General features: G+C 61.2%; 50 protein-coding genes and 2 pseudogenes. 7 read left to right on the top strand and 45 right to left on the bottom strand.

Features of this window, described 5'->3' with window-relative positions:
• Positions 1-127: 127 nt before the first annotated feature.
• Positions 128-505 (bottom strand): RidA family protein, encoded by a 378-nt coding sequence (locus I2E13_RS08715; protein ID WP_089572469.1) that lies wholly within the window; start codon positions 503-505, stop codon positions 128-130.
• 298 nt (positions 506-803) lie between these two features.
• Here I2E13_RS08715 and I2E13_RS08710 point away from each other — a divergent pair, with 298 nt between their 5' ends.
• Together I2E13_RS08710 and I2E13_RS08705 are read left to right on the top strand one after the other, a co-directional pair.
• Positions 804-3299, top strand: a complete 2496-nt coding sequence (locus I2E13_RS08710) for a U32 family peptidase (protein WP_195404838.1) — start codon at positions 804-806, stop codon at positions 3297-3299.
• Between the two features lie 15 nt (positions 3300-3314).
• A complete protein-coding gene (locus tag I2E13_RS08705; RefSeq protein ID WP_231501551.1) occupies positions 3315-3974 on the top strand; it encodes an RluA family pseudouridine synthase in 660 nt (219 codons plus the stop codon).
• A 116-nt stretch (positions 3975-4090) separates the two neighbouring features.
• Here the strand turns inward: I2E13_RS08705 and I2E13_RS08700 are convergent, their stop codons facing one another.
• Together I2E13_RS08700 and I2E13_RS08695 are read right to left on the bottom strand one after the other, a co-directional pair.
• Complete coding sequence (locus I2E13_RS08700) at positions 4091-4837, bottom strand: DeoR/GlpR family DNA-binding transcription regulator (RefSeq protein ID WP_195404837.1); 747 nt, start codon at positions 4835-4837, stop codon at positions 4091-4093.
• Between the two features lie 3 nt (positions 4838-4840).
• The gene (locus tag I2E13_RS08695; RefSeq protein WP_195404836.1) at positions 4841-5920 is read right to left on the bottom strand and encodes a Gfo/Idh/MocA family protein; all 1080 of its coding nucleotides are present in this window, start codon (positions 5918-5920) and stop codon (positions 4841-4843) included.
• Positions 5921-6518: 598 nt separating this feature from the next.
• Between I2E13_RS08695 and I2E13_RS08690 the strand changes: the two genes are divergently transcribed.
• Positions 6519-6761, top strand: a complete 243-nt coding sequence (locus tag I2E13_RS08690; RefSeq protein ID WP_229057907.1) for a hypothetical protein — start codon at positions 6519-6521, stop codon at positions 6759-6761.
• Positions 6762-6877: 116 nt separating this feature from the next.
• Here the strand turns inward: I2E13_RS08690 and I2E13_RS08685 are convergent, their stop codons facing one another.
• The 8 genes from I2E13_RS08685 to I2E13_RS08650 form a co-directional block, all read right to left on the bottom strand.
• The gene (locus tag I2E13_RS08685) at positions 6878-7762 is read right to left on the bottom strand and encodes an ROK family protein (protein ID WP_199408853.1); all 885 of its coding nucleotides are present in this window, start codon (positions 7760-7762) and stop codon (positions 6878-6880) included.
• A 79-nt stretch (positions 7763-7841) separates the two neighbouring features.
• A complete protein-coding gene (locus I2E13_RS08680) occupies positions 7842-8966 on the bottom strand; it encodes a glycoside hydrolase family 172 protein (protein WP_172676343.1) in 1125 nt (374 codons plus the stop codon).
• Positions 8967-8978: 12 nt separating this feature from the next.
• Complete coding sequence (locus tag I2E13_RS08675) at positions 8979-9377, bottom strand: PTS sugar transporter subunit IIA (protein WP_117629220.1); 399 nt, start codon at positions 9375-9377, stop codon at positions 8979-8981.
• A gap of 26 nt (positions 9378-9403) precedes the next feature.
• Complete coding sequence (locus I2E13_RS08670) at positions 9404-10237, bottom strand: PTS system mannose/fructose/sorbose family transporter subunit IID (RefSeq protein ID WP_117563754.1); 834 nt, start codon at positions 10235-10237, stop codon at positions 9404-9406.
• A 2-nt stretch (positions 10238-10239) separates the two neighbouring features.
• Positions 10240-11025, bottom strand: coding sequence for a PTS mannose/fructose/sorbose/N-acetylgalactosamine transporter subunit IIC (locus I2E13_RS08665; protein ID WP_117563755.1), 786 nt, complete (start codon positions 11023-11025; stop codon positions 10240-10242).
• Positions 11026-11034: 9 nt separating this feature from the next.
• Entirely contained in the window at positions 11035-11508 is a 474-nt protein-coding gene (locus I2E13_RS08660; protein WP_055287016.1) for a PTS system mannose/fructose/N-acetylgalactosamine-transporter subunit IIB, read from the bottom strand.
• A 123-nt stretch (positions 11509-11631) separates the two neighbouring features.
• On the bottom strand, positions 11632-14373 hold the full coding sequence (locus I2E13_RS08655) for a PRD domain-containing protein (RefSeq protein WP_195404834.1): 2742 nt from the start codon (positions 14371-14373) through the stop codon (positions 11632-11634).
• Positions 14374-14514: 141 nt separating this feature from the next.
• Positions 14515-14916 carry a phosphorylase family protein gene (locus I2E13_RS08650; protein ID WP_199569833.1) on the bottom strand — a complete coding sequence of 134 codons (402 nt, stop codon included), beginning with the start codon at positions 14914-14916 and terminating at the stop codon, positions 14515-14517.
• On the opposite strand from I2E13_RS08650, the pseudogene I2E13_RS10985 reads away from it, so the two are divergent.
• Both I2E13_RS10985 and I2E13_RS10980 read left to right on the top strand, forming a co-directional pair.
• A pseudogene (locus I2E13_RS10985) lies at positions 14873-14980 on the top strand (hypothetical protein); the annotation flags it as partial. The gene I2E13_RS08650 and the pseudogene I2E13_RS10985 overlap by 44 nt on opposite strands.
• Before the next feature lie 292 nt (positions 14981-15272).
• The gene (locus tag I2E13_RS10980) at positions 15273-15374 is read left to right on the top strand and encodes an IS3 family transposase (protein ID WP_271817630.1); all 102 of its coding nucleotides are present in this window, start codon (positions 15273-15275) and stop codon (positions 15372-15374) included.
• A 767-nt stretch (positions 15375-16141) separates the two neighbouring features.
• Here I2E13_RS10980 and rplX read toward each other — a convergent pair.
• The 25 genes and pseudogenes from rplX to I2E13_RS08520 all read right to left on the bottom strand — a co-directional run bounded on the left by rplX (position 16142) and on the right by I2E13_RS08520 (position 34781).
• Positions 16142-16447: a 50S ribosomal protein L24 gene (gene rplX / locus I2E13_RS08640; protein ID WP_006235043.1), complete on the bottom strand. Its 306-nt coding sequence runs from the start codon at positions 16445-16447 to the stop codon at positions 16142-16144.
• 13 nt (positions 16448-16460) lie between these two features.
• Positions 16461-16829, bottom strand: coding sequence for a 50S ribosomal protein L14 (rplN, locus tag I2E13_RS08635; protein WP_006235041.1), 369 nt, complete (start codon positions 16827-16829; stop codon positions 16461-16463).
• A gap of 118 nt (positions 16830-16947) precedes the next feature.
• Positions 16948-17208, bottom strand: coding sequence for a 30S ribosomal protein S17 (gene rpsQ, locus I2E13_RS08630; protein ID WP_006235040.1), 261 nt, complete (start codon positions 17206-17208; stop codon positions 16948-16950).
• 16 nt (positions 17209-17224) lie between these two features.
• Positions 17225-17440, bottom strand: a complete 216-nt coding sequence (gene rpmC / locus I2E13_RS08625) for a 50S ribosomal protein L29 (RefSeq protein WP_006235039.1) — start codon at positions 17438-17440, stop codon at positions 17225-17227.
• 86 nt (positions 17441-17526) lie between these two features.
• Positions 17527-17943, bottom strand: a pseudogene (gene rplP, locus I2E13_RS08620) (50S ribosomal protein L16); the annotation flags it as partial.
• Entirely contained in the window at positions 17943-18653 is a 711-nt protein-coding gene (rpsC, locus tag I2E13_RS08615) for a 30S ribosomal protein S3 (RefSeq protein ID WP_006235037.1), read from the bottom strand. The pseudogene rplP and the gene rpsC, both read right to left, overlap by 1 nt.
• A 6-nt stretch (positions 18654-18659) precedes the next feature.
• The gene (rplV, locus tag I2E13_RS08610; protein ID WP_006235036.1) at positions 18660-19031 is read right to left on the bottom strand and encodes a 50S ribosomal protein L22; all 372 of its coding nucleotides are present in this window, start codon (positions 19029-19031) and stop codon (positions 18660-18662) included.
• A gap of 14 nt (positions 19032-19045) precedes the next feature.
• Entirely contained in the window at positions 19046-19306 is a 261-nt protein-coding gene (gene rpsS / locus I2E13_RS08605; protein WP_006235035.1) for a 30S ribosomal protein S19, read from the bottom strand.
• A gap of 32 nt (positions 19307-19338) precedes the next feature.
• The gene (gene rplB, locus I2E13_RS08600) at positions 19339-20169 is read right to left on the bottom strand and encodes a 50S ribosomal protein L2 (protein WP_055250219.1); all 831 of its coding nucleotides are present in this window, start codon (positions 20167-20169) and stop codon (positions 19339-19341) included.
• Positions 20170-20348: 179 nt separating this feature from the next.
• Entirely contained in the window at positions 20349-20636 is a 288-nt protein-coding gene (gene rplW, locus I2E13_RS08595) for a 50S ribosomal protein L23 (RefSeq protein ID WP_022094197.1), read from the bottom strand.
• Positions 20637-21263 (bottom strand): 50S ribosomal protein L4, encoded by a 627-nt coding sequence (gene rplD / locus I2E13_RS08590; protein ID WP_006235032.1) that lies wholly within the window; start codon positions 21261-21263, stop codon positions 20637-20639.
• Between the two features lie 46 nt (positions 21264-21309).
• Positions 21310-21930, bottom strand: a complete 621-nt coding sequence (gene rplC, locus I2E13_RS08585) for a 50S ribosomal protein L3 (RefSeq protein ID WP_035137484.1) — start codon at positions 21928-21930, stop codon at positions 21310-21312.
• A 450-nt stretch (positions 21931-22380) separates the two neighbouring features.
• Positions 22381-23007 carry a histidine phosphatase family protein gene (locus I2E13_RS08580; protein ID WP_195404833.1) on the bottom strand — a complete coding sequence of 209 codons (627 nt, stop codon included), beginning with the start codon at positions 23005-23007 and terminating at the stop codon, positions 22381-22383.
• 39 nt (positions 23008-23046) lie between these two features.
• Entirely contained in the window at positions 23047-24201 is a 1155-nt protein-coding gene (locus I2E13_RS08575) for a cation diffusion facilitator family transporter (protein WP_195404832.1), read from the bottom strand.
• 150 nt (positions 24202-24351) lie between these two features.
• Positions 24352-25566, bottom strand: coding sequence for a PTS fructose transporter subunit IIB (locus I2E13_RS08570; protein ID WP_195404831.1), 1215 nt, complete (start codon positions 25564-25566; stop codon positions 24352-24354).
• Positions 25567-25606: 40 nt separating this feature from the next.
• A complete protein-coding gene (accD, locus tag I2E13_RS08565; RefSeq protein WP_089572485.1) occupies positions 25607-27331 on the bottom strand; it encodes an acetyl-CoA carboxylase, carboxyltransferase subunit beta in 1725 nt (574 codons plus the stop codon).
• The gene (locus I2E13_RS08560) at positions 27318-28661 is read right to left on the bottom strand and encodes an acetyl-CoA carboxylase biotin carboxylase subunit (RefSeq protein WP_118449975.1); all 1344 of its coding nucleotides are present in this window, start codon (positions 28659-28661) and stop codon (positions 27318-27320) included. Before I2E13_RS08560 ends, accD begins: the two co-directional genes overlap by 14 nt.
• A gap of 10 nt (positions 28662-28671) precedes the next feature.
• The gene (fabZ, locus tag I2E13_RS08555; protein ID WP_099432064.1) at positions 28672-29094 is read right to left on the bottom strand and encodes a 3-hydroxyacyl-ACP dehydratase FabZ; all 423 of its coding nucleotides are present in this window, start codon (positions 29092-29094) and stop codon (positions 28672-28674) included.
• A gap of 9 nt (positions 29095-29103) precedes the next feature.
• On the bottom strand, positions 29104-29577 hold the full coding sequence (accB, locus tag I2E13_RS08550) for an acetyl-CoA carboxylase biotin carboxyl carrier protein (protein ID WP_195404830.1): 474 nt from the start codon (positions 29575-29577) through the stop codon (positions 29104-29106).
• Between the two features lie 3 nt (positions 29578-29580).
• Positions 29581-30828 (bottom strand): beta-ketoacyl-ACP synthase II, encoded by a 1248-nt coding sequence (gene fabF, locus I2E13_RS08545; RefSeq protein WP_195404829.1) that lies wholly within the window; start codon positions 30826-30828, stop codon positions 29581-29583.
• Between the two features lie 39 nt (positions 30829-30867).
• The gene (gene fabG / locus I2E13_RS08540) at positions 30868-31641 is read right to left on the bottom strand and encodes a 3-oxoacyl-[acyl-carrier-protein] reductase (RefSeq protein ID WP_195404828.1); all 774 of its coding nucleotides are present in this window, start codon (positions 31639-31641) and stop codon (positions 30868-30870) included.
• A 30-nt stretch (positions 31642-31671) separates the two neighbouring features.
• Positions 31672-32598, bottom strand: a complete 927-nt coding sequence (locus I2E13_RS08535) for an ACP S-malonyltransferase (RefSeq protein WP_195404827.1) — start codon at positions 32596-32598, stop codon at positions 31672-31674.
• Complete coding sequence (gene fabK / locus I2E13_RS08530; RefSeq protein WP_195404826.1) at positions 32586-33530, bottom strand: enoyl-[acyl-carrier-protein] reductase FabK; 945 nt, start codon at positions 33528-33530, stop codon at positions 32586-32588. Before fabK ends, I2E13_RS08535 begins: the two co-directional genes overlap by 13 nt.
• A 2-nt stretch (positions 33531-33532) precedes the next feature.
• Positions 33533-33769 (bottom strand): acyl carrier protein, encoded by a 237-nt coding sequence (locus I2E13_RS08525; protein ID WP_006235019.1) that lies wholly within the window; start codon positions 33767-33769, stop codon positions 33533-33535.
• Positions 33770-33821: 52 nt separating this feature from the next.
• Positions 33822-34781 (bottom strand): 3-oxoacyl-ACP synthase III family protein, encoded by a 960-nt coding sequence (locus I2E13_RS08520; protein WP_195404825.1) that lies wholly within the window; start codon positions 34779-34781, stop codon positions 33822-33824.
• 176 nt (positions 34782-34957) lie between these two features.
• On the opposite strand from I2E13_RS08520, the gene I2E13_RS08515 reads away from it, so the two are divergent.
• On the top strand, positions 34958-35734 hold the full coding sequence (locus I2E13_RS08515) for a biotin--[acetyl-CoA-carboxylase] ligase (protein ID WP_195404824.1): 777 nt from the start codon (positions 34958-34960) through the stop codon (positions 35732-35734).
• A 116-nt stretch (positions 35735-35850) separates the two neighbouring features.
• On the opposite strand, the gene rpsJ is transcribed toward I2E13_RS08515, so the two are convergent.
• From rpsJ to rpoB, 8 genes are all read right to left on the bottom strand, one after another.
• Positions 35851-36159 (bottom strand): 30S ribosomal protein S10, encoded by a 309-nt coding sequence (gene rpsJ, locus I2E13_RS08510; RefSeq protein ID WP_022094184.1) that lies wholly within the window; start codon positions 36157-36159, stop codon positions 35851-35853.
• Positions 36160-36219: 60 nt separating this feature from the next.
• Complete coding sequence (gene fusA / locus I2E13_RS08505) at positions 36220-38319, bottom strand: elongation factor G (protein WP_195404823.1); 2100 nt, start codon at positions 38317-38319, stop codon at positions 36220-36222.
• A 19-nt stretch (positions 38320-38338) separates the two neighbouring features.
• The gene (gene rpsG / locus I2E13_RS08500; protein WP_006235013.1) at positions 38339-38812 is read right to left on the bottom strand and encodes a 30S ribosomal protein S7; all 474 of its coding nucleotides are present in this window, start codon (positions 38810-38812) and stop codon (positions 38339-38341) included.
• A 73-nt stretch (positions 38813-38885) separates the two neighbouring features.
• Entirely contained in the window at positions 38886-39263 is a 378-nt protein-coding gene (rpsL, locus tag I2E13_RS08495) for a 30S ribosomal protein S12 (protein ID WP_006235012.1), read from the bottom strand.
• 451 nt (positions 39264-39714) lie between these two features.
• A complete protein-coding gene (locus I2E13_RS08490) occupies positions 39715-40791 on the bottom strand; it encodes a DUF4179 domain-containing protein (protein WP_195404822.1) in 1077 nt (358 codons plus the stop codon).
• On the bottom strand, positions 40742-41260 hold the full coding sequence (locus tag I2E13_RS08485) for an RNA polymerase sigma factor (RefSeq protein ID WP_195404821.1): 519 nt from the start codon (positions 41258-41260) through the stop codon (positions 40742-40744). The genes I2E13_RS08490 and I2E13_RS08485 overlap by 50 nt, the downstream gene beginning before the upstream one ends.
• Positions 41261-41570: 310 nt before the next feature.
• A complete protein-coding gene (locus tag I2E13_RS08480; protein ID WP_195404820.1) occupies positions 41571-46046 on the bottom strand; it encodes a DNA-directed RNA polymerase subunit beta' in 4476 nt (1491 codons plus the stop codon).
• Between the two features lie 6 nt (positions 46047-46052).
• Complete coding sequence (rpoB, locus tag I2E13_RS08475; RefSeq protein WP_271817628.1) at positions 46053-49544, bottom strand: DNA-directed RNA polymerase subunit beta; 3492 nt, start codon at positions 49542-49544, stop codon at positions 46053-46055.
• A gap of 1086 nt (positions 49545-50630) precedes the next feature.
• Between rpoB and I2E13_RS08470 the strand changes: the two genes are divergently transcribed.
• Positions 50631-51728, top strand: coding sequence for a zinc ribbon domain-containing protein (locus I2E13_RS08470; protein WP_195404819.1), 1098 nt, complete (start codon positions 50631-50633; stop codon positions 51726-51728).
• A 177-nt stretch (positions 51729-51905) separates the two neighbouring features.
• Here the strand turns inward: I2E13_RS08470 and I2E13_RS08465 are convergent, their stop codons facing one another.
• Positions 51906-52814, bottom strand: coding sequence for a UTP--glucose-1-phosphate uridylyltransferase (locus tag I2E13_RS08465; RefSeq protein WP_089572499.1), 909 nt, complete (start codon positions 52812-52814; stop codon positions 51906-51908).
• Between the last annotated feature and the right edge of the window lie 227 nt (positions 52815-53041).

Here is a 53041-nt window from a genome sequence, read left to right as displayed (position 1 = left end):
ATCATGCTTCACTCTCAAATCAACGCGCATAAAGAAAGCCTCCCATTTCTCATGTCCAAGAAATGGGAGGCAGTTCACACGCGCTGCAGGGTCTTTTTGCATGTCATGTTTAGTTGTGGCCAACGCCTTAGAGAGCGGCGACGACCTCGATCTCGACCAGACCGCCAGCCGGAAGAGCGGCAACCTGGAAAGCGCTGCGCGCGGGGAACGGGGCCTCGAACTTGGAGGCGTAGATCTCGTTCACGGCGGCAAAGTCGGCGATGTCGGCCAGGTAGACCGTGGTCTTGACGACATCGGCAAACGTGGCGCCGGCAGCGGTCAGCAGAGCCTCGACGTTGGCGAGGGACTGCTTGGCCTGGGCCTCGACACCCTCGGGCAGCTTGCCGGTCGCGGGATCGATGCCCAGCTGGCCGGACAGGAACACCATGTTGCCAGTCTGGATACCGGGGGAATACGGGCCGATGGCTGCGGGTGCGTTATCGGAAGACACGACGGTCTTGCTCATGTTTTTCTCCTTACAAGTAAAAGGGAACGGGAGCGCGGCGTTCACACCGGGAGGCACAGTTCGGTCTGAACACCGCGCTTGATTGGGATAGTACTCAAGGTTTCCGCGCGATGCAAGATTATTATCACGTTGCGAGAATATTTTATCGCCCAACGGTTTCCCCGGACCGTTGAACGGTTCTCATGTGGAGCAGCCAGTCCAAGCTGCTGAAGACTTTATCCCGCTTAGAGCACGGGCATCGCCTACCGCGACGGCGCCACTATACTTTTGAGTATCTGAGCATTTTGAAAGGCAGGATATGACCGCAACCGCCAGTCGAACCACCAACCGTAGACCCGAGCTCTTGGCCCCCGCCGGAGGCCCGGAGCCCTTCGCCGCCGCACTCGCTGCCGGGGCAGACGCCATCTACTGCGGCATGGGCAGCTTCAACGCCCGCCGCAAGGCCACCAACTTTACCGACGAGGCCTTTGAGCAAGCCTGCCGCGCCGCGCATCTAGCCGGGTCGCGCGTCTACGTCACGGTCAACATCGTCATCAAGCAGTCCGAGATGAGCGATGCGCTGCAACTCATCCATCGCTGCTCCACGCTGGGCGCCGACGCCTTTATCATCCAAGACTGGGGCCTGTTCTTTGAGGTCAAGCGCACGATGCCCGGCATCGAGACGCATATCTCGACCCAGGCGAACATCCACGACGACCGCGGAACCCTTTGGTGCCGCGAGCAGGGCGCCGACCGCGTGACCCTCTCGCGCGAGCTTTCCATCGACGAGATTGCCGCCATTCACGATGCCACGCCCGATGTGGACCTTGAGGTCTTTAGCCATGGCGCCATCTGCTTTTGCTACTCTGGCCTGTGTCTGCTTTCGAGCTTTGCCATGGCGGGACGATCGGCCAACCGTGGCATGTGCGCCCAGCCCTGCCGCTTGCCCTACGAGCTGATCGACGAGAACGGTCGCTCGCTCTCCCCTGCCGGTCGCGAGCGCGCGCTGTGCCCGCGTGACACCAACACCTCACAACTTGTTCGCCGCCTGTATGACGCCGGCGCCGCATCGCTCAAGCTCGAGGGCCGCATGAAGGCTCCCGATTACGTGTATTCCATCGTCGACGTGTATCGTCATCAGATTGACGATATGCTGGCCGATGTTTCGACCTCTAAGGACGAGAAAGCCGCCCGCCAGCGCCAGCTCAAGCGCTGCTTTAACCGCGACTTTACGCACGCCTATCAGGACGGCACCTCGGGCGACGAGATGATGAGCTATGAGCGTTCCAACAACCGCGGCCAGATCGTGGGCACGGTGCTGGGCAGCCGCCCGGCCAACCGAGATGTGCGCGGCCTCAAGCCCGACGACCGCCGTCGCCGCGCCGCCATCGCCCGCATTGAGTTGTTTGAGCCCGTGGGCAAGGGCGACCTGCTGGAGCTTCGCCACGACGATGAGTTCGACCAATTCCTGACCACCATCGCCGCCGATGATGCCGCTGCCGGCGATGTTATCGAGTGTCGCGTGCCCCGTAGCATGCCCGAGGGCTGCCGCGTCCGCGTGATTCGCAGCCAGCGTGCCATCGACGCCGCCGGCGCCGCGCTCAAGCGCGATGTGCTGCGCCGCCGAGCTGTTGATGTGTCCGTCGTGGCGCGCCTGGGCGAGCCGTTTACCGTCACACTCACCTGCTGTGACAACCCCACGCTCACCGCCGCCGCCACGGGCTTCACCGTCGAGGCCGCCAAGACCCGCGCCGTCGAGGCGGCAGACCTGGTTGAGCATGTGGGCCGCATGGGCTCCTCGCCCTTTGAGGCAGCGAGCTTTGACGTGGCCCTCGACGAGAGTTGCGGCATGGGCTTTTCCGCCGTGCACAAGGTGCGCGCCGCCGCTTGTAAGGCGCTGGAAGAGGCCATTCTGGCACCGTACGAGGAGCGCGCCCGCACGCTCGAGCTACCGGCGATTGTCACCAATGATTCCCGCCCCGCGCCCGAGCACTACCGCGATGAGCCGCAGATCTGCGCTACCGTCACCTCGCTCGAGGCCGCCGAGGCCGCTCGCGCCGAGGGTGCAACGCGCATCTACATGACCACCGACGCACTCGATGCGGCCGAACTCTCCCCCGCCGATGCGTTTGAGCAGGGCATCGTACCCATACTCGACGAGGTCTGCCGCGCCGTTGACCACGTCCGCGTTGACCCATGGGTTGTTGCTGGCGCCACGGTCGCTATTGGCAACATCTCTGAGCTTGCCCTGGCCGCCCAGGTTGGCGCCACGGCCGAGATTCGCTCTTGCCTGCCGGTGCACAACACGCCCTGCATGGAGGCACTCGCCGAACGCGGAGCCGGCGCGTTTTGGCTCTCGCCCGAGATCACGCTCGACGAGATTGTCTCGCTCGGCGCCGCCGCGCCCGCGGCTCTGGGGATCACCGTCTTTGGCCGCCCGCGCGTCATGACAAGCGAGCATTGCATTCTGCAGGTTGCCAACGGCTGCATCCACGATTGTGCCAACTGCCGCCTGCGTGCCCGCAAGCTCTCGCTCAAGAATATCGACGGCAAGGTCATGCCGGTGCGTACCGACATCCACGGCCGCTCACGCCTGTACGACGCCTACCCCATCGACCTCACGCCGCAGGTTCCGCAGCTGCTCGATGCCGGCGTGCGTCGTCTTATGGTCGACGGAACCTTGCTCGAGGCCGATGAGATTGGCCGTGCCGTCGCTCGCGTCCGTCGCGCCGTCGAGGCGGCTCAAGCCGGCCGCAAGCCGGCCGCCCGCCTGCGCGGCGCCACCTCGGGCTGCATGTTTGTGGGAATTAGCTAACCGAAAGGCTTACACGTGAACGAAGAACCTCAAGTCCTATACTGCGACGCCTGGCTCATGGCCATCGACAAGCCCGCCGGCATGATCGTCCACGGTGACGGCACCGGCGAGCGCACACTTACCGACTACGCCAGCGACCTGCTGCTGGCGATGGGCGACGGCTTTGCCGCGACCGACATGCAGCCGCTCAATCGCCTGGACCGTGACACCACCGGCGTGGTGCTGTTCTCACTCGACAAGCAGACGCAGCCCGCCTTTGACCAGATGATCATCGACCACGCGTTCGAAAAGCACTACCTGGCGCTCGCCGAGGGCAAGATCGACTGGAACGAAAAGCTCATCGACAAGCCCATCGCCCGCGACCGTCACGACAGCCGAAAGATGCGCGTCGGCGCCAGCGGCAAGCCGTCTCAAACGCGCGTGAAGGTGCTCAAGCGTCTTAAGAGCCGCCGCGGCCTGCCCACGCGCTCGTATATCGATGTCGAGCTGCTCACCGGCCGCAAACACCAGATTCGCGTGCACCTGGCGAGCGAGCGCCATCCCCTGGTGGGCGACGACCTGTACGGGACGCCGCGTCCTTGTGGCCTCATGCTCCACGCCCACAGCGTGTCCTTTACGCATCCCGTAACCGGCGAGCACATCCACATCGAAGCCCCCTGCCCCTGGGAGCCCTAAAACCTGCCAAAAAGGGACAGGTTTATTTTGGCAGGTTTTATCTGGACAAACGTCAAAACCACCACAAAGGTTCCTGCCCCTTCGCGGTGGTTTTGGCCTTAGCCCGTCCCTTGCTGTTAGACCGTGATGACGTTGTCCATTGCCCGGTACTTGGCAGGGACATCGCCTGCGGTAATAATCGTTGCGTCACGGAAGTCCGCGAACTTGACGGGCGCCACCATGCCAAATTTACTGGCGTCCGAGATTACGAAGCGTTTGGCGGTATGACGCATCGAGATACGCTTGACCTGGGCTTCCTCGATATCCGGCGTGGTGAGACCTTGCTCGGCGGCGATGCCATTGGAACCCCAAAAGCCGCAGTTGAAGTTATAGCGGTCCAGGGTTGCCAAGGCATCGGGACCGACGAGCGCCTCGGTATCGGGCTTGAGCTCGCCACCCAGCACAACGGCGCGCATACCGCGCAGGGCGAGATGCTGGGCATGGAGCACAGAATCGGTCACATAGGTGACGCCGTCGAGATGCGGAAGATGCTCGATGAGCTTGAGGGTCGTGGAGCCCGAATCGATATACACAAAGCTATCGGGCTCCACCAGGGCCGCGGCGCGGGCGCAGATGCGCTCCTTGTCATCGTTATGGAGATCACTGCGCTCGCTGATCGTCAGGTCGCGCGTCACGTGAGCGCGCTCCAGACTCGTCGCGCCTCCGTGCACCTTGGCGATACGGTGCGCGCGGTCGAGCGTTTGCAAGTCACGGCGAATGGTGGACGGTGTCACGCCCAGGGCCTCGGCAAGCTCCGGCACGGTAACCGAGCCGGTCTGCTGCACCATCGACACGATCGCGTTGAGCCTATCTTCCGCAAGCATCGCTTACTCCTCCTCGGGGTACACGACTCCCCAATCGGCGCGGAGCTTGGTCATCAGCTCCATAACATCAGAAGCATAGCCCAGAAGTTCGCGCTTCGAATCATCGCCAGCAACGGCCTTCTCCAGGTCGGCCATCTCGTAGCACAGCGCGTAGGCCTCGGTGCCAGCGTGGACCTCCTCACGGTGACCGTCCGCAGTCCACACGACGGTCGCATGGTCTGCACGCGGATACTCGTTGACCTCGACATAGCACTTATCGAAGCTGATGACCGAGCGCTTGGGCTGCTTGGAGTGGAGCGTAAGGCTCACGACGCCCAGCTGTTGCTCGGCATTACGGCAGACAATGCCACCCGCGACGTCAACGCCAGTCTCGCAGGTATTGCCCAGAGACACGACCTCGGCGGGTTGGCTGGCCATAAACAGGCGCATGACGGAGAGCGCATACACGCCAATGTCGAGCATGGCGCCGCCGGCAAGACTACGGTTGTAAAAGCGGTTGGTCAGGTCGCCGCACTCCTTATAGCTGCCAAAGTTAAGCTGGGCGAGGTTCATGCGGCCAAAGTCGCCAGCATCCATGCGACGGCGCAGCACCTGATACAGCGGCATGTGGAGCACCGTGGTGGCATCCATAAGGACCACGTTGTGCTCGTCGGCGATGGCACGGGCCTCGTCGAGCTCGGCGGAGTTGAGGGTAATGGCCTTCTCGCAGAGCACGTGCTTGCCGGCGGCCAGCGCGGCACGCAGATAGGTGATATGCGTGTTGTGCGGCGTGGTGAGATAGACGGCGTCGATGTCCGGATCGGCGTAGAGGTCCTCGACCGTCTCATACACCTTCTCGACGCCATACTGCTCGGCAAAAGCCTGGGCCTTGGACAGCGTACGGTTGGCAACGCCCGCGAGCTTGCGGCCGGCCAGAGCGAGGGACTGGGCCATCTGGTTGGCGATAACACCGCAACCGATCACAGCCCAACGAAGCTCGGGAGCCGTAAAGATGTCCTCGGGGAACGGCTTGTCCTGGACCGAAGCGAACGCTGCCTTTGCTGCTGCCGCGGAGTCGAGTGGAACCTGCTTGGAATCTGCCATATGTGCCTCCTGGGTCATGGAGCGTCTAACATTTCTGCCATCTCTATATTCGCACAAATTAGCGCGTATGTGCGTACTTTTGCGTATATAACCGCCAAATGGTCATAATACAGCCGCAGACGGCGCTTATACACGCATGGTCACGCAATCCTACGCACGCAAATACGCACAAATGCGCACTAATCATTACTCAGAGACGGGGAATTCTGCTTAGAACTCGAAAGACAGGATGATCCGCTTCGCCTCGTCGCTCATGGCGCGCTGCAGCTCTAAGGACCGTCCCAAACTGCAGACAGAAAAAGAACGTCCCCAGGCGCCGGCATTTCAAGAGCACTCATTTAAGTCTGTCCCCAATGAGTGGGAGCAATCAGAGACTCTTTGCGAGGGAGGCCGGACGTGGCCTTCCTCGTTTTATTCATGGACTTTAGTCCGTGCCGTGCGGCACGCGCGGCATAGAAAGCCACCCGCTCAGCGGGTGGAGGCCAATTTCCGCTACGCGACAAAAACCTTCCCCCTAGCATGAGGATTGTTCAGGCCATCATACTAAGGGGAAGGTGATTGCTGTGGCCCAGAAAGCCAACAGCCTCGCGCACACGAAATGGCTGTGCAAGTACCGCATCGCACCGAGGTCAAGCTCATCGCCGCCATCGTCGAGAAGCACCCCAAGGTGCGCTTTGCCGCGAGCTGCACCTCGGCCCACGCCGACCTCTACGACCGCATGGAGCAGGCCCTGTGCGAGCGCGTGGCCAACGCGGTGGAGGTCGTCCGCTCCGACATCAGCCCCGCGTTTCTTGTCCACACCGGTCCAAACCTCGTGGGTGTGGCGGTCCAGGGACTCTAGCGGAGGCGGGGCGTCCTGCCCCAAGAACAAATGCAAAAGACGAGCGCTTCTTGCCGCTCAATTGGCAAGAAGCGCTCGTCTTTTCTTAACGCGTTGTATGGCGGAGAGAGCGCAAGTTACGCGAGCGCCCTTCTTGCCAGCTCGGCCGCGCCGAGGATTCCTTGGTCGCCGCCGCAGCCCGGGGCGCAGATGTAGCTCTCCATGTCCTTAAGCTCGGCGGTCTGGATGTAGCCACCCAGATATTCGAGGGTCTTCTTGCGGACGATGCCGTAGAGCTGCTCCTGGTGCATCACGCCGCCGCCGAGGACGATGCGGCGAGGCGAGTACATGAGCACGAGGTTCGCGCACATCTGCCCCAGATAATCCCCCTCGAGCGCCCACACCTCATCGTTGTCCGCGAGCTCGGCCGCGGGCTTTCCCCAGCGCGCGGCGATGGCGGGGCCGGAGGCGAGGCCCTCGAGACAGTTCGCGTGGCTCGGGCAGACGCAGCGTCCCTCCTCGGTGGGACGGGTCCTTACCAGCATGTGGCCGGCCTCGGGGTGCAGCATGCCGTGAAGGAGCCTGCCCGCGCACATGACGCCCGCGCCCACACCGGTGCCGATGGTCACGTAGACGGCGTCCTCGAGCCCCTTGCAGCAGCCGAAGACCACTTCGCCGAGGCAGGCAACGTTCACGTCCGTGTCGTAGGCCACCGGAATCCCGAGGGCGTCGGCGAACGCGGCGCGAAGACCATAGCCTCGCCACGCGAGCTTGGGGGTCTGCAGGATGGAGCCGTAGCGCTCGTCGGCGGGGTCGACGCAGGTCGGGCCGAAGGCGCCGATGCCCAACGCGTCCACATCGCGGGCGGCGAACCACTCGATCATCTGCGGGACGGTCTCGGCGGGCGCAAGCGTCGGGGTCTCCATACGGTCGAGGACCTCGCCGTCGCCGGACACCACGGCACAGACCATCTTGGTCCCGCCGGCTTCGAGGGCGCCGAGCCTCATTTGCTTTTCGCTCATGTGATCCTCCTTGCAAAGGGGCGCCCGCAGCCATGGTCAACCGCGGGCGCCCATAACGTTGGCATGTTTCGAGGCGACCCTACCTGGGCACGCGGTCCTGCCTTGCGGCAAACGGGGCGAGCACGGCGTGCGGCTCGCTTTGGTACCAGTAGGCGACGGTGGAGATGTCGTCCTCGCGCTCGTAGAGCTTGATGTCGTCGTTGCCGAGGTCCTGGAATGTCACGCGCAGGTCCTCCTTGAACGAGATCGGGTCGGGAAGGTGCCACCTGTAGAGACCGTGCCTGGGCAGCGCGTCGTCGTTGGTCGCGAGCATCGGGTTCGGGTTCGGCTTGCCCGCGCTGAAGCGGTCGCGCGTGGCGTCGCGCGTCGAGCGGTACGGGTAGCCGGCGAACAGCGTGTTGAAGCACTGCGCCTCGGGCAGCGCGTGGGGCGGCCTGTCGAGAAAGGCCCAGGCACCGCCGAAGTAGTCCTCGGCTCCCGTCGAGGTGACCGTGGGGAACTCCTCGTCGCCGTCGAGGAAGAACTTCATCTCGCCCTCGCCCCACCAATAGCGCTCCAGGGCGCACAGGGCCATGTAGGTGCCGACGTAGTAGCCCTTGCCGCGCACGCCGTCGAGCACGGTGTAGTCGACGCCCCTGCGGGTGCTGCGCTCGCGGTTAAAGCGAGCGTGGAAGTACATGGCGTCGTCCGGCACGTCGGTGAGCGCGTAGTTGAACGTGTAGAAGATGTACTTAATGAACCCGGGGTGCTCGCTCGTAAGCGTGACCTTGGCGTGCTTCCTGAAGGGCATCTCGAAGTAGCAGTTCATGCCGCCCGTCGGGTTCACGCAGATGGGCATTGAGTTGACAATGGCGCGCTCACCGAAGCCGTTACAGAAGAAGTCGCCGACAGGGCACTCGACCGAGGGGGTCTCCTCGTCGTCCCAGTAGAAGCGCAGCACGAGGTCGCGCATGACGAAGCTGCCGGCGGCGGTCTTGTCGGGGACGGTCATCCAGATGTGGCGGATGATGCCGGGGCCCTCGATGTCCGCGAGCGTGATGGTCTCGCCGGACTCAAGGGGCACGCAGCACGAGCCCTTGCGGCCGACGCCGAGGTGGCTGGCCGACATGGCGGCGCGGCCCTTCTCGCCCGTGATGTTCTCGGGGGTGATGGCGCGGCTTTCCTCACCGCCGTGCATCCACACGTCCTTAAGGAACTCTCTCATCGTCGACCTCCTCTATTCGTCGTCGTCGCACTCGGCAGAACTGACACCGTTCACGTAGATGATCTGCTGGCGCGCCTCGTTGACGAGGGCATCGAAGTCGAGCTTCTCGTCGGGGCGCGCGAGCGCGACCGTCATGGCGAGCGGGAGGTTGACACCCGCGATCACGTGGATCCGGTCGGAGGCGAAGCGGGAGAAGCGCTGGTTCACGCTGCCGCCGAACGCGTCGGTAAGGACGACGACCTCGTCAGTGCCCGAAAGAGCCGCCTCGACCGCCGCGTCGAGCCCCTCGCCGTTGTCGTTCACGTAGGCGCACACGGCGTTGACGGCGTCGCCCTTACCCGTAAGGAACTCGAGGGTGTCCTTGAAGCCCTGGGCGAGAAGGGAATGGCTCGCCACAACTATCTTTCTCATTGATTCACCAATCTCTTGGGTCGAAGCTAAGCGAGGATGCCGGCGGCGGAGGCGACCATCGCGAGGACAATCACCACGAGGATGAGGGCCGTCATGCTCGCGTTCTTCTTGGTAAGAAGGTAATACGCGCTTCCCGTGATGGCGGCGGGGATCATGGCAGGCAGGATCTTGTCGAGCAGCGGCTGGATCTCCATCGCGACGTCGCCGAAGCTGAAGCTAATCGGGCAGGTGACGCCGATGACCGAGGCGATGAGGCAGCCGACCACGGTGAGGCCGAGCACGGAGGCGGCGGCAGTGAGGTTGGGAAGCTTCTCGCTGAAGTCGGTGACGAGCTTCACGCCCTGCTTGTAGCCGAACTCGAGGGCGTGCATGCGGACCCAGAAGATGGCCAGGATGAGCGCGAACCAGATGCCGGCTCCCACGGGGTTGCCCTCGATGGCCATGTAGGCGGCGATGGAGCCCATGATGGTCGGGATCATGGTCATGAGCAGGGAGTCGCCGACGCCGGCGAGCGGTCCCATGGTGCCGATCTTCAGGTCTTGGACGGCGTCCGCCGCCGCTAGGCCGTCGCGCTCCTCCATGGCCACGCAGGCGCCAAGGATGATGGCGGCGAGCCAAGGCTGGGTGTTGTAGTAGCGGAAGTGGTTGTTGAGCGCTTGCTTATAGTCCTCGTCGTTCGTGTAGATCTTCCTCAGGACCGGCGAGAGGGCGTAGGCGACTGAGGCGCCCTGCTGGGTCTGGTAGTTGAAGGTGCACACGCTCATGAGCCAGCGCCAGTTCGCGTTGCGCAGGTCCTTCTTGGTGACCTTGTAGCCGGAGGGCTTGCCCTTGGCGACGGCGGTGATGTTCTCGTTTTCCATGGTTACTCATCCTCTCCGATGAAGGCGTCTGCGGAAGCGTGGGCGGCGAGCTCGGTGTCCCTCTCGGCGCGCTGGTAGAACGCGATCGCGAGGGCAAAGCCGACGATGGCGGCGCCGATGATGGGCACGTTCAGGAAGGCCGAGAGGAAGAAGCCGGCGAGCAGGTACTGGAAGTACTTGCCGGTGGGCATGTAACGCAGCAGCATCGCGATTCCGACGGCCGGGAGCATCTTGCCGGCGAGGGTGAGGCCGGAAAGGAACCACTGGGGCATAACCTCGAGGAGCCAGTTGACGGCGGGCTGGCCGAGGGTCACGGAGACAAAGACGGGCAGGGCGGCGCACAGGCCGAAGAGCACGGGGCAGACCCACAGGATGGCGTTCATCTGCTTGAACTTGCCCTCGTCGCAGAACTTCTGGGACTTCTCGACGACGAAGCCGTTGAGGATCTTGACGATGACGTCGAGCTGGATGCCGAGCATGCCGACCGGCAGGCCGATGGCGAGGCCCGTGTCCGCGCCCAGGGTCACGCCGTAGGCTGTGGCGATGATGGCCATCGTGCCGTAGTCGGGAATCGACGAGCCGCCGAAGCCCGCGACGCCGAGCTGCATGAGCTGGATGGTGCCGCCGATGACGAGGCCGGTCTGCCAGTCGCCCATGACGACACCGGTGATAAGGCCCCAGAAGACGGCATAGTTGACGAAGATCATCGGGATGCCGTAGTAGTCCACGTGCTTGATGAAGGCCAGCAGGGTCAAAAGGACGACCTGCAGGATAGTGAAGTTGACCATGATCCCTCCTTAGATGAGGTCGGCGACGGAGACGGGCTTGTCGGCGGGCACGAACTGTGCCGTCACCTTGACGCCGCGGGCGATGAGCGCCTTGTAGCTCTGGACGTTCTCGGCGGAGGCATAGGCGCGCTGGGTGAGCTGGACGCCGCCCTCCTTGACAAGAGAGCCGCCGACGATCAGCGACGGGAGCTCGATGCCCGACTCGACCAGGTGAAGGATCGTCTCGGGCTCCTTGGCGATGACAAAGACCTTCTCGCGGTCGTACTTGCCCGCCGCGAAGTTCTTGAGCGCGGTCTGCTCGGAGATGATCGAGACGGCCATGCCCGCGGGGCGCGCCATCCTCATGGTGGACTTCAGGACCTCGTCGCCGGCGACCTTGTCGTCGATGACCATGACTCGGGTCGCGCCCGACACCGGGGCCCACTGCGTCACGATGATGCCGTGAAGCAGGCGATTGTCGATTCGTGCCATAACAACACTCATGTTTGCTCCTATCAAATGAAGTTTTACGTTCGGTACTGCCTCGGCGCTATCCGGATTCGCGCCGGGCAAGGGGTTATCGGATTATTGAGGACGCGCGGTCAGCTCGCGGCGGCGCGGGGAAGGTCACTCGTCGAGCAGGAGGTCCGAGGAGCCGAGGCGCTCTTCTCGCGCCGGGGCGGCGCTCACGCTTATGTAGTCGAAGACATATGCGATCTCGCTTACGGGAACCTCTACGCGATAGCGCGTCGAGATACTCGAGAAGCTCTGCCTGAAGGACTCGATGAAATCGGCGCGTTCCTCCTCGAAGCGGTCCTGGCCAACGTAGGTCTCAATGGGGTTTCTGGTAACAAGGCGCTCGACGAGACAGCAGAGGTGGACGTAGAGCCCAATGATGGCGTTGCTGCCGATCTTCTCGCCTGTCCTGCGCTGAAGCTCGTGCACGGCGCTCTCGATCTCGTGGAATAGCCGCTCCGGGTCGAGGATGGTGATGGAGCGGATGACGTTCTGCAGCGTCATGTTCGAGAGCAACTTCTCGTGGAAAGAAGAGAGCTCGGAAGCGTCAAGCCACCTGCCGAACACGGCATCAACCTTAGAGGCGGACGCCGTCGACATGATGTCCTCGAGGGCGACGAAGGGAACGGAGGCGACCCCGGGGTCTCCCGTGCCGATGACGGCGCAGACGCGGTGCTCGGAGAAAACGGCGTCGTTCGACCCGTTCGCGACGAGCTGCTTGAAGGGCCTCGTGAGCAGGCGCGCGCCTATGGTGCGCGGGAGGCTCTGCGAGACGAGCTGGCGTATCCTTTCCGCGGCGTCGACCCCAGACTCGGAGCAGAAGACGATGGCGTCCTCACGGTTGACGCGCTCGATCACCTTGCAGTGCGTCACGCACGCGGCGGTCGCGTCGCCAAGAACCTCGGCGATGGACTTGCCGCCGAGCAGCCCAACCCCGATCTCGAGCGCAAGACCGGTAGAGACGTTGTTCACCACGCCGATAGTGGAGTCGGTAACGTTTTCGAGGGCCTTATAGGCCTCCTCCAAGGAGCCCATGTCGACGAGGAACACGACCCCGGTGCAGTAGGAATGGCGGTCGACGAGGCGCTGGAGCGGACCGACGATGTCCTTCAGCTGCTGGTCGTAGGGCATGTCGACCGCCTCGTACACATGCATGCCGAGCATACGGTTCGCCGCGTCGGCGATGCTCGTCGCCGTTGAGTAGCCGTGGGACAAGATGACGCAGAGCGTCCGAAGGGCCTTCGCATCGCGAGACTCCGATGCGACGCACAGCGTCAGAAGCGTCTTCGTGAAGTGATCGAGCGAGATTCCAAGCGCCCCTTCCACGTCTGCGGCGACCTGATCGGAGACACTCGAGGCAAACGGCAATTCGGAGGTCACGGCACCGAGGAGATGGGAGATTTGCTCCGCACAGGCAGACTTTCGCTTAGCCAGGCCGATGCCCGGCCACAACTGCAGGCAAATCTCCTGGGCCAGTAGAAAAGCGACCTTCCTCGAAAGCTCGATGCCATAAGAAGAGCCTGCGTCGGCAAGGACCGCGCCCACGACGCGCTCGAAGGCGCGCGACCTCGAGGAGGTAACGCCGCGGCCGAAGATCAAGTGATCCTCAACGCCGCGCGCAGCGGAGACAGCTTGCGAGACGAGCTCGGAGACAGAAAGCTCCCCGGCGCAGAATCGCTCATCGAGGGAGCACAGGGCATCGAGCGCCTGCTCGACCGGCCCTGTGCTCTCGGCGGCATCCAGAGACGCGTCGATCAGAACGCCATCGTCGGGCTGTTGATCGATCTGCGCGGTGGAGAGGAGCCCACTGGGAAGAAGATACGGGCGAACGACGACGTAGTCGCCCTCGCGATTGAGGAACGCTTTGGCGCAGCAGTTCGTCACGCAGGCGCGCAAGCCGGCGATGTTATCGGAAAAGTCCGCGTTCACGAGGCAACGGTATGCGCCGCGGCTGATCTTCACATCAGAACCGATTCGGCACCCCTCGCTGCGTAGGAAGCTCAAGATGAGATCCTCGCGCTCCTCGGGGGTCCGCTCCTTGAGTGAGGGGACGCGGGCACAGATGGGCATTTTGCTGTAGGCCGAGGAAACCTTCAGGTCATCGGCGGAAAGCGTCGTCGAAAGAACGAGGCGAGCGCGCGGCGCATCCTGGGAGGCATCGAGCCCGAGAGCCGTCGCAAGGCAGTGCTCCATCGCAGAGGGAGAGAGTGTCTCGATGCCGTTGACAAAGACCACACCCCCGTGCGATTTCGCGATCGACTCGTCAAGAAGCCCGTTGAACGAGGCGGCGTCCGGGACCCCGGCACAGTCGATGCGCACATAGGAGGAGTCGCGGGACAGCAAGCCCTGGTTCTTGCCGTACTCGTACACAAGGCGAGAAAGGAAAGACTTACCGACACCCACGCCGCCGCTCAAGAGGATGGGCAGGCCAAACGGAGGGTACTGAACCGCAGCCTTGCACTGCTCGACAACGGAGCTGAGGCTCAGGTCGAAGCCAACGGCACGCGCGAAGTCGCGGTGATCGGCGATTCCCGTCGCCTGGATGAGGTCGGCGAGCGAGGCGTACTCGCTTGTAGAGAGCTTTACCTGAAAACGCTTCTGGAACGCGCGGCGATGAAAATAACGGACAGGCCTGCCCGCCACCTTAACCACAAGGCCGGCGCGAACAAGGTCGTTGAGGTACTGGCTCGCCAGGCTCCTGGAGATGATGAGCGTCTCGGCGATGTCGGAGGTGGACAGACGGGCAAGGTCGTCGAGCGAGACGGCAGAGGTGAGGGCCTCGAGATGCTCGAGAATCCTGTCCCTCATGTCGACGGGTTTCTTTGCCAAGCTGTCCTGTGTGGTCTTGTCCATGACTTCTTACCTCCTCGTACAAGGAGTATAAGGGGAGAACAGAGAACGGAAGGGGGCGCGTGGGGGAATCAACAGCTCCGAGGAAAAGTCCACCACTTGAGGGGCAGAAAACAACGGCCATTGAACATTCAGGGCCGACGCTCAACACTTCGGCTCGACACTTCGCTTTGGAAAGGGCCCGGCGCGCCGGGGTCCCAACATAAAGAAGGGCCCCGGCGCGCAGGGCCTAAAGCTTAACCATGCGCGCGGCGATGCGGGCGCAGTCGCAGGCGGCCTTCTTCTCGAAAGTGTTGTAGTCACGACCCGGCCCTCGGCGCAGGGCTTGTCGCTGATGGCGCGCACGACGACGAGGGGCACGCCGTTGAGATAAGCGGCCTGCGCGATGGTGCAGCCCTCCATCTCGCAGCACAGGTCGCCGAAGGTCGCGAGGATTCGCTCCTTCTGTTCCGCGGGCGAGACGAACTGGTCGCCGGAGACGACGCGGCCCTTGAGGACCTTAATGTCGGGGGCGACGGCGGCCGCGGCGGCGCACGCCGCCAGCAAGGGCCGGAACGGATCGCGCAAGATCAAGGCGTCGCCCGGGAGGTCGGGCGTTACCGTCAGCCGGCGCCGCGTCTGCCGCATCATGAGGGAGAACGGCCTGGCCGGCGCATACGGCAGGAAGAGGTTCAAGGTGCACCCCGGGGCGGTCAACGAGGCCGACGTGTCGAACGTCGTCGCGCGCGGCTTCGGCGGCAGGGCGCCGTGCACCCATATATGCAGCGACTTGGTCTGCGTGCGCGTCGGGGCGTCGTGGAACTACGTCTGCCTGCTCGTCGACCTCTGCAACGGGGAGATCGTCGGCCACTCCGAAGGACCGAGGAGGGACGCGCGAGCTCCGAGCCAAGCTCTTGGATTACGTGCACTGGTACAACAACTTCAGGATCCACTCGACGCTGGGCTACATGTCGCCGGTCGAGTTCAGGGAGGTGGGGCCGTCCCTCCCGGAATCGTCCAAATAAGTGTTGCCAATCCATAGCCAATCCAGCCATCATCTTCGCGAAGGCGGACGTCAGGAAAAGCTCGGCTTGAGCTCGGTCGGACGCGGTCTGTGGGGCATCATTCAGGCTCAGGGGGTCTCCTTGTCTTCTTCGGTCGCAACCTGAATGATAGGGACGGCCCCTTCTCTCTTTCCCCTTCGTTTTCGACGCGTCACCCTCTCGGCGGGCTTAAGGCCCGCGCTCGCGGGTGCAGGGGCTACGCCCAAACCCCAAAAACGTAACGCCGTGCTCGAAGCGTTTCCGGACGTCAGCGTAATCTCAAATCCCGTTCGTCAACTCATGGGCAAGCCACCTGAGACTACTCATTTCTCCTACTGGCAATGAAGACCTGCGACCTGCAGTTTTGCAAACTGCTTGAAAGCCACCTGCGTTGATTCACTTCCTATTGCAGCTGGCGGCTTGCACGCGAAAAGGCATTTAAGTTTCAAAACGGGCGTTTTCGGCGCTATCGAGCCTCCAAAGGCATCCCGCCGCGCCCTTTGGGACAAAAACAAAAACTCAAAGCCCTGAGTTCGAAAATAGTTTTTGGAGTTGTCCCGACTTTTGTCCCCGAAGCCGACGAAACGCGACAGGGTGTCACCTGGCGGCACTCGATTCGAGACGGCACCGAAAACTGGATGCAACCGGAATGACGGGACGGCAGAACCGAAGCCATCGAGTGGGGATAGAAAAAGGCCCGGGTGCCGTGGCATCCGGGCCTTTGCTAGCAACTTGATGTTGCGGGCAGCTTAAAACTTGTGGCCGCACTTCTTGCAGACGCGCAGCTTGTTCTTGCCGTCCTTCTCGTGACCGACGCGGGTAACCTTACCGCACTCGGGGCAGACGAGATTGACGTTGGAGGCGTCGATGGGAGCCTCCTGCGAAACGATGCCGCCCTGCTGGTTGGCAGCGTTGGGCTTGACGGCCTTCTTGACGACCGAAACGCCCTCGACAACGACCTTGTTCTCGGCGGGGAGAGCACGCAGGACAACGCCCTGCTTGCCGCGATCCTTACCAGAGAGAACCTGGACCTTATCGCCCTTCTTGATATACATATATCTCCCCTAACTACAGGGTCTCGGGAGCGAGCGAGACGATCTTCATGTACTTCTTGTCACGAAGCTCGCGAGCGACGGGCCCGAAGATACGGGTGCCGACGGGCGAACCATCGTTGTTGATGACAACGCAGGCGTTCTCATCAAAGCGAATGTAGGAGCCATCCTTGCGGCGGATCTCCTTAACGGTGCGAACGACGACGCAACGGACAACGTCCTTCTTCTTGACGTTGGCGCCAGGGGTAGCCTCCTGGACAGCACCGATGAACACATCGCCGATGCCTGCATAACGACGCTTGGAACCGCCAAGCACCTTGATGCAGCGAATCTTGCGAGCGCCGGAGTTGTCGGCGACGTTCAGCATGGTTTGCATCTGAATCATGGTAGATGTTCCTCCGAACTAAGAACCGAAGAGAGGTGCGCAGCCTTTATACGGCCCGTGGTATGCAAGCCAGGCATACGCACATCTTCGGAAACGTACAAGTCGTAAGAGCGACTGCTTATTTAGCGCGCTCGACGACCTCGATGAGGCGCCAACGCTTCATCTTGGACATAGGACGGGTCTCCATAACGCGGACGGTGTCGCCCACGCCAGCCGTGCACTCCTCGTCGTGAGCGTGCAGCTTCTTGGAGCTGGTCATCATCTTGCCGTACTTGGGGTGACGCTTGCGCTCGGTGATGGTGACAACAATGGTCTTGGCACCGGAGACGGAGGTAACGACACCCGTACGGACCTTACGCGAGTTACGCGAATCAGTCATGTTCTCTCCTTAGGTCCTACTCGGCGACAGCGGACTTCTCCGCTGCGATCTCGCGGGCGCGCTGCTCCGTGAGGACGCGAGCGATGTCCTTCTTCACGGTGTTGACGCGAGCGGTGTTGTCCAGCTGGCTGGTGGCCATCTGGAAACGAAGGTTAAAGAGCTCGGCGCGCATTTCCTTCAGCTTCTCAACGAGCTGAGCGTCCGAGAGCTCACGAATCTCTGCGGGCTTCATTAGTTCTCCTCCTTGGCGGCGGCGGCGTCCTCAGCAGCCCACTTGGCCTCGAGAGCGGCCTCCTCAGCCATCTCCTTCTCGATGCGCTGCTCAGCGTTCTTGGCAGCAACAATCTTGGTCTTGATGGGAAGCTTGTGCTGTGCAAGACGCAGAGCCTCGCGAGCGACCTCCTCGGGCACGCCCTTGACCTCGAACATGATGCGGCCGGGCTTGACGACGGCCACCCACTCCTCGGGGTTACCCTTACCAGAACCCATGCGAGTCTCGGCAGGCTTCTTGGTGATGGGCTTATCGGGGAAGATCGTGATGTAGACACGACCGCCACGCTTCATGTAGCGGGTCATGGCAATACGAGCGGCCTCGATCTGACGGTTGGTGATCCAATGGGCCTCGAGAGCCTGGATACCAAACTCGCCGAAATGCAGCTCGGTATTACCCTTGGCCTGGCCCTTCATGGAGCCACGCTGCACCTTGCGGTGAAGAATACGCTTAGGGGCAAGCACTACTGACCCCTCCTCTCGGAGTTACGACGACGAGGACGGGAAGAGCCCTCGAGTGCAGGGTTGGGAACGGGCTGGCCCGGGAGCTTCTCGCCCAGGTAGATCCAGACCTTCACGCCGCAAGCGCCCATGGTGGTGCTGGCGACAGCCGTGCCGTAGTCGATCTTGGCACGGAGGGTGTGCAGAGGCACGCGACCCTCGCGGTACCACTCACGACGGCCCATCTCGGCACCGCCGAGACGACCGGAGCACTGGATACGGATGCCCTTAGCGCCGGCCTTGCGGGCAGACTGGACAGCCTTGCGCATAGCGCGACGGAAGGCAACGCGGCCCTCGAGCTGCTCGGCGATAGACTGAGCAACGAGGTTGGCGTCGAGCTCGGGGCGCTTGATCTCGACAACGTCGACGGAGAGCTGGCCCTTGGAGACGCCAGCGACCTTCTCGAGCTCGGTGCGGAGGGTATCGATCTCGGCACCCTTCTTACCGATGACAACGCCGGGGCGAGCGGTGAGGATGATGACCTTCACCTTGTCGCCAGCGCGCTCGATCTCGACGCGGGAGACAGCTGCGCGGGAAAGACGCTTCTCGAGGTACTTGCGGATCTCGAGATCGTTACCGAGGGTCTTAGCGTAATCCTTCTCTGCGAACCAGCGGGAGCGCCAGTTCTCGGTGATGCCAAGACGGAAGCCGGTGGGGTAGACTTTCTGACCCATACAGCTTTACGCCTCCTTTCGAGGAGCAACGACGACGGTGATGTGGGAAGTACGCTTCAGAATGCGAGAAGCGGAACCCTTGGCGCGGGGACGGATGCGCTTAAGCGTCGGACCCTCGTCAACATAGGCAGCGGCGACAACCAGGTTGTCAGCACGCAGACCGTTGTTGTTCTCGGCGTTCGCAACGGCGGAACGGAGAACCTTCTCGACATCCACGGCGACGGCGCGGTCGCAGAAGTGGAGGATGTCGAAGGCCTGAGCGACAGGCTTGCGGCGGATCAGATCGACCACCAGGCGGGCCTTGCTGGGGGAAACACGCACGTACTTAGCGACGGCGCGAACCTCGGTGGCCTCAGTTTCAATAGACTTAGTTGCCATTTACGGTTAACCCCCTATTTGGCCTTGTGGCCACGGAACGTACGAGTCGGCGCGAACTCGCCGAGCTTGTGACCAACCATGGACTCGGTAACATACACGGGCACATGCTTGCGGCCGTCGTGGACGGCGATGGTGTGACCAACCATCTCGGGGAAGATGGTGGACGCGCGGGACCAGGTCTTCACGACGTCCTTCTTGCCAGCCTCGTTCATCGCGGTGATACGCGAGAGAAGGCGAGTCTCCACGAACGGGCCCTTTTTGAGACTTCTGCTCATAAGTGCTTTCTCCTAAAACTCGGTATCCGAAATTACTTCTTACGGCGACGAATGATGTGCTGGTTCGAGACCTTCTTCTTCTTGCGCGTACGAAGGCCCTTCGTCGGCTTACCCCAGGGGGTAACAGAGGGACGACCAGAGGTGTGGTTCTTGCCCTCGCCACCGCCGTGCGGGTGGTCGACAGGGTTCATGACGGTACCGCGGACGGTCGGGCGCACGTTCATGTGACGCTTACGGCCGGCCTTGCCGATGACGATGTTGGCGTGATCGGCGTTGCCGACCTCACCGACGGTGGCGCGGCAGGTAACGAGGATGCGGCGCATCTCGGAGGAAGGCATACGGACGATAGCGTACTTGCCCTCCTTACCCATCAGCTGGCAGGAGTTACCGGCGGAACGGGCGATAGCAGCGCCCTTGCCCGGCTGGAACTCGACGGCGTGGATGAGCGTACCGACGGGGATGTCGGCGAGGGGCAGAGCGTTGCCCGGCTTGATGTCGGCGTCAGAACCGGACATGATGGTCTGACCGACCTCGAGGCCCTTGGGGGCCAGGATGTAGCGCTTCTCACCGTCAGCGTAGTGCAGCAGAGCGATGCGAGCGGAACGGTTCGGATCGTACTCGATCGTGGCAACCTTGGCGGGCACGCCGTCCTTGTTGCGCTTGAAGTCGATCACGCGGTAACGACGCTTCACGCCGCCGCCCTGGTGGCGGGTGGTGATGCGGCCGTTGTTGTTACGACCGGCCTTCTTGGGCAGGGGCTCGAGAAGAGACTTCTCGGGCTTGGTGCAGGTGATCTCGGAGAAATCGGAGATCGTCTGCCAACGCCTACCAGCGGAGGTCGGCTTAAGGTGCTTTACAGCCATTACAATCCCTTTCAATAGGAATCCGTTAGCCATCGCAGACAGGGATTCGAGGTTCTGCCTCGGGTGCGATGACACCGGACGTATACACGGTTCCGGGCGTGTCCATTTTATACGCCCGAAACCTTGAGCTCTCGCCTCCCCTATTTGGGAGGCATGAGCTCACTCAACAGCAGCGAGTCTTAGGCCTGGTTGCCAAAGACCTCGATGGTGTCGCCCTCGGCCAGCGTGACGATGGCCTTCTTCCAAGAACGGGTCTTGCCGGCGACATAGCGCACGCGCTTGGTCTTGGGCTTGACCGTCAGGGTGTTCACGCGAACGACCTTGACGCCGAAGATCTCCTCGACAGCGTCCTTGATCTGATACTTGTTAGCATCCTTGGCGACCTCGAACGTGTACTTGTTCAGCTCCATGCCGGAGAAGGAACGCTCGGACACGATCGGACGGATGATGATCTCGTGGGCGGTCATTTATGCAAGCACCTCCCCGAAGTGAGCGGCGATGTCGGCGGGCATCAGCACAGCGTTGTTGTTGACGAGATCGTAGGTGTTGGCCTCGTCGGCAGTGATGATGAACGTCTTGGGAATGTTGCGGAACGACAGGTAGGCGTTGACGTCCTCATCGCGAACGATGATGGTCAGACGCTTGCCCTCAAGGCCGAGAGCCTTGAGCATGGCGACGGCAGCCTTGGTGGAAGGCTTCTCGAAGCCGTAGTCGTCGACGAGCACGAGCTCGCCATCGGCCAGCTTGGCGGACAGCGCGGAGCGCATAGCCAGCTTGACCTCCTTGTTGTTCATACGCTTAGCGTAGGAACGGGGCTTGGGGGCGAAGACAACGCCACCGTGACGCCACTGGGCAGCACGGATGGAACCCTGGCGGGCACGGCCGGTGCCCTTCTGACGCCAAGGCTTCTTGCCGCCACCGGAAACCTCAGAGCGGCCCTTAGCGGACTGGGTGCCCTGACGCCAAGAGGCCATCTGGCACTTGACGATGTGGTGCATAACGTGGATGTTCGGCTCGATGCCGTACACCTCAGCGGCGAGCTCGGCCTCGGCGACCTTCTTGCCCTCGCTGTTCTTTACTTCAAACTTTGCCATTTAAGTGTTCTCCTTGGTATGACGCTGGGCTAAATGGGCTGGGCCCTTAGGCCATACGGATGGCGACGAGACCATTCTTGGCACCCGGGACAGCGCCCTTGACCAAGATGAGGTTCTGCTCGGCATCGATGCGGACAACGGAAAGGTTCTTGACGGTAACGCGCTCGTTACCCATGTGACCGGCCATCTTGACGCCCTTGAGGACGCGCGCAGGATAGGCGCACTGACCGATAGAACCGGGGTGACGCTGGAAGTGAGAACCATGCGTCATAGGACCGCGGCGCTGACCCCAGCGCTTGATGCGACCCTGGAAGCCCTTACCCTTGGAGGTACCGATGACGTCGACCTTCTCGACATCAGCGAAATCAGCGACGGTGACGACCTCGCCGACCTTGTGCTCCTCGCCGTTCTCGACGCGGACCTCACGAAGGAAGCGGACAGGCTCGACGCCAGCCTTGGCGAAGTGACCAGCCATGGGCTTGTTCACGTTCTTGGCCTTGATGTCGCCGAAACCGATCTGGACGGCGTCATAGCCGTCGGTTGCCTGAGTTTTAACCTGCGAGACAGCGCAGGGGCCAGCCTGGATGACCGTGACGGGAACGACGTTATCGTCCTCGTCCCAAACCTGGGTCATGCCAATCTTGCGGCCGAGAATCATGCTGATCAAGATATGATCCCAACTCTCGCGTGGTCTTGGGACAATGCGTACACCACCGAGCGTACGCCCCTAGAGGACCACTACTTACACGATGTGCTCCCCAGTCTTGTATTGCGCCCGGACTACCTGACAACCCTATTAAGCAGGCATTTTGTCCAGCCAGAATACTCCCCTGGTTTCACACAGCTGTTTAGTATACACGGCTGCGGGCGTATCCATCGAGATTCATATTTCACTCACATTGTTTACGCAGGTAAAGTGCGTGGATGGCTCCCGAGCACGGCGGAGGGCCGGAGAAATATATTAAGGTCCCTGCTCTACAGTCCTGCGCAAGACGGAGAGCACATTAAGTGCTCTCCTTTGCGTGCGGAACTCGCGATGACCTTAATATATTTCTCCGGCCCTCCGCCGTGCTCGGGAGACGACACGTTGATGTCTGCTTAACTCTGCTCGCTCAGGCTAATGACTTTGTTGGGGGTCCACTATTTGCTGGAGGGTGAACTTGCATTGCATTGGCTCGCCCTCTACTTGTGGCTCCGCCTCATCGAAATCAAAAATCATGATGGCGCAGTTGGGAAGTTTTGCTGGGAGCTCGAAGCCCTCTGGGGCTGCAGCCTTGATGAATTGGCGGCTGGCGCTGCCGTGGCTTACTGCTAGGAGGGTTTCGATGCCCTCGGCGCCCATGAGATTGGTGAGGGTGGCTACCATGCGCTCCTGCAGGGCATGACTTCCTTCTCCTCCGAAGGGGACCAGGTCCTCGCCCGGGTCCCAGACGTCGGTGGGCAGGGCGTCGTGGGGGCCTTCTTCGAAGGTGCCGTAGCTGCGCTCGATGATGCCTTCGCAGGGCTCGACTGCTGCGTCCGGGCCAAGGAGTTCGGTAGCGACGAGCTGAGCTGTGTCCATGGCCCGGCCTAAGGGCGAAGAGACCACTTTATCCGGGACGACACCGTGGGCTTTGAGCCATGCGGCTGCCGTCCGTGCCTGCTGACGGCCCAGGTTGGTCAGCGGTGAATCGCAGCGGCCCTGGACCAGCTTTTTGACGTTGAACTCCGTCTGACCGTGGCGGAGTAGGTATAGGCGCTTCATGCTCTCCCCTTCTGCATAACTTGCTTTTTCGGCACAGCCCTACTCGTGGGTATGGCCTACGTAGTCTTCGTCGATCGTGATCTTGGCGACCGACTTGGGATATTCCGATTCGACCCGTTTCGCCAGCGCGCGCTTCAGGTCCTCGGCGCTCATCGCCAAATCCGAGGGACGTACGCAGTCAAAGATCACGTTGGTATGCGTGGGGCCCGGAACACAGCGTAGGTCGTGGATCGAGAGGCGGCTATCAATCTCTTGAGCCATAGCGTTGATGCGCAAGCGCATGCTCGCCACTTTGGGGTCGTCGGTCACGATGGGGTCGTAATGGAGCGTGACGATCATGCCGTCTTCGTTCCTAAACGACTGCTCGATGTTATCGAGCGTGTCGTGGCTTTCCAGCGGGCTTGCCTCGGCCGCCATCTCGGCGTGCGCGCTTGCAAACTTCCTGCCCGGACCGTAATCGTGAACCATTAGGTCATGAACACCCAAAACGCCGGGGTAGCTCATGATCTTGTCTCGAATGTGCTTGACCAGCTTTGGATCGGGTGCCTGGCCCAAAAGCGGGCTCACCGTATCCTGGATGAGCTCAAAGCCGCTCCAGCCAATATAGGCGCCAACGGCAAGGCCGACCCATGCGTCAAGATTGATGTGCGTCACCTGCGAAACAATTGCGCACGTCAGCACAGCACCCGTAGCTAGGACATCGTTCTTTGAGTCCTGAGCGGTCGCATGCAGCGTCTCGGACTCAATGCGATCGCCGAGCTTTTGGTTGAGGGCCGCCATCCAGAGCTTAACAATCATCGAAAGCACCAAGACTGCCACCAGGGCAAGCGAGAACTCGACAGGTTCGGGGTGGATGATGCGCTCAACCGAGGACTTCACCAGCTCAACGCCAATCAGCAGCACGAGCGCCGCCACGACCAGACCCGAGAGATACTCGTAGCGGCCATGTCCGTAAGGATGCTCGGGGTCGGCCGGCTTGCCCGCCAGCTTAAAGCCAAGCACGCTCACGATGTTCGAGCTGGCATCGGACAGGTTGTTCATGGCGTCCGCCACAATCGAAACCGATCCCGACAGCACGCCAATTGCACCCTTCGCAGCGCAAAGCGCAACATTGGCGAGAATACACACTATGCCCGTCAACGTTCCCACGCGCGCACGGTCGCCCTGCGCACGACGAACAATCCACTCGACCATCCTCATCAGTCCCCACGGTACTACCTATATATCTATTTCTCAAACGGATTGTAGTGTAGCCACTTTGTCCTCCAGATACAAAAAGGCCGCAGCCCACACGGGCCGCAGCCTTGGAATATGACAAAGGAATCGTCCTTTTGTCGCACAGATTTATGCGCTTGCTTCAGCAGCGCTCGCCACTGTTTCGAGCGAATCAGCTGCGTCTTCTGCCGCCTGCATCTTTGTCGGCACCACGCCAAAACAGCAGCTCAGCGCCGCAGACACCGCAAATGCTGCGCCGCCGGCAGCGCAGCACCACAGCAGATTCGAGATGCCGCCCGTGGCAAAGCCAATGACCATGAGGACATTCGTCATACCGATGGTATAAGCCGTAACGTGGCCCACGGCCGCAACAAGGCCTCCGACGGCGCCGCCAACGGCCATGCACGTCAGACACCTGCCATATTTAAAGCCGCATCCGTACAGCGCTGGCTCGCTTACGCCGCCAAGAATCCCCGAGATTGAATAGCCCAGCATGAGCGCCTTCTCGTCCTTATCCGCAACGCGGAGCGACGCGCCAAAGGGCATACCCCAAACGGCGAACGTTGCCATCGTCGCGGCGATCAGGATGCACGAATCCGTTCCCACACTCATAAACTGCGCATAGGCGAGCGATAGGACAACGTTGCTGACACCCGCGATCTTAAGAAACTCCCAGCCCGCGGCAAGCCCCATGAGCGTGAGCAGCGACACGATGCCACCGGAATTGCCAAGCATAAACATAAGCTGTCCCAACAGCATGCCCAGATAGCTGCCTGCCGGCGCCGTAACACACAGCGACACCGGAACCATGACAAGCATGGTTGCAAACGGTACAAAAGAAAACGCCACAGCCTGAGGGATAGTGCGCTTAAAGAAACGCTCCACCTGCCATAGCACGGGCACCGAGATGAGAACCGGAATAACAGTCGTCGTGTAATCGTTGACCGGCGCGGGAAGCAGACCATACACGAAAGTCATCGATGCCCCCGTCGTCGATGCGGCATCAACGAGCTTAAGCAGATCGGGCACAATCAATACGCCGCCCAGCATCATGCCCAGCTGCTCCGAGCAACCGAGCTGGCGGGCAGCGGCCCAACCAAGATAGATGGGCAAAAAGTAATAGCCAGCGTTATACAGCCAGCTGTAAAACAGGCGATAGATTTCGGAATCGGCAGGCCATAGACCAAGCATGCCTTCGCCCATAATGACGGCAACGGTGCGGAACAGCGCCGCGCAGACAATAAACGGCAACGCCGACATCATGCTTTTGGACAGATAGTCCACCACGGCCATGGCGTTTGATGAAACCGTCGTTGTAAACGAGGTGTTAGAAACTTGTGACATGGAACGCCTTTCCCAATGTGACATGCGGACTGTCCCTTTGTCACATCGTGCGGTACTGACCGATTGCGCGGTACTTTTCGTAGCGGAGGTTTGTGAGGGTCGCGTCGTCGAGCTGCCCAAGCGTATCGAAGGCATCAAATGCCGAGGACATGACGACACCGGCGATCTCCTCATGCGACAGGCCCCTATCGTCAACAATGCCGTCGATGATGCCGAGCGCCAACAGATCGGGGGCCGTGAGCTTAAGCGCCTCAGCGGCCTCATTCGCGCGCTCGGTATCCTTCCACAGGATCGACGCACAGGCCTCGGGGCTCACGACCGAATAGGCCGAGCTCGAGAGCATCAGGATGCGGTCGGCCACGGACAGCGCCAGCGCGCCACCAGAGCCGCCCTCGCCTGTCACCACCGAGACAATCGGCGTCTTAAGGCCGCTCATCTCCATGAGATTCTGGGCAATCGCCTCGCCCTGGCCGCGCTCCTCGGCACCGATGCCGCAAAACGCGCCCGAAGTATCAACCAGGCACAGAACCGGCCGACCAAATTTCTCGGCTTGGTGCATCAGGCGACGTGCCTTGCGGTAGCCCTCGGGATGTGCCATACCAAAGTTGCGACGCATGCGCTCTTTGGTCGTGGTACCGCGCTCGATGGCGATAACCGTCACGGGTCGCCCGTCTTTCCAGCCGATGCCGCCCACCACGGCAGCATCGTCGCCAAAGTAGCGGTCGCCGTGCAGCTCTACGAATCCGTCGAGACCCAACGAGATCATCTCGCCTGCCGTGGCGCGGTTCGCCGAGCGAGTCTGTTTGACGATTTCGAGCGCGCTTTTTGGTGCGGCCGAGCGCTTAAACAAGTGTCCCAGCTTTTTGTCGCGACGACCCGTATGCACGATCTCATGCGGTGCCCCCAGGCCGGGCGCGTGCCCTTCGTGCAGCGCCAGCAGCTCGCCTACCGTGAGCGCAATCTCACCACGCGGAACAACGGCATCGCAAAAGCCGTGCTCCAGCAAAAACTCGGAACGCTGGAATCCCTTGGGCAGACGCTTGTGCATGTTCTGCTCGATCACGCGCGGGCCGGCAAATGCTGTCAGGGCATCGGGCTCGGCCAGGATAATGTCGCCCTCCATGGCAAAGCTCGCGGTTACGCCTCCGGTCGTGGGGTCGGTGAGCACCGTGATGTACAGGCCGCCCGCCTCGCTGTGGCGCCTAACCGCCGCAGAAATCTTGGCCATCTGCATGAGCGAGGTCACGCCCTCCTGCATGCGGGCGCCGCCCGATACGGTAAAGCCAACGACCGGCAGCCCCAACTCGGCCGCGCGCTCAAAGACACGACAGATCTTCTCGCCCACCACGGAGCCCATTGAGCCCATCATAAAGTTGGCATCCATAAAGAAGAGCGCGGTATCGCAGCCGCAGATTTTGCCCCTGCCGCACACAACGGCATCGCGCTCGCCCGAACGCTCGCTCACGCTCTTAAGCTTGTCGGCATAACCGGGAAACGAGAGGAAGTCCTTCGACGCCAGATTGGCATCCCATTCCTCAAAGGTACCCGCGTCGACCGTCATGCGCATGCGCGCGCGACCGCTCACGCGAAAGTGTTTGCCGCAACGAGGGCAGACCTCGAGGTTGTCGTGCAGGCGCGCCTCATCGATCACACGGCGGCACTCCGGGCATTTGACAAACACGTGGCGCGCGGGGAACTCGGCGCACGACTCGGTTATCGGCCCCTCAAGGACATTGACCGTCTTCGCTTTTCTATTCATCAGCATAGAGATGCCCCATCAGATCGGTGTGATACATGCCCGACAAAAACTCGTCGTTTGCCAGCACGTCGAGCTGAAGCTCGCTATTTTCGCTCACGCCCTCAATCACGAGCTCGCCCAGGGCCGAGCGCATCTTGCGAATGGCACCGTCACGCGTGGGCGCGCACACGATGAGCTTGCCGAGCATGGAGTCGTAGTACGGCGGAACTTTCGCTCCGGTAAACATGGCGGAATCCCAGCGCACGCGCGGACCACCCGGCACACGCAACGCGGTGACCGTTCCACATGACGGTAGAAAGTCCGGCGTTTCGGCATTGATGCGGCACTCCATGGCGTGGTTGCGGACCGGTACGTCCTCCTGCTCAAAGGGCAGAGGCTGGCCGGCAGCCACGCGCAGCTGCCACTTAACCAGGTCGGTATCGGTCACAAACTCCGTAACCGGATGCTCCACCTGCAAGCGCGTGTTCATTTCCATAAAGTAGAAATTGCCGTCATCTGAGTACAAAAACTCGATGGTGCCAGCGCCCTCATAGCCAACGGCACGAGCCAGGTCGCGCGCGGCCTTGTGCATACGGGCACGAATATCGTCGCGTCCGTCGAGGCACGGCGCGGGGCTCTCCTCGATCAGCTTTTGGTTGCGGCGCTGCACCGAGCACTCGCGCTCGCCGAGTGAAAACACATGGCCCTGCTTATCGGCCATAATCTGTACCTCAACGTGATGCGCCGGCGCGACGAACTTCTCCATGTAGCACTCGCCGTCGCCAAAAACGGCCTCGCCCTCGGCACGCGCCTCGATGAACGCCTTTGCCGCGTCTTCCACGCGCTCGACCTTGCGAATACCGCGACCGCCACCGCCGGCACGCGCCTTGATGAGCACGGGACAGCCGATGCGCTCGGCCTCGGCCGTCGCCTCCTCGGGGCTTTTGAGCAAATCGCAGCCCGGCACGATGGGCACGCCCGCGGCAGCAGCCGTTCGGCGTGCGGCGTCCTTGTCGCCCATGCTGTCGATCACCTCGGCCGAAGGACCGACAAACGCCAGACCGTACTTGTCGCAGTCGCGCACGAAGCTCGCCTTCTCGGAGAAAAAGCCATAGCCGGGATGGATCGCCTTTGCCCCCGACTTTACGGCACAGGTGAGCACGGCATCGTCGTTGAGGTAGCTCTCGGCAAGACGCGGGCCGCCGATGCAATACGCCTCGTCGGCAAGCTGCACGTGCAGCGCGTCCGCATCGGCCGTGGAATAAACGGCGACGGTCTTGATGCCCATATCGCGGCACGCGCGGATAACACGGACCGCGACTTCGCCGCGGTTGGCGATGAGCACTTTGTCGAACATGAAGCCTTCCTTAACTTTCGTGCATGAGTGCAAAAGACATATCGGCGCGGCAGCAAACCTCACCGTTGACGCTCGCGGTACCCGTCGCAAAGCGGAACGGCCCGCGCGCACGCGTGATGGAGCACACCAGATCCACCGTGTCGCCCGGGCGCACCGGACGCTTAAAGCGCACCTTGTCCAGACTCGTGTAGAACGGCGTCGCGCCGCGCGCCTCCTCATCGCCCATCAGCAGCACGCAGCAGTTCTGGGCGAGCATCTCGCACTGGATCACGCCGGGGACGACCGGGTTTCCCGGAAAATGCCCCTGCAAAAAGTACTCGTCGCCCGTAATCGTGATCTTGCCGTGGGCCTCGTCGCCCACCAGCTCGGCTTCGTCGAGCAAAAGCATCGGCTCGCGATGCGGCAACAGCTTCTTGAGCTCTTCTTTGTTCATGGATATCACCTATCCGATCCTCATGAGGCAGCTGCCAAACTCCACGAGGTCGCCGTCGGCCACGCAGATCTCGAGCACCTCGCCATCCGTCTCTGCCGTCACCTCGTTGAGGACCTTCATGGCCTCGATGATGCAGAGGGTCTCGCCGGCCTTGACCTTGGAGCCCACGCGCACAAACGGCTCGTCGCCCGGCGCCGGGGCAGCATAGAAAACGCCGACCATGGGAGCGGCCACCTCGGTGCCCTTGGGCTCCGGTGCGGCGGCAGGCGCCTGCGCGGCGGGTTCCGGTGCGGCAGGCGCGACTGCGGGAGCTGCAACTTGAGCGGCCATGGCGCTCGGCATGGGCATGGGCACGGCAACCGGCTGCGCGGCGCTCGCGCGCTCGAGCTCGACCGCGGTGCCATCGGGCTCCTCAACACGTACGCGCGTGAGGCCGCGGTCCTCCATAACATCGGCTATCTCGGCAAGTCTTTTGGAATCCATGCTCTAGCTCCTTGCATATCTACGCAGCGCGATGGCGGCGTTGTGCCCGCCAAAGCCCAGGTTGGTCGAAAGCGCCCAGGTAAGGTCGGCGCGAACCGCGCGATTAGGTGTGTAATCAAGATCGCAGGCGGGATCGGGCGTGTGGTAGTTAATGGTCGGGGGCACCACGCCCTGCTCGAGCGCCATGGCGCAGGCCATGACCTCGATGGCGCCCGTGGCGCCGATCATGTGCCCGGTCATCGACTTGGTTGACGAGACGTGCGCAGCGCGTGCCGCGTCCTCGCCGAGCGCACGCTTAATGCCCGCCGTCTCGGACGAATCGTTGAGTTTGGTCGAGGTGCCGTGGGCGTTGATGTAGAGGCCCTCGGACGGCTTAACGTCGCCCTCGGCCACCGCCAGCGATATCGCACGGGCAATGCCGGCGGCATCGGGGTCGGGGCTCGTAATGTGATAGGCATCATCGGTGTTGCCGTAGCCCACGACCTCGGCATAAATGTGCGCACCGCGCGCCTGCGCATGCTCCATGCTCTCGAGCACGAGCACGCAGGCGCCCTCACCCATCACAAAGCCATCGCGGTCTGCGTCGAACGGGCGGCAGGCCGTCGCGGGATCGGGGTTGGTAGTCAATGCGCGGCAGGACGTAAAGCCCGCAACGGCATCGGGGATAATGGCCGCCTCGGCACCGCCCGCGAGGATCGCGTCGGCATAGCCGTGCTTGATAGCACGGAACGCCTCGCCCACCGCATGGGCCGAGGTCGCGCACGCAGTCACGACTGGCAGGGTCGGTCCCTTTGCCTTGTGACGGATTGCGATATTGCCCGATGCCATGTTGGGGATCATCATCGCGATCATGTAAGGCGATGCGCGGCGGGGCCCACGGTCGGCAATCGTATGGACGTTGTCGACGAGCGTCTGCATGCCGCCCACGCCCGACCCCACGTAAACGCCCAGGCGCTCGCGATCGATGGCGCCTTCGGCATCAAAGCCCGCATCGTGCATGGCCTCGTCCGAAGCCGCCATCGCAAACTGAACGCAGGGGTCCAGATGCTTGGCGTCACGCTTGCCAAAGTACTCGTTGCCGTCAAAGCCCTTGACCTCGGCCGCCACCTTGACGGTAAACGCATCGGTATCGAAGTGCGTAATCGGGCCGATGCCGCACGTGCCGGCGCACATTGCCGCCCAGGTGGCAAGTGCGGTGTTGCCGAGCGGCGATACGGCACCGATGCCGGTGATTGCAACTCTCTGTTCCATCATGGTCTCCTCATCCAAGCCGTTCTTCGGCCCTGGTTTCTACATCGCCATTCCGCCGTCGACGCGTACGACCTCGCCCGTAATGTAGGCCGCCGCGTCGCTCGCCAAAAAGCGCACCACGCCGGCCACTTCCTCGGGACGTGCCATACGCTTAAGGGGAATCTGCTCCTCGGTTGCCGCACGCACCTTCTCCGAGAGCTTTGCCGTCATATCTGTCTCGACAAACCCGGGGGCGACCGCGTTCACTCGTACGCCGCGGGGCGCAAGCTCGCGCGCCACCGCCTTGGTAAGCCCTATCACACCCGCCTTGGAGGCAGCGTAGTTGGCTTGCCCGGCATTGCCCATCAGGCCCACGACCGAGCTCATGTTGACGACGCAGCCGCCGCGCTGGCGCATAAAGGTCTTGGTGAGTGCGCGCATCATATTGAATGTTCCCTTGAGATTGACATCGAGCACGCGATCGAATGCGTCATCGCCCATGCGCATGAGCAGGCCATCGCGGGTGATGCCGGCGTTGTTGACGAGCGCCCAGATTGAGCCGAAGTCGCTCAGGACCGCCTCCACGCATGCGTTGACGGCATCGGGGTCGGCCACGTCACATTGATATGCGCGCGCCGTGGCGCCAGCCGCCTCGCAGGCTTTGCACGTCTCGCGTGCCGCATCGACGCTGCCGGCATAGACGACGGCAATATCGTAGCCATCCTCCGCCAGGCCCACGGCACAAGCGCGGCCGATACCCCGCGAGCCGCCCGTGATTAGTGCCACGCGATGTGAGTCGTTGCGCTCGAGCGCGCCGTTGTTCAAGTTGCCCATGTCATTCCTTTCGGGTTACAGCCCTGTGGACTATGCGAGCTCGTTGGCGATAGCTGCGACCTGCTCGGCCGTTTCGCACGAATACACGCGAACGTCGCTCAGCGTACGCTTGACCAGGCCCGACAGCGTTTTGCCAGGACCGACCTCAATAAACGTGTCGATGCCCTGATCCTGCAGAGCATGCAGCGTGTCGGCCCAGCGAACGGCATGACTCACCTGGTTGGCCAAGACATCCGATGCCGCTCGCGGGTCCGCCGGATAGGGCGCCGCCGTCATGTTTGCCATGACCGGAATCAGCAGCGGAGACGGCGCGTGGCCGTCTTGGATATACGTCGCCAGCCCCTCAGTCGCCTCGGCCATATAGGGGCTATGGAATGCACCCGACACCGCGACTTTCATAGCGCGGCCGCTAGCCTCTTTTACTAGGACGTCGAGCTCCTGCAGCGCCTCGGGCGCTCCGGCAACAACCGTCTGCTGCGGACTGTTGTAATTGACCGGCCAGCAGTCCTCGCCGGCCTGTTTTGCCAGGCCCTCGACTTGCGCCGCATCGAGTTTGATGACGGCGCGCATGCCGCCGGGGTGACGCTCGGCCGCCGTGGCCATCAATGCCGCGCGCTCACACACGAGCTCAAAACCCGCTCGCGTATCGAATGCCCCCGCGAAGGTGAGTGCTGCGACCTCGCCCAGCGAGAATCCCGCACAGGCGGCAGGCACCACGCCGCGCTCGCGCAGGGCGACGGCGACAGCTAAGTCGTGCACGAACACGCAAGGCTGCGTGTTCTCGGTCTGCGAGAGCTCCTCTTTCGAGGCGCTCCGGCACTGCTTGCTCGTCCCCGGGCGCACCTCGTCGGCAATGGCGAACAGCTCGGCAGCCGCCGGCGATGCCTCGATGAGGTCGACACCCATCGCGGGATGCTGGGCACCCTGACCGGCAAACAGAAACGCTACGCTACCCATGTGGACGCACCCTTCAGGACATGCTCGGCGCCATCGACCAGATCGTCGACGATTTCGCGTGCGCTCTGGCGTTCGTTGACCATGCCGGCAATCTGTCCGCACAAATACGAACCCTCTTCGTAATTTCCGTCCTTTGCGGCTTTACGAAGCGCGCCCGTGCCCATGGCCCCGAGCTCCTCGGGGCTTGCGCCCGCCGCCTCGTTCTTGGCATACGCGTTGGTGAAGGGGCTCTTGAGGGCGCGAACCGGATGTCCCGTCGAGCGACCGGTCGCACGCGTCGACGTATCGCCTGCCTTGAGCACCAGCTCTTTGTACTGTTCGGATACGGTGCACTCGTTTGCGACCAGAAAGCGTGTTCCCACCTGGACGCCGGCAGCGCCGAGCATAAAGGCGGCCGCCACACCACGGCCATCGGCGATGCCGCCGGCCGCCACCACGGGGATATCGACCGCATCGACAACCTGCGGCACCAATGCCATCGTCGAGGTCTCGCCAATATGGCCGCCCGATTCGGTGCCCTCGGCAACCACGGCAGTAGCTCCGCGACGCGCCACGAGACGCGCCAGCGCCACCGAGGCAACGACCGGGATGACCTTGATGCCCGCCTCGTTCCACGCCTTCATGTACTTGGTGGGATTGCCGGCGCCCGTCACGACGACCGGCACTCGCTCGTCAATAACGACCTGCGCGACCTCGTCGGCAAACGGGCTCATGAGCATGACGTTGACGCCAAAGGGCTTATCCGTCCTGGCGCGCAGCTCGTGAATCTGGCCGCGCAGCCAGTTGGCGTCGGCGTTCATGGCCGCGATGATCCCTAAGCCGCCCGCCTCGGACACAGCGGACGCCAGCGAGGCGTCGGCAATCCAGGCCATACCGCCCTGGAACACGGGCTTTTCGATGCCGAGCAGATCGCAGAGAGGAGACTTGAGCATCACTACTTCTCCAATGCCGCCTCGACCGTATCGGCGAACTCGCCGACCGTCTTGGGGTTCTCCTCGGTATCGAGCTGGATGCCAAACTCATCCTCGACGGCTACGAGGATCTCGACGGTGCCCAGGCTGTCGAGACCAATCTCCTCGAGCGTGGACTCGGGCTTCATCTCGACGTCGTCAAGGCCAGCGGTCTCGCGGATCACGTCGCAAACGCGCTCGAAGGTCTTCTGATCTGCCATGGTAGTTCTCCTTTGTTTGTGCCCTAGGGGCGGTTTCATTTCCTATGTGCGCCTACTTCCAACGAAGTAGATAGCCACCTATATCCAGGCCGGCGCCAAATCCAACGAGGGCGATGGTGTCGCCCGCATTCAGTGCGTTGGTGCGCGCCAGCCGATCAAGCGCAAAGGGAATGCAGGCGCTCGAAATGTTGCCGGTCTCGCGCAGCGTTCGAACCACGCGCTTGTCTGGCACACCGAGGCGCTTGACCGCCTGGCTCAGGATTCGTTCGTTAGCCTGATGGAATACAAAATGGTCGATGTCCTCGACCGAAATGCCCGCATCGCTCGCAAGCTTATGGACCGTGTCGCAGATCGCGTTGACGCCGAACTTGAACACGCGGCGACCATTCATGGACAGCACGCTCTCACTATCTGCGGAGGCCTTAAACGGCGAGGTGCCGACCAGACCGGGAACGCACAACGTCTCGACGTCGGGCGCCGTCGAAAGCTCAACGGCAAGGGGGCTGTCTCCCCCGGCCTCAATCACCGCGGCACCAGCCCCATCGCCAAAGAGCACGCAAGTGGCGCGGTCGGTCCAGTCGAGCGCGCGCGTCATCTGCTCGGCAGCAACGACAAGCACATGCTTGGCTCGTCCTCGGGCGATATAGCCCTCGGCGACATCGAGCGCAAATACGAAGCCGGCGCAGGCAGCCGAGACATCGAAAGCAGGGCACGTCGCGCCCAGTCGCTCAGCAACGGCGCACGCTTCGGCGGGAACAAGGTGGTCACCCGTCGTCGTCGAGCAGACGATCAGATCCAGCTGGCTCGCGTCGATTCCGGACACCTGGAGTGCCCGCTCGCTCGCCGCTACGGCAAGATCGTCAAGCGACTCGGTGGTGCAGACGTGGCGACACTTAATACCTGTGCGGGTAAAAATCCACTCATCCGAGGTATCGAGGAACTCGGACAGCTCGTCATTGGAAACACTGCACTTAGGAAGCGCCGAGCCTGTTCCAAGAATCGTGAAACCCATCACTAACCTCCTTTGAGTTGTTGACGTGTTTACATCGACCAAGAGAGGATAGCGCATTTCAGTCATTGTTGACGTGTTAACATTAAATTGTCCAAATGCGACAAAGGCTTCACATTGTGTCTGTCTCTCGACACCATTGCGTTATTCACTTATTCATTAAGGAGGTAGCAGCCGTTATGGATGCCAAATTAACGATAGTCGACATAACCGGATCGACCAACGATGACCTGCTCGAAGCAGGTAAACAGGGAGCGCCGCATGGCACAGGACTTGCCGCCCTGGCTCAGACAGCAGGACGCGGCCGGCGCGGCCACAAGTGGGATTCAACCGCCGGCAACTTATTGCTTTCGATTGTCCTGCGTCCATGCGTTAATCCTGCAAAGTACTCTGGTCTTGCCGCCGTCAGCGGCCTAGCGGTACTCGAGGCGCTCGAAAAGCAGGGTCTTGCAAACGAGATTCGCCTCAAATGGCCCAACGACTTGGTCGCTCGAGGGCGCAAACTCGGCGGCATTCTGGTCGAGGCCGCACGCGATAACGAAGGCAAAACTTTCGCCGTCTGCGGCATTGGCGTCAATGTGAACTATGTGCCCTCAGAGGTTCCCGATGGCGGCCTACCGGCAATCGGCCTGTCTAACCTCAACGAGAACGTTCCCGCCGTCGATGTGCTGCTCAAGGAGGTCTATCACACCGTCGTAAACGCTGTGGACGCGTGGGCAGATCTGCTCAACGCCATGGAAGAAAACGCCGGACCGCTCGCGCCCATCCACGGCGAATATATCACTCACCTCAATTGGATTGGGGAGCACGTTATCGCCCGCTCCCCCGCAGGAGACGAACTGGCGCGAGGCATCTTTAAAACCGTCGATACCTTTGGACGCACGTGTATCGAAACGGAATACGGCTTGCGATCCTTCCATTTTGAGGAGGCGTCGCTGCGCCCCTTGGGCGAATAGGGCGCCGCAGCCACCTACTCAGCAGCATTACCAGGCAGTCAAAACCCATCATGCAAAACAAAAGAGCCCCGCTACCGTAATGGCAGCGGGGCTCTGTAAGCTATGAGCGATATCGCTTAGAGCTTGATGTCGATGTCGACGCCAGCGGGGAGGTCGAGACGCATGAGCGAATCAACGGTGCCCGAGGTGGGGTCGAGGATGTCGATGAGGCGCTTGTGGGTGCGCATCTCGAACTGCTCACGGGAGTCCTTGTTCACGTGCGGCGAGCGGATAACCGTGTACAGGTTGCGCTCGGTGGGCAGGGGGACAGGACCGGAAACGCGAGCGCCGGTCTTCTGAGCGGTCTCGACGATGAGCTTCGCGGACTGATCGACGACCTCGTGATCATAGCCCTTGAGGCGAATGCGGATCTTCTGGGTAGCCAACTTAAACCTCCAAAGAGTGCGAGAGATGTTCTCGCGGATTACGTAACAGGGAGCTCGAACTTAGGCGTTCTTGCTCATGACCTCGTCCACGATGGACTTGGGCGCGGGCTCATAAGAGTCGAACTGCATCGTGTAGGATGCACGGCCCTGGGTCTGGGAGCGAAGGTCGGTAGCGTAACCGAACATCTCGCCCAGCGGCACCTTGGCACGGATGAGCTTGGTGTTCTTGCGATCCTCCATGCCCTCGATCTTGCCGCGGCGACCGGAGAGGTTGCCCATAACGTCGCCCATGTACTGCTCGGGGGTCTCGACCTCGACAGCCATGATCGGCTCGAGCAGCTGCGGATCGGACTTCTTGAGGGCGTCCTTGATAGCCATGGAACCGGCGATCTTGAAGGCGGCCTCGGAGGAGTCGACCTCGTGGTAAGAACCGTCGAACAGGGTGACCTTAACGTCGAGGACCGGGAAGCCGGCGATAACACCGGTGTTCAGGGCCTCCTGGATGCCCTTGTCGATGGACGGGATGTACTCCTTGGGCACGACGCCGCCGACGATAGCGTTGACGAACTCGTAGCCGAAGCCCTCCTCCATCTTCTCGAGCTTGATGACGGCGTGGCCGTACTGACCGCGGCCGCCGGACTGACGGACGAACTTGCCCTCAGCCTTCTCGACGTCGTGACCAGCGGTCTCGCGGTAGGCAACCTGGGGCTTACCGACGTTAGCGTCAACCTTGAACTCGCGGAGCAGACGGTCGACGATGATCTCGAGGTGCAGCTCGCCCATGCCGGCGATGATGGTCTGGCCGGTCTCGTGGTTGGTGGACACCGTAAAGGTCGGGTCCTCCTCGGCGAGCTTGGTCAGAGCCAGGGACATCTTGTCCTGCTCGGCCTTGGTCTTGGGCTCAATGGCAACGTCGATAACGGGCTTAGCGAACTCGATCTTCTCGAGGACGATCTCCTTGCCCTCGGTGCACAGGGTGTCACCGGTGGTGGAGTTCTTGAAGCCGACGCAAGCGACGATGTCGCCGGCAGCAGCGTCGTCACGGTCGATACGCTCGGCGGCGTTCATCTCGAGGATGCGGCCGAGGCGCTCGCGCTGACCGTTGGAAGCGTTGATGACGTAGGAGCCGGACTCGGCACGACCGGAGTAAACGCGGACGTAAGTAAGCTTACCGACGAACGGGTCGGTCATGATCTTGAAGACCAGGCCGGAGAAGGGCTCGTCGAAGTCAGGATGACGCTCGATCTCCTCACCGGTGTCCGGATCGGTACCGGTGACGGCCTTGACGTCGAGCGGGCTGGGCAGGTAGTCGACGACAGCGTCGAGCAGCTCCTGAACGCCCTTGTTCTTGTAGGCGGAGCCCACGAAGACGAGGTTGAGCTCGTTGGCCAGAACGCCCTTGCGCAGAGCGGCCTTGAGCTCCTCGACGGTGAAGTCCTCCTCCATGAGGATCTTCTCCATGAGTTCGTCATCAAAGCTGGCAGCAGCGTCGAGGAGCTCCTCGCGCTTGGTGGCAGCGATGTCGGCAAACTCAGCCGGGATCTCGTCCATCGGCTCGGGGTAGGTCATACCCTTCTCGTCGGCCTTGAAGTCCCATGCAGTCATGGTGACCAGGTCGATGACGCCCCAGAAGTTGTCCTCGGCGCCCATCGGGACCTGAGCGGCCACGGCGTTAGCGTCGAGACGATCCTTCATGGTCTCGATAGCATTGAAGAAGTCAGCGCCCACGCGGTCATACTTGTTGATGAAGGCGATGCGGGGGACGTTGAAGGTAGAAGCCTGACGCCAAACGGTCTCAGACTGGGGCTGAACGCCGGCAACGGCGTCGAAGACGGCGACAGCGCCATCGAGGACGCGCAGGCAGCGCTCGACCTCGGCGGTGAAGTCAACGTGGCCCGGGGTGTCGATGATCTGGATGCGGTAGTCCTTACCGTCCTTGTTCCAGAAGCACGTGGTAGCAGCGGAGGTAATGGTTACGCCGCGCTCCTGCTCCTGAACCATCCAGTCCATGGTGGCAGCGCCCTCATGGACCTCACCGATCTTGTGGGTCTTACCGGTGTAGTAAAGAATACGCTCGGTCGTGGTGGTCTTACCGGCATCGATGTGAGCCATGATGCCGATGTTACGGGTATCGGAAAGCTTGTACTTAGGCTTAGCCATGTTAGTTCCTTACCTTAACTTACCAACGATAGTGAGAGAACGCGCGGTTGGCCTCGGCCATCTTGAAGACGTCCTCACGCTTCTTGACGGAAGCGCCAAGACCGTTGGAGGCGTCGAGGATCTCGTTGGCGAGACGCTCGGCCATGGTCTTCTCCTTGCGAGCGCGGGAGAAGTTGACGATCCAGCGGATACCCAGAGCGGTGGAACGACGGGAGTTGACCTCCATCGGGACCTGATAGGTAGCGCCACCGACACGCTTGGGCTTAACCTCGAGCGTGGGCTTGACGTTGTCCATAGCCTTCTTGAAGGTAGCGAGAGCGTCGCCACCCTCGGACTTCTCGGCAACAATCTCGAAAGCGGTGTAAACGATGCGCTCAGCGGTGGCCTTCTTGCCGTCAAGAAGGACCTTGTTGATGAGCTGAGTCACCAGGCGGTTGTTGTAAACGGCGTCAGGCTGAACCTCACGACGATTAGCTGCTGCACGACGCGGCATGTGAAATCTCCTTAAGTGTCTACCGTGCGGCGCTTAGGCGGCACACGGCGAAAGTATCAAAACGTTATCTGGCTTATTTGGCCTTGGGGCGCTTAGCACCGTACTTGGAACGGGCCTGCATACGGTTCTGGACCGGAGCAGCGTCGTAGGCGCCACGGATGACGTGATAACGGACACCAGGGAGGTCACGGACACGACCGCCGCGGACGAGCACGATGGAGTGCTCCTGCAGGTTGTGGCCCTCACCCGGGATGTAAGCAGTAACTTCGATGCCGTTGACGAGGCGAACACGGGCAACCTTACGAAGAGCCGAGTTCGGCTTCTTGGGGCTCGTGGTGAAGACGCGGGTGCACACGCCGCGCTTCTGGGAGTTGTGCTGCAGAGCAGCGTTCTTGGACTTCTTGGGCACGGAACGACGGCCCTGGCGAACCAGCTGGTTAATAGTAGGCAAAGCGTACTCCTTCTCGAATGATTCCAGCTTTCTGTAAAGTGCAACGGCTTGAATCGAGGGGTCAGCATCCCCCTACGAAACACGCAGTTCGATAGGATACGTGGCGTTAGCTGTGCCGTCAACAGACCACGCCGCCGGGCGTATCCCAAAATCGGCACATTTCCGCAAAGCCTACACAAAAGGAATCCCCTCCTGTGCGCGGGGGCGGATTCCCGGACCGGGCGGCGCGGGGGTTAAGTTTGCTGCTCTACAGTCCTGGCTCGCACGGAGGCCACATTAAGTGGCCTCCGGCTCGTGCGGAACTCGCGACAAACTTAACCCCCGCGCCGCCCGGGCCGGGAATCCGACGCGCTCGTCGGGGCAACGTTACCTGCCAAAAAGGGACAGGTTTGTTTTGGCAGGTTTTATCTGGGAAAAGGCCGCTTCCCCTAGTGGGAAGCGGCCTCAAGCCTTACGAGTAGACGATGGTAAAGGGTTCTTCCGTTTGAGTCTCCCCTGTTGATGTGCACCTCGTTCCCTCAAGGGTTACCGATACAACCTGATCGACATTGATGAGCCTTGTCGGAACCCAGATGTTCTCTCCGCTATTGCGTGCCATCGAAACATAGAAGTTGTACGCCCCTGCGTCGTCATCTTCGATAATCTGCTCTGACCCATCCTTGTAGGTGACGGTCAGTTTATGATCAACTGCTTCATAGCCCAGATCATCGATGTGCGTCTGGATGGAAAACGGACTGATCTCGAGAGGCGAGTCATCGGAGCGGAGTTCTTTTGTATCGACGTGCGCTCCGACGTTAAACTCTGGCGTCGATACCTCGATCACCTTCGCATCCTCACCTTCGCCCTCCCTCCAGCTGATATTCCAGGTGACCGCATTTCCAAAATCTCGCTTGCGATCCCACGAGGCAAAGTACATCGTGCCATTAATGACCGTGTCACTTGATGTGTCCTTATCAATTGTGCTGCGTGTGTCAGCCCATTCCTCGCCGAACTTCATGTCGGGCGTGCCGATGCCTTGTTCTTCTTCACCATAGAGAACAAGTTCGCCAGTCTCTGCTGCCGGCTTGTAGTAGTTAACACCATTTGGATTGGACAACGTAAACGTCACGGCACCGCAACCGTTTTTATCGATAGCCATATCATGAATGTCGAGTGTATAGCCGTTGCCCTCGACGGACAGATTGACCTTCTGTACTGAACCCTCCAAGCTTTGGGGCGCGATGCCATCACCAAACTCTCTGGTGTAGGTATATTTAGTCCCCGACGAGCCACCTTGAGTCCAGGTAATGGACTCTCCGTTGCCATGGTTTCCCCAGGCAGAGGCAAAATAACTGGAATTGACGACGGCGTAGGCGACCCCTCCGGTCGCCAGCACTCCGGCAAGGCATCCGATCACGGCAACATACAGAGGCTTCGCGTGACCCTTTCGGCGAAGCGGCTCACCAGCAGCGGCATAAAGAACACGGTCAGCAAGATCGCTATCGGCTTGGACGGACTCGAAGGCCTGCTTGATTTGGTTGGATTTCACGGTCGCCCTCCTCTAGGATGAACTTAAGTTTCGATCTGCCGCGAGCTAAACGCGTTCGAACTGTCGCGGCTGGTACGTGCAGCAACTCGGCAATCTCTGAAGTCGAGAAGCCCAGATAGTAATAGAGCACGATGGGGATACGGAATCGTTCCGGAAGCCGCATGACGTCCGACAGGACGGCCTTGGTCTCTTCCTGCGCCATCGAAAGCGAATCGGCCAGGTTCTCAATATCCTCCACGCGTCTCCATGGCTTTCGAAAGAGCGATTTGCATTCATTGATCGTGACCCGGATAAGCCATCGGCGAAGATGTTCCCAGCTTTCAAATTGCACATCGCTTTTGAGTAACTTCAGAAAGACGTCTTGAGCGACATCGTCGGCGTCGGCGCGATCACGCAGGTACGTCAACGCGATCCGAAACACGACATCCCGGTGGTCTTCGACCGCCTGTCTAAATGCTTGTTCTTCCATAATCACCTCCCGGTGACGTTAATGGTTCTCGATGAGGCCCTCACCATAGATACGCTTTGACTAAACGGAATGTTTCAAATTCAAGCAGGAAAAACCTACCAAAATAAACCTGTCCCTTATTGGCAAGGGACCAACGAAACGCAACAGGTTGAGCATACGCAAGTGAGCGGTCCCCAGAGCGTACAAGGTGGCATGAAAAAGGCAGGGCATTGACCTTTTGGTCATGCCCTGCCTTTTGAATGACAGATTGTAGCTCTGGGGGCCGCGCAGCGACGGAGGTCGCCGCCGTTCGTTAGAACGGCGGAACTAGTTACTCCTCGTCGTTGTCCTTGGCCTCTTCGGCGTCGTCGGTGTCCACGAGCTGGTTGAGCAGCTCGTCGAGGGAAGCCATGTCCTCGTTGATCGCGCCGTTGGCGGGAGCCTTCTTGTCGTCGATCGGGGCGCCCAGGAGCTCCTCGTCGGCGTCGGCGTGATGCGTCGGAGCGGAGGTACCCAGCAGGATATCGTCCGGACCGTCGGGGCTAAAGACCATCTGCAGCAGCTGCGAGAGGTCTTCCTCGTCGGCAACGTCGTCGTTGTTCTCGAGGATGTAGAGCAGGTCGTGGGCCTCAAGGCCGTCACGGAGCTCCTCGATCGCCTTGGCACCGATGCCATCGATGCGCAGCAGATCCTCCTCGGACTTGCCGACCAGGTCGCCGACCGTCTCGATGCCGACCTCGCTGAACTTGTTGGTCCAGCGCTGCGACACGCCCAGGTCGTCGAACAGGTACAGGCGAGCCTTCTCGGCGGAGATGGTGTGGCCGTTGCGGGTGAACGAACCGTCAGCACCACCGAACTCGTCGTAGCCGGCCCAGTCGAGCTGCTGCGGGAGCTGCTCGTCCAGATCCTTGAGCTCCACAGGAGCCCACTCGGGCAGCGACTTGGCGTTGGGCGAAGCCGGGCCGTCGATGTCGACATAGCCGTCGGCCGTGCGATACGTCAGCTTGGCGTTGGCGTACGGCTTGAGGCCAGTACCAGCCGGGATCTTCTTACCGACGATGACATTGGACTTAAGGTCGAGCAGGTGGTCGACCTTGCCCTCGATGGCAGCCTCGGTAAGGACGCCGGCGGTGCGGATGAACGAAGCGCTCGACAGCCAGGAGTCGATGTTGGACGCGACCTTGAGCGTACCCAGGATGACGGGCTCGGCCACGGGAGCCTGACCGCCCAGACGGGCAACGCGCTCGACCTCGTCGGCGAACTCGTAGCGGTCGACGTACTGACCAAGCAGGTACTTGGAGTCGCCGGGGTTGGTGATCTGAACGCGACGCAGCATCTGACGTGCGAGCACCTCGATGTGCTTGTCGTTCAGGTCGACGCCCTGGCTGGTGTAGACGTCCTTGACGCTCTCGACGAAGGTGTGCATCGTCGACTCGATGTCGGTCAGCTTGCGCAGGTTGCGGAAGTTGACGAAGCCCTTGGTGATCTGGTCGCCGGCGCGAACCTCGCAGCCGTCCTCGATCTCGGGCATAAAGCGCACCGAAGCGGGGACGCGACGCTCGTCGAGGACACGGGTGTGATCCTCGGAGTCGGTGAGCGTCAGCACGTACTCGGACTTCTCGGGCTTAATCGAGAGGTGACCGGAGTACGGAGCCAGCTCGGCCTCGCGGCCCAGGATCTTCTCGTTGACGTTGCCGACGATGTCGAACATACGGCTGACCGTAGGCAGACCCTGCGTAATATCGTCGACGCCAGCGACGCCGCCGGAGTGAATGGTACGCATCGTAAGCTGCGTACCGGGCTCGCCGATGGACTGGGCGGCAATAATGCCGACGGCAGTACCGATGGCGACCGGACGACGGGTGGAAAGATCCCAGCCGTAGCACTTCTGGCACACGCCGTACTTGGAGCGGCAGGTGAGCAGCGCGCGGAGCTTGACCTTCTTGAGGCCCGCATCGACCATCTTCTGGATGTCGGCGACCTTCTCGATGTAGCCATCCTGCTCAAAGAGCACGGTGCCATCGGGGGCCACGACGTCCTCAATGAAGCAACGGCCGACGAGGTCGGTGTTGAGGTCGGTGGTGCCGGGGATGATGAGGTTGTAGGTAACGCCCTCGTGCGTACCGCAGTCCTCCTCGCGGACGATGACGTCCTGAGCCACGTCGACCAGACGACGGGTCAGGTAACCAGAGTCCGAGGTGTGGGATGCGGTATCGACCAGGCCCTTACGGGCGCCGTAGGTCGAAATGAAGTACTCGAGCGGCAGCAGGCCCTCGCGGAAGTTCGCCTTAATGGGAAGGTCGATCGTCTCGCCGGACATGTCTGCCATCAGGCCACGCATGCCGCCGAGCTGACGCAGCTGGGTCTTAGAACCACGGGCGCCGGAGTCGGCCATCATGTAGAGCGGGTTCTCCTCGTCGAACAAGTCGAGCATGAGCGCTGCGACCTTGTCGGTACAAGCGGTCCACTCGTTAACGACTTCGATGTGGCGCTCCGTCTCGTTGATGAAGCCCTCCTCGAAGTACTCGTTAATCTGATCGACGTTGGCCTGGGCGCGGTCGAGCAGCTCCTGCTTCTCGGCAGGGATGAGAGCGTCCCACACCGAGATGGTGAGGCCGGCGCGGGTAGCGTAGTGGAAGCCGGAGTACTTGATGGCGTCGAGGATCGGGCCGACCTTAGCCTCGGGGTAACGATCGCAGCAGTCCGCAACCAGCTTGGCCACGTCGCCCTTGACCATCTTGTAGTTCATGAACTCGTAGTCTTCGGGCAGGCACTGGCGGTTGAAGATGATGCGGCCGATAGAGGTCTCGAAGCGAGCGGTCTTGTTGCCGGTGACGTCGTAGTCGGCGAACTCGTTCTTGCCGTTCTTGACACGGAAGATACGGGTGCCGTCCTCGTTGATGACGTTGGCATCGGCAGCGGACACGCGGACCTGGATCTTGGCCTGCATGTCGACCTCGGAACGGCAGTCATAGGCGTGCAGCGCGTCGTCGAAGCTCGAGAACACGTGGTTCTCGCCCGGCAGACCCTCGCGGACCTGAGTGAGGTAGTACACACCGATGATCATGTCCTGCGAAGGGATGTTAACCGGCTTGCCGGATGCCGGCGAGCGCAGGTTGTTCGCAGAGAGCATGAGCACGCGAGCCTCGGCCTGAGCCTGGCTGGACAGCGGCACGTGGACAGACATCTGGTCGCCGTCGAAGTCGGCGTTGAAGGGCGAGCAGACCAGCGGGTGCAGGTGGATAGCCTTGCCCTCGACCAGCACCGGCTCAAAGGCCTGGATGGACAGACGGTGCAGGGTCGGTGCACGGTTGAGCAGCACGACGCGACCGTCGATGACCTCTTCGAGGATGTCCCACACAAAGGTGGCACCACGGTCGATAGCGCGCTTGGCGCCCTTGATGTTCTCGACCTTGCCAAGCTCGACCAGGCGCTTCATGACGAAGGGCTTGAAGAGCTCCAGCGCCATGGTCTTGGGCAGACCGCACTGGTGCAGCAGCAGCTTGGGGTCGGTAACGATTACCGAACGACCGGAGTAGTCGACACGCTTGCCCAGCAGGTTCTGACGGAAACGACCCTGCTTGCCCTTGAGGGCCTCGGCGAGCGACTTGAGCGGGCGACCGCCACGGCCAGAGACCGGGCGACCACGACGGCCGTTGTCGAACAGGGCGTCCACGGACTCCTGGAGCATGCGCTTCTCGTTGTTCACGATGATCGCAGGGGCGTCCAGGTCGAGCAGGCGCTTGAGTCGGTTGTTACGGTTGATCACGCGACGATACAGGTCGTTGAGGTCGGACGCGGCGAAGCGGCCGCCGTCGAGCTGGACCATCGGGCGCAGATCGGGCGGAATGACCGGGATGACGTCCAGAATCATGTTCGCGGGGCTGTTGCCGCCCTTCAGGAAGGCGTCAACGACCTCGAGGCGCTTGACGGCTTTCTCGCGCTTCTGCTTCTGGGAGTCCTCGTCGGCGATGATGGCCTTGAGCTTCTCGGCCTCGGAGGGGAGATCGATGGCAGCGAGCAGGTCGCGGACGGCCTCGGCACCCATACCACCCTTGAAGTACATGGAGTAGTAACGGGTCATCTCGCGGAACAGCGGCTCATCGGAGATGAGGTCGCGCTCGGTGAGCTTCATGAAGGCGTTGAAGGCGTCCGTGCGGAGCTGCTTCTCGTCCTTGCACTCTTCCTCGATGTCGACGATGCCAGAGGCGATCTCCTCGGGGGTCAGCGGCTCCTCGTCGGAGAACTCGTCAAAGTTCTCGGGGTTGCCCTGCTCCTTGAGGGACTCGATCTGGCGGGCGCACTCGGCATCGATCTCTTCCAGATCGGCGGCGAGCTCCTCGCGCAGGTCGTCAGCGTCGGCCTCGCGAGCCTCGTAGTCGACCTCGGTGATGATGTAGCTGGCAAAGTACAGAACCTTCTCGAGGTCCTTGGACTTGATGTCGAGCATACGGCTCATCGGGAAGCTCGTGGGGCTCTTGAAGTACCAGATGTGGGACACGGGAGCGGCGAGCTCGATGTGGCCCATGCGGTCGCGACGCACCTTGGCCGAGGTGACCTCGACGCCGCAGCGCTCGCAGACGATGCCCTTAAAGCGGATGCCCTTGTACTTACCGCAGGAGCACTCCCAGTCCTTGGCGGGACCGAAGATCTTCTCGCAGAACAGGCCGTCCTTCTCGGGCTTGAGGGTACGGTAATTGATGGTCTCCGGCTTCTTGACCTCACCGTGCGACCAGGAACGGATCTGGTCGGCGGAGGCAAGGGAGATCTTTACCGAGTCAAAATCAGTAGCTTCGAAATCTGCCACAGTCAACTACTCCTTATCAGTGGTCGTGGCGGCGACAGCCTCGGGTGCCTCGGCGGTCTCGGCATCCTCGGCCTCGACGTCGGCGTCAACGCCGGCGAGCGCAGCCAGGTCGTCGAGGGCAGAGGTCTCCTCGGCGGTCACAGGGGCGGAGGCGTCCTCGTCGGCATCGTGCATGGGCTCGATGTCCAGTGCGAGGGAACGGATCTCCTTGACGAGAACCTTGAAGGACTCGGGGATACCCGGGACAGGAACGTTCTCGCCCTTGACGATGGACTCATAGGTCTTGACGCGGCCCACGGTATCGTCGGACTTGACGGTCAGAATCTCCTGCAGGACGTTGGAAGCACCGTATGCGTACAGTGCCCAAACTTCCATCTCACCGAAGCGCTGGCCGCCGAACTGAGCCTTGCCGCCCAGCGGCTGCTGGGTAACCAGGCTGTAAGGGCCGGTCGAACGGGCGTGGATCTTGTCGTCGACCATGTGGCCGAGCTTGAGGATGTAAGACGTACCCACGGTAATGGGCTCGCGGAACTCCTCACCGGTGCGGCCATCGAACAGGCGGGTCTTGCCGCGCTCGTCAAGCTGGGTGACAAACTCGGGGCGCATGTGATCGCCAAAGGCAGCGGTGGCCTTGTTGAGCATGTTCTTGTTGGCGCGACGGATGACCTCGGCGATCTCGTCCTCCTTGGCGCCGTCGAAGACGGGCGTCGCGGTGAAGAACGGACCGGGGACATACTTGTCGGAGTCGGCATCCTCGGTATCCCAACCGCAGGCGGCGGCCCAGCCAAGGTGGCACTCGAGCAGCTGGCCGACGTTCATACGCGAAGGAACGCCCAGCGGGTTGAGGATAACGTCGATCGGGGTACCGTCAGCCATGTAGGGCATGTCCTCGACCGGCAGAACGTTACAGATAACGCCCTTGTTGCCGTGGCGACCGGCGATCTTATCGCCCTGCTGGATCTTACGACGCTGGGCAACGTAGACGCGCACCTGCTCGTTGACGCCGGGGGCCAGGTCGTCGCCGTTCTCGCGGCTAAAGCGGACGACGTCGATGACGCGGCCGTAAGCGCCGTGAGGCATCTTAAGGGAGGTGTCGCGAACGTCATGGGCCTTGGCACCGAAGATGGCGCGCAGCAGGCGCTCCTCGGCGGTCAGAGCGCTCTCGCCCTTGGGGGTAACCTTGCCGACCAGGATGTCGCCAGGGCCGACCTCGGCGCCGATGCGGATGATGCCGTCCTCGTCGAGGTTGGCAAGCATGTCCTCGGAGAGGTTCGGGATCTCGCGAGTGATCTCCTCGGGGCCGAGCTTGGTGTCGCGAGCGTCGATCTCGTGACGGGTGATATTGATGGTCGTCAGCAGGTCCTCGGCCACCAGGCGCTCGGACACGACGATACCGTCCTCGTAGTTGAAGCCTTCCCACGGCATATATGCCACGGTGAGGTTCTGGCCCAGTGCGAGCTCGCCGTGATCGGTCGAAGGACCGTCGGCCAGAGGCTCGCCCTGCTCAACGGTGTCACCGACGCGCACGAGCGGACGGTGGTTGATGCAGGTGGACTGGTTGGAGCGCTGGTACTTGGCCAGGTGATACTCGTCCATGCCGCCGGCATGCTTGACGATAATCTTGGAAGCGTCGGCAAAGATGACCTCGCCGGCGTTCTTGGCCAGGGTGACCTCGCCAGAGTCCAGAGCAGCACGACGCTCCATGCCGGTACCGACATAGGGAGCGGCGGGATGAACCAGCGGCACGGCCTGACGCTGCATGTTAGCGCCCATCAGCGTACGCTTGGCGTCGTCGTGCTCAAGGAACGGGATCAGCGTGGCTGCGACGGAGAGCATCTGACGCGGCGAGACGTCCATGTAGTCGACGTCCTCGACGGGCACGTCGGCGGGAGCGCCGAAGGAGCCGTCGAAGTCGCGGGTACGGGCGATCACGGTGTGCGGACGGACAAGCTTGCCCTCGGCATCGGTCGTGATGAACTCGTTGGTCTTGGGATCGAGCGGCGTGTTGGCCGGCGCGATGACGTGCTTCTCTTCCTCGTCAGCGGTCATCCAGTCGATCTGGTCGGTGGCAACGCCGTTCTCGACGCGACGGAACGGGGCCTCGATGAAGCCATACTCGTTGACGCGGGCGTAGAGGGCGAGCGAGCCGATCAGGCCGATGTTGGGGCCTTCGGGGGTCTCGATCGGGCACATGCGGCTGTAGTGCGAGTTGTGAACGTCGCGGACGGCCGTCGGCACGTTGGTGCGGCGGCTGGAGCCGGACTTGTGGCCGGCAAGACCACCAGGGCCGAGTGCGGACAGACGGCGCTTGTGGGTCAGACCGGTCAGGGGGTTCGCCTGGTCCATGAACTGCGAGAGCTGCGAGGAACCGAAGAACTCCTTGATGGAGGCCACGATCGGGCGGATGTTGATGAGCGACTGCGGGGTGATCTCGTCGATGTCCTGGGAGCTCATGCGCTCACGGACGACGCGCTCCATACGGCTCATGCCGATACGGAACTGGTTGGCGACGAGCTCGCCAACGGTGCGGATACGGCGGTTGCCAAAGTGGTCGATGTCGTCGACCTTGAAGCCCTGCTCGCCGGCAGCGAGGGACAGCAGGTAGCGCAGCGTCGCGACGATATCCTCGTCGGTGAGCACCGTGACCTCTTCCTCGGTGGTGAGGTTGAGCTTCTTGTTGACCTTGTAACGACCGACGCGGGCCAGATCGTAGCGCTGCGGGTTAAAGAGCAGACCCTCGAGCAGGCTGCGGGAAGCGTCCACGGTGGGAGGCTCGCCCGGGCGCAGGCGACGGTAGATCTCGATGAGGGCGTCCTCGCGAGTGAGAGCGGTGTCGCGCTCCAGGGTACGCTTGATCACATCGGAGTTGCCGAGCAGCTCGATGATGTCGTCGTTGGTGACGGCGATGCCAAGGGCGCGCAGGAACATCGTGGCGCTCTGCTTGCGCTTACGGTCGATGGAGACCATGAGCTGGTCGCGCTTGTCGACCTCAAACTCAAGCCAGGCACCGCGGGACGGGATGATCTGGGCCTTGTAGATTTGCTTGCCCGAATCCATCTCGGAGCTGTAGTACACGCCCGGGGAGCGGACGAGCTGCGAGACGACGATACGCTCGGTACCGTTGATGATGAAGGTGCCCTGATCGGTCATCATGGGGAAGTCGCCCATAAAGACGAGCTGCTCCTTGATCTCGCCGGTCTCCTTGTTGGTGAGACGGACGTCGGTCAAAAGCGGAGCCTGATAGGTCATATCCTTCTCGCGGCACTCCTCGACGGTGTGCGCGGGGTCGCCGAACTGATGCTCGCCGAAGGTAACCTCGAGAACATGGTTCTGGCTCTGGACGGGGCTGGATTCCTTGAACGCCTCACGAAGGCCCTCGTCCTTAAAACGCTCAAAGGATTCCCTTTGAACAGAGATAAGGTTGGGGAGCTCCATGGCCTCCGGGATTTTCCCGAAGCTGACGCGCTTGCGCTCAGTGGCAGTGTATGCGTAGGTCACCAGGTTTTTCCTCCTTCACGGAAATGCTCGGTGGGTTGGCGAGGCATAGCTTCGCCAGTTATCGCAACCTAATAGTTTATCAGGTACCGACCGTTGGGCAAGAAAAGCCTTGACGCGATTGAGTTTTTGGAGTAGCAAAGTTTTTCGACAGAAAACACGCAGGTAGATAGGTATGTACCGAACATCTGTTCATATATTTTCTGTGAACAGTTCTGCTGATGCGGGCTGCCGACGACGGAATGGCGGCGAGGATTGATCAGGCGGAAGCTGCGTCCCGTTTTGAGGCCTCAAACTGGGACGCAGTTTCCGGTTGTGCCCTGTTTGGGAAAGCATATCCCGTTCTGAGCCGAAATTCCGGGTCGCACTTTCCGCTAGGGGCCCTAACCGGAAAGCGCGTCCCAGAATTCGGCCAAATTGTGGGATGCGATTTCCGGCAGGTTATAGCAAAGGGACGGCCGCCTTGTTGCACCCGTTTGGCAATGTTGCGCAACAGATTCTTCGAATCCGGCATGAAGATACTGGATAGTTAGTTATAGCCTAAAGAAAGGATTGCCATGTTTAAGAGCATCCAAAAAGGCGGGAGGATCGCGGCGGTTGCAATCGGCATCGTAGCGGCGCTGACCCCGCTGGCCGCCCCCCCCCGCAGCATTAGCTGACGGCCTACCGACACCGGAGCTGGAAAAGTCGTACACCTTTAAGAACACGACCATCAAGGGTCTTACGGACGACGAGGACTATGCGATCATAAGTACCTACCAGCGCGCCGACGATGAGGATGATGGCTATTCCACCGTCGGCTATTCCGTTCTCGATCTCTCGAATGGATCGACCAAGGACATCAAGATACCGAAAGCCAGTCTTGAATCCGTACATACGCAAGCGGGATGTGTCACTTGGCTTGACGGTAACAACCTTGCCATCTATTCGGTTGATGACCAGAAGACAAGCACCCACCCCATCGAACGTAAAAAATATGCAGAAACAAATGTTGATCTTTCAACGAACGGCAAAGTTGCCGCCATTGCATACGAAAATAAGGATTCTGATTTAAAGCGGATTGACGTTTACGATCTTGAAACCAACAAGATGATCGAATCATATAAATGCGACAAAAACGACGAGCGTTACCTGTTGTCGAACGACGGGAAGCGGCTTTATGTAACCTCTTTAGGCGATAACGGATCGTCCAAGCTAATGACCATAGATACGTCGAGTGGCTCGAGGAAGACTCAAACAATTCCCTTTACGGGCGGCAAAATCATGGTAAGAAAAGCAGGGGCAGACACTGTATATGTCGGCGGTAGCTTTTGCGATACTCTGGCGAAATTCGACTACGATGGAAATGTTGAATTCCTCGCTGATGGCCAGTTGTTTAACTTCGTGATCCCTTATGACAACTTCCTGTTTGCCGCCAAGATTAGCCGAAAAAATAATGAGGCAGATTGGGATTCCATTCAATACGCAATGTTGAATGACCGCGGCGAGGAAATCGGAACGGTCAGTCCCGCATTTAAGGATACAGACGACTCTCATTACGGTTTCCGGGACTTTTCCGAGCATGGTGACATGACGCTTGTCAGTCTCGAAAAAAGAGTCGCCACAAATTCAGAATCTAATTCGGACTCCGAAGCAGATGCCGAGGATAGCAAAACGTCCATTTCTGCATACCTCGCAGAGACAAGCACCGGGCAGAAAACTAAGCTGCCAATTAAAACCGAAAATGTAAGCGAACTTCAGTTCATAGATGGAGACCAAAAAATACTCGCTGCTTACGAGGACAAAAATGATTCCGACAAACTGCATATCGATATTTACAAGTCGAATATCCCGCATAGCGTAATCGACGATGTACTGTTCTTTGCCAAGAACAACCTGCCGGTTGTGATTGGTGGTGGCATTGTACTTGTGCTGGTTGTCGGCGGCACGCTGATCGTTTGCGCCCGCCGTCGCAAGAAGCGTTCCGGCGTCAAGGGTGACGCTTCCGACAAGGCCCCCAAGGCCAAGAAGCAAAAACACGGCTTGCGTAAGAAAAAAGCCCAACCGGAGATTGTTTCCACTGCATCGGCCGGCAGCACTCTCCAACCACAGGCCCCTGTTTCCGCCCCGAAATTCTGCCGCCACTGCGGCACCCCGCTCGTGCCAGAAGCCAAGTTCTGCGCTAAGTGCGGTCATCCGGTCGAATAGCATCTGACAAGCAAACCCACAGCCAAATCGGGCCGCCCCTCACGGGACGGCCCTTTTGCTTGGAAGGAAATCAGGTGAAGCGGCAGGATGTGACAAAGGGACTGTCCCTTTGTCACATCGACTGAAAAAACGGGTGCAGACCGAAGTCCGCACCCGTAAATGTCGATGACCGAAGGCTTACTTGCGCATCAAGCCGCCGCGCTCGTCGATGGCGTCCCAGAAGGCGCTGGCAAAGCGAGGGTCGCTTGCGGCCATGAGGGCGTTGGTGGCCATCCAGCCAGACGGGGTACCAGTGTCGTAGCCCGAGAGCGGATCGATGACGACAGCGTACATGGCCTCGCGGTCGAGCGAACGTGCCATGGCGTCGGTCAGCTGAATCTCGCCGCCCTTACCGGCCTGCTGATCGGCCAGCAGGTCCATGACCAGCGGGCTCAGCAGGTAGCGACCGACGATGTACAGGTTGGACGGAGCCGCCTCGGGAGCAGGCTTCTCGACCAGACCGCCGATGCGCCAGACAGCGCCCGGCTCGGCATCGGCAACGCCCTCGGCGCCCTCGAGCGAACCGACTCGCTCGCCGGCAATAACGCCGTAGCGGCTGACTTCCTCGGGCGAGCAAGCAGCGACGGCGATAACCGAAGCGCCACCGTGCTCCTTGGAAACGGCGAGCATCTTGTCGCAGATGTCGCGGTTAGGCACAACGTAGTCGCCCAGAAGAACCAGGAAGTTCTCCCCTGCAACAGCGTCGGCAGCAGAGCGGATAGCATGGCCGAGGCCCTTGGGCTCGTACTGATAACGGAAGTCGACCGGCATACCGCCAGCGTGGGCAACGGCATCGGCATAGGCGTTCTTGCCGCGCTCGCGCAGCAGGTTCTCGAGCGAGCGATCGGGCTGGAAGTAGCTCAGCAGCTCAGGCTTACCGGGAGAGGTAACGATGATGGCGTCGTCGACCTCCTCGGGGTCGAGTGCCTCCTCAACGACATACTGAATGACCGGCTTGTCGAGCACCGGCAACATCTCTTTGGGCGTGCACTTAGTGCCAGGCAGAAAACGCGTGCCAAGACCGGCGGCGGGGATGATTGCCTTCATGTTATTCAAGGATCCTTTCGCAGGCGCAGAATGCGCCCTATGCGTGCGGCACGGCGGCCGCAGACCAAATTGCGATACCGAAGTATCTTACCGCCGAAGACATACGTCGCCGTAAGGCAAACGCAATTCTTCAGCAGGTCAACGCAAATTCCTTGATTCTCATCTTCATTGCAACAGGCTCAGGACTCAGCGCAACGCGTTGCGCTGAGTCCTGAGGCGCGAATCCG

The organism is Collinsella aerofaciens (assembly GCF_015554145.1).
In the GTDB taxonomy this organism is placed as follows: Bacteria; Actinomycetota; Coriobacteriia; order Coriobacteriales; family Coriobacteriaceae; genus Collinsella; species Collinsella aerofaciens_AA.
This window is presented reverse-complemented; position numbering and strand designations above follow the sequence as displayed.

Coding starts and splice junctions, on each gene's coding strand:
- I2E13_RS08715 (WP_089572469.1), bottom strand. CDS start 505: ATGAGCAAGACCGTCGTGTCTTCCGATAACGCACCCGCAGCCATCGGC.
- I2E13_RS08710 (WP_195404838.1), top strand. CDS start 804: ATGACCGCAACCGCCAGTCGAACCACCAACCGTAGACCCGAGCTCTTG.
- I2E13_RS08700 (WP_195404837.1), bottom strand. CDS start 4,837: ATGCTTGCGGAAGATAGGCTCAACGCGATCGTGTCGATGGTGCAGCAG.
- I2E13_RS08695 (WP_195404836.1), bottom strand. CDS start 5,920: ATGGCAGATTCCAAGCAGGTTCCACTCGACTCCGCGGCAGCAGCAAAG.
- I2E13_RS08690 (WP_229057907.1), top strand. CDS start 6,519: ATGGCTGTGCAAGTACCGCATCGCACCGAGGTCAAGCTCATCGCCGCC.
- I2E13_RS08685 (WP_199408853.1), bottom strand. CDS start 7,762: ATGAGCGAAAAGCAAATGAGGCTCGGCGCCCTCGAAGCCGGCGGGACC.
- I2E13_RS08680 (WP_172676343.1), bottom strand. CDS start 8,966: ATGAGAGAGTTCCTTAAGGACGTGTGGATGCACGGCGGTGAGGAAAGC.
- I2E13_RS08675 (WP_117629220.1), bottom strand. CDS start 9,377: ATGAGAAAGATAGTTGTGGCGAGCCATTCCCTTCTCGCCCAGGGCTTC.
- I2E13_RS08670 (WP_117563754.1), bottom strand. CDS start 10,237: ATGGAAAACGAGAACATCACCGCCGTCGCCAAGGGCAAGCCCTCCGGC.
- I2E13_RS08665 (WP_117563755.1), bottom strand. CDS start 11,025: ATGGTCAACTTCACTATCCTGCAGGTCGTCCTTTTGACCCTGCTGGCC.
- I2E13_RS08660 (WP_055287016.1), bottom strand. CDS start 11,508: ATGAGTGTTGTTATGGCACGAATCGACAATCGCCTGCTTCACGGCATC.
- I2E13_RS08655 (WP_195404834.1), bottom strand. CDS start 14,373: ATGGACAAGACCACACAGGACAGCTTGGCAAAGAAACCCGTCGACATG.
- rplX (WP_006235043.1), bottom strand. CDS start 16,447: ATGTATATCAAGAAGGGCGATAAGGTCCAGGTTCTCTCTGGTAAGGAT.
- rplN (WP_006235041.1), bottom strand. CDS start 16,829: ATGATTCAGATGCAAACCATGCTGAACGTCGCCGACAACTCCGGCGCT.
- rpsQ (WP_006235040.1), bottom strand. CDS start 17,208: ATGACTGATTCGCGTAACTCGCGTAAGGTCCGTACGGGTGTCGTTACC.
- rpmC (WP_006235039.1), bottom strand. CDS start 17,440: ATGAAGCCCGCAGAGATTCGTGAGCTCTCGGACGCTCAGCTCGTTGAG.
- rpsC (WP_006235037.1), bottom strand. CDS start 18,653: ATGGGTCAGAAAGTCTACCCCACCGGCTTCCGTCTTGGCATCACCGAG.
- rplV (WP_006235036.1), bottom strand. CDS start 19,031: ATGGCAACTAAGTCTATTGAAACTGAGGCCACCGAGGTTCGCGCCGTC.
- rpsS (WP_006235035.1), bottom strand. CDS start 19,306: ATGAGCAGAAGTCTCAAAAAGGGCCCGTTCGTGGAGACTCGCCTTCTC.
- rplB (WP_055250219.1), bottom strand. CDS start 20,169: ATGGCTGTAAAGCACCTTAAGCCGACCTCCGCTGGTAGGCGTTGGCAG.
- rplW (WP_022094197.1), bottom strand. CDS start 20,636: ATGACCGCCCACGAGATCATCATCCGTCCGATCGTGTCCGAGCGTTCC.
- rplD (WP_006235032.1), bottom strand. CDS start 21,263: ATGGCAAAGTTTGAAGTAAAGAACAGCGAGGGCAAGAAGGTCGCCGAG.
- I2E13_RS08580 (WP_195404833.1), bottom strand. CDS start 23,007: ATGAAGCGCCTATACCTACTCCGCCACGGTCAGACGGAGTTCAACGTC.
- I2E13_RS08575 (WP_195404832.1), bottom strand. CDS start 24,201: ATGGTCGAGTGGATTGTTCGTCGTGCGCAGGGCGACCGTGCGCGCGTG.
- I2E13_RS08570 (WP_195404831.1), bottom strand. CDS start 25,566: ATGTCACAAGTTTCTAACACCTCGTTTACAACGACGGTTTCATCAAAC.
- accD (WP_089572485.1), bottom strand. CDS start 27,331: ATGCTGATGAATAGAAAAGCGAAGACGGTCAATGTCCTTGAGGGGCCG.
- I2E13_RS08560 (WP_118449975.1), bottom strand. CDS start 28,661: ATGTTCGACAAAGTGCTCATCGCCAACCGCGGCGAAGTCGCGGTCCGT.
- fabZ (WP_099432064.1), bottom strand. CDS start 29,094: ATGAACAAAGAAGAGCTCAAGAAGCTGTTGCCGCATCGCGAGCCGATG.
- accB (WP_195404830.1), bottom strand. CDS start 29,577: ATGGATTCCAAAAGACTTGCCGAGATAGCCGATGTTATGGAGGACCGC.
- fabF (WP_195404829.1), bottom strand. CDS start 30,828: ATGGAACAGAGAGTTGCAATCACCGGCATCGGTGCCGTATCGCCGCTC.
- fabG (WP_195404828.1), bottom strand. CDS start 31,641: ATGGGCAACTTGAACAACGGCGCGCTCGAGCGCAACGACTCACATCGC.
- I2E13_RS08535 (WP_195404827.1), bottom strand. CDS start 32,598: ATGGGTAGCGTAGCGTTTCTGTTTGCCGGTCAGGGTGCCCAGCATCCC.
- fabK (WP_195404826.1), bottom strand. CDS start 33,530: ATGCTCAAGTCTCCTCTCTGCGATCTGCTCGGCATCGAAAAGCCCGTG.
- I2E13_RS08525 (WP_006235019.1), bottom strand. CDS start 33,769: ATGGCAGATCAGAAGACCTTCGAGCGCGTTTGCGACGTGATCCGCGAG.
- I2E13_RS08520 (WP_195404825.1), bottom strand. CDS start 34,781: ATGGGTTTCACGATTCTTGGAACAGGCTCGGCGCTTCCTAAGTGCAGT.
- I2E13_RS08515 (WP_195404824.1), top strand. CDS start 34,958: ATGGATGCCAAATTAACGATAGTCGACATAACCGGATCGACCAACGAT.
- fusA (WP_195404823.1), bottom strand. CDS start 38,319: ATGGCTAAGCCTAAGTACAAGCTTTCCGATACCCGTAACATCGGCATC.
- rpsG (WP_006235013.1), bottom strand. CDS start 38,812: ATGCCGCGTCGTGCAGCAGCTAATCGTCGTGAGGTTCAGCCTGACGCC.
- I2E13_RS08485 (WP_195404821.1), bottom strand. CDS start 41,260: ATGGAAGAACAAGCATTTAGACAGGCGGTCGAAGACCACCGGGATGTC.
- I2E13_RS08470 (WP_195404819.1), top strand. CDS start 50,631: ATGATCGAATCATATAAATGCGACAAAAACGACGAGCGTTACCTGTTG.
- I2E13_RS08465 (WP_089572499.1), bottom strand. CDS start 52,814: ATGAAGGCAATCATCCCCGCCGCCGGTCTTGGCACGCGTTTTCTGCCT.